The sequence below is a fragment of the Robinsoniella peoriensis genome, from assembly GCF_000797495.1.
Classification (GTDB): Bacteria; Bacillota; Clostridia; order Lachnospirales; family Lachnospiraceae; genus Robinsoniella; species Robinsoniella peoriensis.
Map to the genome: position 1 here is coordinate 1 of NZ_JTGN01000005.1, position 57671 is coordinate 57671.

At 38.9% G+C, this 57671-nt stretch carries 58 protein-coding genes and 1 tRNA gene (1 of these 59 running past the window's edge); 40 read left to right on the top strand and 19 right to left on the bottom strand.

Features of this window, described 5'->3' with window-relative positions:
* Positions 1–85: 85 nt before the first annotated feature.
* The 7 genes from QR40_RS31740 to QR40_RS11050 all read left to right on the top strand — a co-directional run bounded on the left by QR40_RS31740 (position 86) and on the right by QR40_RS11050 (position 5845).
* The gene (locus tag QR40_RS31740; RefSeq protein WP_160295799.1) at positions 86–247 is read left to right on the top strand and encodes a hypothetical protein; all 162 of its coding nucleotides are present in this window, start codon (positions 86–88) and stop codon (positions 245–247) included.
* The gene (locus QR40_RS11025; RefSeq protein WP_027294665.1) at positions 248–1234 is read left to right on the top strand and encodes an AraC family transcriptional regulator; all 987 of its coding nucleotides are present in this window, start codon (positions 248–250) and stop codon (positions 1232–1234) included.
* 39 nt (positions 1235–1273) lie between these two features.
* Complete coding sequence (locus QR40_RS11030) at positions 1274–2389, top strand: hypothetical protein (RefSeq protein WP_027294664.1); 1116 nt, start codon at positions 1274–1276, stop codon at positions 2387–2389.
* 133 nt (positions 2390–2522) lie between these two features.
* Positions 2523–3788: an L-rhamnose isomerase gene (locus tag QR40_RS11035; RefSeq protein ID WP_027294663.1), complete on the top strand. Its 1266-nt coding sequence runs from the start codon at positions 2523–2525 to the stop codon at positions 3786–3788.
* Between the two features lie 181 nt (positions 3789–3969).
* Positions 3970–4353, top strand: coding sequence for a GntR family transcriptional regulator (locus QR40_RS11040; RefSeq protein ID WP_027294662.1), 384 nt, complete (start codon positions 3970–3972; stop codon positions 4351–4353).
* Positions 4353–5213 (top strand): ABC transporter ATP-binding protein, encoded by an 861-nt coding sequence (locus QR40_RS11045; protein ID WP_027294661.1) that lies wholly within the window; start codon positions 4353–4355, stop codon positions 5211–5213. The genes QR40_RS11040 and QR40_RS11045 overlap by 1 nt, the downstream gene beginning before the upstream one ends.
* Entirely contained in the window at positions 5210–5845 is a 636-nt protein-coding gene (locus tag QR40_RS11050) for an ABC-2 transporter permease (protein WP_044295021.1), read from the top strand. The genes QR40_RS11045 and QR40_RS11050 overlap by 4 nt, the downstream gene beginning before the upstream one ends.
* On the opposite strand, the gene QR40_RS11055 is transcribed toward QR40_RS11050, so the two are convergent.
* From QR40_RS11055 to QR40_RS11065, 3 genes are all read right to left on the bottom strand, one after another.
* Positions 5833–6816, bottom strand: a complete 984-nt coding sequence (locus QR40_RS11055; RefSeq protein ID WP_044295026.1) for an FAD:protein FMN transferase — start codon at positions 6814–6816, stop codon at positions 5833–5835. The two genes, QR40_RS11050 and QR40_RS11055, sit on opposite strands and share 13 nt — an antisense overlap.
* A gap of 80 nt (positions 6817–6896) precedes the next feature.
* Positions 6897–7526 (bottom strand): response regulator, encoded by a 630-nt coding sequence (locus tag QR40_RS11060; RefSeq protein WP_027294658.1) that lies wholly within the window; start codon positions 7524–7526, stop codon positions 6897–6899.
* Between the two features lie 22 nt (positions 7527–7548).
* Positions 7549–8616: a sensor histidine kinase gene (locus tag QR40_RS11065; protein ID WP_052430799.1), complete on the bottom strand. Its 1068-nt coding sequence runs from the start codon at positions 8614–8616 to the stop codon at positions 7549–7551.
* A gap of 224 nt (positions 8617–8840) precedes the next feature.
* Here QR40_RS11065 and QR40_RS11070 point away from each other — a divergent pair, with 224 nt between their 5' ends.
* The 11 genes from QR40_RS11070 (at position 8841) to QR40_RS11120 (ending at position 18899) form a co-directional block, all read left to right on the top strand.
* Positions 8841–9782, top strand: coding sequence for an ABC transporter ATP-binding protein (locus QR40_RS11070; RefSeq protein WP_200889746.1), 942 nt, complete (start codon positions 8841–8843; stop codon positions 9780–9782).
* A 9-nt stretch (positions 9783–9791) separates the two neighbouring features.
* A complete protein-coding gene (locus tag QR40_RS11075) occupies positions 9792–10925 on the top strand; it encodes an ABC transporter permease (RefSeq protein WP_044295027.1) in 1134 nt (377 codons plus the stop codon).
* On the top strand, positions 10912–12060 hold the full coding sequence (locus QR40_RS11080; RefSeq protein WP_044295028.1) for an ABC transporter permease: 1149 nt from the start codon (positions 10912–10914) through the stop codon (positions 12058–12060). Before QR40_RS11075 ends, QR40_RS11080 begins: the two co-directional genes overlap by 14 nt.
* A 261-nt stretch (positions 12061–12321) precedes the next feature.
* Positions 12322–12648: a PadR family transcriptional regulator gene (locus QR40_RS11085; protein WP_027294653.1), complete on the top strand. Its 327-nt coding sequence runs from the start codon at positions 12322–12324 to the stop codon at positions 12646–12648.
* Complete coding sequence (locus tag QR40_RS11090) at positions 12635–13216, top strand: DUF1700 domain-containing protein (RefSeq protein ID WP_027294652.1); 582 nt, start codon at positions 12635–12637, stop codon at positions 13214–13216. Before QR40_RS11085 ends, QR40_RS11090 begins: the two co-directional genes overlap by 14 nt.
* Positions 13213–14394 (top strand): DUF4097 family beta strand repeat-containing protein, encoded by a 1182-nt coding sequence (locus tag QR40_RS11095; protein WP_044295029.1) that lies wholly within the window; start codon positions 13213–13215, stop codon positions 14392–14394. The genes QR40_RS11090 and QR40_RS11095 overlap by 4 nt, the downstream gene beginning before the upstream one ends.
* An 86-nt stretch (positions 14395–14480) precedes the next feature.
* Complete coding sequence (locus tag QR40_RS11100) at positions 14481–15503, top strand: glycosyltransferase family 2 protein (protein ID WP_044295030.1); 1023 nt, start codon at positions 14481–14483, stop codon at positions 15501–15503.
* Between the two features lie 151 nt (positions 15504–15654).
* Positions 15655–16362 carry a putative ABC transporter permease gene (locus QR40_RS11105; RefSeq protein WP_044295032.1) on the top strand — a complete coding sequence of 236 codons (708 nt, stop codon included), beginning with the start codon at positions 15655–15657 and terminating at the stop codon, positions 16360–16362.
* A gap of 144 nt (positions 16363–16506) precedes the next feature.
* Positions 16507–16950, top strand: coding sequence for a MerR family transcriptional regulator (locus QR40_RS11110; RefSeq protein ID WP_044289442.1), 444 nt, complete (start codon positions 16507–16509; stop codon positions 16948–16950).
* Positions 16951–17178: 228 nt separating this feature from the next.
* Positions 17179–17871 carry an iron-sulfur cluster assembly scaffold protein gene (locus QR40_RS11115; protein WP_027294647.1) on the top strand — a complete coding sequence of 231 codons (693 nt, stop codon included), beginning with the start codon at positions 17179–17181 and terminating at the stop codon, positions 17869–17871.
* A gap of 17 nt (positions 17872–17888) precedes the next feature.
* Entirely contained in the window at positions 17889–18899 is a 1011-nt protein-coding gene (locus QR40_RS11120) for a GGGtGRT protein (RefSeq protein WP_027294646.1), read from the top strand.
* Between the two features lie 1942 nt (positions 18900–20841).
* Here the strand turns inward: QR40_RS11120 and QR40_RS31745 are convergent.
* On the bottom strand, positions 20842–20979 hold the full coding sequence (locus QR40_RS31745; protein ID WP_156042930.1) for a DUF6019 family protein: 138 nt from the start codon (positions 20977–20979) through the stop codon (positions 20842–20844).
* A 151-nt stretch (positions 20980–21130) separates the two neighbouring features.
* Positions 21131–21844: a helicase associated domain-containing protein gene (locus QR40_RS11130; protein ID WP_044295035.1), complete on the bottom strand. Its 714-nt coding sequence runs from the start codon at positions 21842–21844 to the stop codon at positions 21131–21133.
* A gap of 478 nt (positions 21845–22322) precedes the next feature.
* On the opposite strand from QR40_RS11130, the gene QR40_RS11135 reads away from it, so the two are divergent.
* The 4 genes from QR40_RS11135 (at position 22323) to QR40_RS11150 (ending at position 27313) form a co-directional block, all read left to right on the top strand.
* Positions 22323–23000 carry a response regulator transcription factor gene (locus tag QR40_RS11135; protein WP_027294635.1) on the top strand — a complete coding sequence of 226 codons (678 nt, stop codon included), beginning with the start codon at positions 22323–22325 and terminating at the stop codon, positions 22998–23000.
* Between the two features lie 48 nt (positions 23001–23048).
* Positions 23049–23966 (top strand): sensor histidine kinase, encoded by a 918-nt coding sequence (locus QR40_RS11140; protein WP_052430800.1) that lies wholly within the window; start codon positions 23049–23051, stop codon positions 23964–23966.
* A 183-nt stretch (positions 23967–24149) separates the two neighbouring features.
* The gene (locus tag QR40_RS11145; protein ID WP_027294633.1) at positions 24150–24827 is read left to right on the top strand and encodes an ABC transporter ATP-binding protein; all 678 of its coding nucleotides are present in this window, start codon (positions 24150–24152) and stop codon (positions 24825–24827) included.
* Positions 24824–27313 (top strand): FtsX-like permease family protein, encoded by a 2490-nt coding sequence (locus tag QR40_RS11150; RefSeq protein ID WP_044295037.1) that lies wholly within the window; start codon positions 24824–24826, stop codon positions 27311–27313. Before QR40_RS11145 ends, QR40_RS11150 begins: the two co-directional genes overlap by 4 nt.
* A 200-nt stretch (positions 27314–27513) precedes the next feature.
* Here QR40_RS11150 and QR40_RS11155 read toward each other — a convergent pair whose 3' ends face one another.
* The gene (locus QR40_RS11155; RefSeq protein WP_027294631.1) at positions 27514–27816 is read right to left on the bottom strand and encodes a hypothetical protein; all 303 of its coding nucleotides are present in this window, start codon (positions 27814–27816) and stop codon (positions 27514–27516) included.
* A 335-nt stretch (positions 27817–28151) separates the two neighbouring features.
* Between QR40_RS11155 and QR40_RS11160 the strand changes: the two genes are divergently transcribed.
* The 3 genes from QR40_RS11160 to QR40_RS11170 all read left to right on the top strand — a co-directional run bounded on the left by QR40_RS11160 (position 28152) and on the right by QR40_RS11170 (position 31131).
* The gene (locus QR40_RS11160) at positions 28152–28478 is read left to right on the top strand and encodes a cupin domain-containing protein (RefSeq protein ID WP_027294630.1); all 327 of its coding nucleotides are present in this window, start codon (positions 28152–28154) and stop codon (positions 28476–28478) included.
* A 168-nt stretch (positions 28479–28646) separates the two neighbouring features.
* Entirely contained in the window at positions 28647–29483 is an 837-nt protein-coding gene (locus QR40_RS11165) for a MerR family transcriptional regulator (protein ID WP_044295038.1), read from the top strand.
* Position 29484: 1 nt separating this feature from the next.
* A complete protein-coding gene (locus QR40_RS11170; RefSeq protein ID WP_044295039.1) occupies positions 29485–31131 on the top strand; it encodes a MutS-related protein in 1647 nt (548 codons plus the stop codon).
* A 12-nt stretch (positions 31132–31143) separates the two neighbouring features.
* Here QR40_RS11170 and QR40_RS11175 read toward each other — a convergent pair whose 3' ends face one another.
* Complete coding sequence (locus QR40_RS11175) at positions 31144–32031, bottom strand: LysR family transcriptional regulator (protein WP_044295041.1); 888 nt, start codon at positions 32029–32031, stop codon at positions 31144–31146.
* Positions 32032–32256: 225 nt separating this feature from the next.
* On the opposite strand from QR40_RS11175, the gene pckA reads away from it, so the two are divergent.
* The 4 genes from pckA to QR40_RS11195 all read left to right on the top strand — a co-directional run bounded on the left by pckA (position 32257) and on the right by QR40_RS11195 (position 35028).
* Complete coding sequence (gene pckA / locus QR40_RS11180; protein WP_044295042.1) at positions 32257–33843, top strand: phosphoenolpyruvate carboxykinase (ATP); 1587 nt, start codon at positions 32257–32259, stop codon at positions 33841–33843.
* A gap of 196 nt (positions 33844–34039) precedes the next feature.
* Positions 34040–34222, top strand: coding sequence for a DUF6472 family protein (locus QR40_RS11185; protein WP_027294625.1), 183 nt, complete (start codon positions 34040–34042; stop codon positions 34220–34222).
* Positions 34223–34514: 292 nt separating this feature from the next.
* Positions 34515–34736, top strand: a complete 222-nt coding sequence (locus QR40_RS11190; RefSeq protein WP_027294624.1) for a hypothetical protein — start codon at positions 34515–34517, stop codon at positions 34734–34736.
* Positions 34717–35028, top strand: a complete 312-nt coding sequence (locus QR40_RS11195) for a YbjQ family protein (protein WP_027294623.1) — start codon at positions 34717–34719, stop codon at positions 35026–35028. The genes QR40_RS11190 and QR40_RS11195 overlap by 20 nt, the downstream gene beginning before the upstream one ends.
* An 85-nt stretch (positions 35029–35113) precedes the next feature.
* On the opposite strand, the gene QR40_RS11200 is transcribed toward QR40_RS11195, so the two are convergent.
* Complete coding sequence (locus tag QR40_RS11200; protein ID WP_027294622.1) at positions 35114–35296, bottom strand: hypothetical protein; 183 nt, start codon at positions 35294–35296, stop codon at positions 35114–35116.
* A gap of 41 nt (positions 35297–35337) precedes the next feature.
* Positions 35338–35496: a hypothetical protein gene (locus QR40_RS32060; RefSeq protein WP_027294621.1), complete on the bottom strand. Its 159-nt coding sequence runs from the start codon at positions 35494–35496 to the stop codon at positions 35338–35340.
* A 114-nt stretch (positions 35497–35610) separates the two neighbouring features.
* Here QR40_RS32060 and QR40_RS11210 point away from each other — a divergent pair, with 114 nt between their 5' ends.
* From QR40_RS11210 to ilvC, 4 genes are all read left to right on the top strand, one after another.
* On the top strand, positions 35611–36435 hold the full coding sequence (locus tag QR40_RS11210) for an N-acetylmuramoyl-L-alanine amidase (RefSeq protein WP_052377842.1): 825 nt from the start codon (positions 35611–35613) through the stop codon (positions 36433–36435).
* Positions 36436–36835: 400 nt separating this feature from the next.
* Positions 36836–37252, top strand: a complete 417-nt coding sequence (locus QR40_RS11215) for a CBS domain-containing protein (RefSeq protein WP_027294620.1) — start codon at positions 36836–36838, stop codon at positions 37250–37252.
* A gap of 237 nt (positions 37253–37489) precedes the next feature.
* Positions 37490–37987 carry an acetolactate synthase small subunit gene (ilvN, locus tag QR40_RS11220; RefSeq protein WP_027294619.1) on the top strand — a complete coding sequence of 166 codons (498 nt, stop codon included), beginning with the start codon at positions 37490–37492 and terminating at the stop codon, positions 37985–37987.
* Positions 37988–38066: 79 nt separating this feature from the next.
* Positions 38067–39080, top strand: coding sequence for a ketol-acid reductoisomerase (gene ilvC / locus QR40_RS11225; protein ID WP_027294618.1), 1014 nt, complete (start codon positions 38067–38069; stop codon positions 39078–39080).
* 114 nt (positions 39081–39194) lie between these two features.
* On the opposite strand, the gene QR40_RS29755 is transcribed toward ilvC, so the two are convergent.
* Positions 39195–40577 (bottom strand): serine hydrolase, encoded by a 1383-nt coding sequence (locus tag QR40_RS29755; RefSeq protein WP_052430801.1) that lies wholly within the window; start codon positions 40575–40577, stop codon positions 39195–39197.
* Positions 40574–41488 carry a LysR family transcriptional regulator gene (locus QR40_RS11235; protein ID WP_044295043.1) on the bottom strand — a complete coding sequence of 305 codons (915 nt, stop codon included), beginning with the start codon at positions 41486–41488 and terminating at the stop codon, positions 40574–40576. Before QR40_RS11235 ends, QR40_RS29755 begins: the two co-directional genes overlap by 4 nt.
* Before the next feature lie 206 nt (positions 41489–41694).
* Here QR40_RS11235 and leuC point away from each other — a divergent pair, with 206 nt between their 5' ends.
* Both leuC and leuD read left to right on the top strand, forming a co-directional pair.
* Entirely contained in the window at positions 41695–42963 is a 1269-nt protein-coding gene (gene leuC / locus QR40_RS11240; RefSeq protein ID WP_027294616.1) for a 3-isopropylmalate dehydratase large subunit, read from the top strand.
* 12 nt (positions 42964–42975) lie between these two features.
* Positions 42976–43461, top strand: coding sequence for a 3-isopropylmalate dehydratase small subunit (gene leuD / locus QR40_RS11245; RefSeq protein WP_027294615.1), 486 nt, complete (start codon positions 42976–42978; stop codon positions 43459–43461).
* A 185-nt stretch (positions 43462–43646) separates the two neighbouring features.
* On the opposite strand, the gene QR40_RS32540 is transcribed toward leuD, so the two are convergent.
* Positions 43647–43769, bottom strand: a complete 123-nt coding sequence (locus QR40_RS32540; RefSeq protein ID WP_255348094.1) for a hypothetical protein — start codon at positions 43767–43769, stop codon at positions 43647–43649.
* A gap of 326 nt (positions 43770–44095) precedes the next feature.
* Between QR40_RS32540 and QR40_RS11250 the strand changes: the two genes are divergently transcribed.
* Both QR40_RS11250 and QR40_RS11255 read left to right on the top strand, forming a co-directional pair.
* Positions 44096–46339: a response regulator gene (locus tag QR40_RS11250; protein ID WP_200889747.1), complete on the top strand. Its 2244-nt coding sequence runs from the start codon at positions 44096–44098 to the stop codon at positions 46337–46339.
* Between the two features lie 894 nt (positions 46340–47233).
* Complete coding sequence (locus QR40_RS11255; protein ID WP_044295044.1) at positions 47234–48322, top strand: leucine-rich repeat domain-containing protein; 1089 nt, start codon at positions 47234–47236, stop codon at positions 48320–48322.
* Between the two features lie 42 nt (positions 48323–48364).
* Here QR40_RS11255 and QR40_RS11260 read toward each other — a convergent pair whose 3' ends face one another.
* The 6 genes from QR40_RS11260 to QR40_RS11280 all read right to left on the bottom strand — a co-directional run bounded on the left by QR40_RS11260 (position 48365) and on the right by QR40_RS11280 (position 52021).
* Positions 48365–48544: a hypothetical protein gene (locus tag QR40_RS11260; protein ID WP_044295045.1), complete on the bottom strand. Its 180-nt coding sequence runs from the start codon at positions 48542–48544 to the stop codon at positions 48365–48367.
* A gap of 151 nt (positions 48545–48695) precedes the next feature.
* Complete coding sequence (locus tag QR40_RS11265) at positions 48696–49223, bottom strand: hypothetical protein (RefSeq protein WP_044295047.1); 528 nt, start codon at positions 49221–49223, stop codon at positions 48696–48698.
* The gene (locus QR40_RS11270; RefSeq protein ID WP_044295049.1) at positions 49220–50128 is read right to left on the bottom strand and encodes a trypsin-like serine peptidase; all 909 of its coding nucleotides are present in this window, start codon (positions 50126–50128) and stop codon (positions 49220–49222) included. The genes QR40_RS11265 and QR40_RS11270 overlap by 4 nt, the downstream gene beginning before the upstream one ends.
* 191 nt (positions 50129–50319) lie before the next feature.
* The gene (locus QR40_RS31750) at positions 50320–50475 is read right to left on the bottom strand and encodes a hypothetical protein (RefSeq protein WP_160295800.1); all 156 of its coding nucleotides are present in this window, start codon (positions 50473–50475) and stop codon (positions 50320–50322) included.
* 812 nt (positions 50476–51287) lie between these two features.
* Positions 51288–51361 (bottom strand) — tRNA-Pro (locus tag QR40_RS11275).
* A gap of 99 nt (positions 51362–51460) precedes the next feature.
* Entirely contained in the window at positions 51461–52021 is a 561-nt protein-coding gene (locus tag QR40_RS11280) for a manganese efflux pump MntP (RefSeq protein WP_027294612.1), read from the bottom strand.
* 414 nt (positions 52022–52435) lie between these two features.
* On the opposite strand from QR40_RS11280, the gene QR40_RS11285 reads away from it, so the two are divergent.
* From QR40_RS11285 to QR40_RS11295, 3 genes are read left to right on the top strand one after another with little or no spacing between them, the layout of a single operon-like run.
* On the top strand, positions 52436–52912 hold the full coding sequence (locus tag QR40_RS11285) for a MarR family winged helix-turn-helix transcriptional regulator (RefSeq protein WP_052377840.1): 477 nt from the start codon (positions 52436–52438) through the stop codon (positions 52910–52912).
* Positions 52913–52947: 35 nt separating this feature from the next.
* Positions 52948–55113: an ABC transporter ATP-binding protein gene (locus QR40_RS11290; RefSeq protein ID WP_044295050.1), complete on the top strand. Its 2166-nt coding sequence runs from the start codon at positions 52948–52950 to the stop codon at positions 55111–55113.
* The gene (locus QR40_RS11295) at positions 55106–56947 is read left to right on the top strand and encodes an ABC transporter ATP-binding protein (RefSeq protein ID WP_044295051.1); all 1842 of its coding nucleotides are present in this window, start codon (positions 55106–55108) and stop codon (positions 56945–56947) included. The genes QR40_RS11290 and QR40_RS11295 overlap by 8 nt, the downstream gene beginning before the upstream one ends.
* A gap of 26 nt (positions 56948–56973) precedes the next feature.
* On the opposite strand, the gene QR40_RS11300 is transcribed toward QR40_RS11295, so the two are convergent.
* Positions 56974–57671, bottom strand: partial view of an alpha/beta fold hydrolase gene (locus QR40_RS11300; RefSeq protein WP_052377839.1) — the 3' portion only. It continues 49 nt past the right edge of the window; 698 of the gene's 747 nt are visible here — the last part of the coding sequence; the start codon falls outside the window, past its right edge; it ends in the stop codon at positions 56974–56976.

The window sequence follows — 57671 nt, forward strand, 5'->3', positions numbered from 1 at the left end:
TTTACTCATTGCCTATTCAATCTACTGTGGTGTGACACGAACGCACCCTGAAGGTGGATCAACCTGCATAAAACGAACGCTGCGAATGAGGAGCTGGTTAACAGACTTTTGTACGGGCGCGAAGCCCAAGGAGGAATCCGTTATACCGATTGCTCCATCATTATACAGCTTAAGCAACAAGATGGATAATTCCTTACTGGCTGTAAGGGATATTAACCATAAATATATTGTAGTAGGAGGAATATAATTGCAGCAATCATTGATTAAGCGTCTGAAACCCATCACAGAAGAGGAGCAGAGGATTTTAACCGGAGACAGGCATATCCAGAAGGAGATTTATACTACCGGCAGGGAATTCACGGTGGACAGTGCAAAGATGCTTGAGAAGGGAAGACTGATAGATATTCGTACTCATACCAGGTTCATTGCTTTTCCTTCCCATAAGCACAATTATATTGAGATTATGTATATGTGTGCAGGCCAGACTTCCCATATTATAAACGGCAGCACCAAAGTGACGCTGAAAGAGGGGGATCTGCTTTTTATGAACCAGTTTTCCGCTCATGAGATTTTAGCGGCAAAGGAAGAGGATATTGGGATTAACTTTATTATACTCCCGGAGTTTTTTGATGAAGTACTGCCCATGCTTACCAAGGGAAATGTACTGAGTAATTTTCTGGTCAGTACTCTTCGCAGGAATACCAATACGGCAGGGTATCTGCATTATCGGGTAGCCCAGGTGCTTCCGATTCAAAATCTGATCGAAAATCTGGTATGGTCCTTGCTTAACCATCAGCCGAATTACCGCCAGATTAACCAGACCACTATGGGCCTGCTGTTTATGCAGCTGGTGAATGCAACAGACTGCATCGAAGCGGGTAATCAGGAACAGCATCAGGATTTATTTATTATGCAGGTGTTAAAATACATTGAAGAAAACTATAAAGCGGCAACGCTGAGTGAAATTGCAGGTGATATGAACCAGTCTGTTTCCAATATGAGCAAGCAGATTAAACATGCCACAGGAAGAACATTTAAAGAACTTCTTCAGGAGAAGCGGCTTTCCCAGGCGGAACATCTGATACGGGATACCACAATTCCAATAACTGACATTATTTATCTGGTAGGATATGACAATACAAGCTATTTTCACCGTATTTTCAAGGAAAACTATCATATGAGCCCGAAATGTTATCGAAAAGCTATCGTTGACAATGGCAGCAATTCTTTATAGAATAGAAGAGTAGTTGTTTAGCAAAAGACAGGAGGGCATATGAATAAGAAAAAATCAGGGATTATCTGCTTACTGGTTCTGTTGATCTGTCTGTTGATTCCGATGACGGCTTCGGCAGCATCGAAGAAAAATGGATGGTATCAGAAGGGCAGTAAATGGTACTATGCGAAAAATGGGAAAAATGAAACCGGATGGAAGAAGTACCAGGGGAAAAAGTTCTATTTACAGAAAGATAAGAATGGCCGGATGGCTACCGGCTGGTGCAAGATAGGAAGCAAGTGGTATTATTTTGAACCGACTAAATCACCGGTGGGTGCAATGCGCACAGGATGGTTGAATGTTGGTGGAAAGAAGTATTACCTTGGAAAAAAAGGTGTGATGTACACCGGCAAACGCAAGATCGGAAAAAACAGATACCAGTTTGCCGTATCCGGAGAATTGGTCCGAAAGCTGAAAAACCCTCAGTGGAGAACCAACAGTAAAGGGAAATGGTACGATAATGGCGATGGTACATACCCCAAATTCACCTGGATGACGATAGGTGGGAAACGGTACTATTTCGACAGAAACGGATATGTAATTACCGGGTGGCAGGAGATAAACAGCAAGTATTATTACATGGGTACAGATGGGGCTATGCATGCAAATAAGTGGATTACCACCAATGGACGTAAGTTTTACGTACAGAGTGACGGTACCATGGCCACCTGTAAATGGGTGGGTAAAAAGTATGTAGGTGCAGACGGCTACTGGATTAAAAAATATCAGTCTGCCAGCAACAAAGGAAAAGACGGCTGGACAGGAGATAACAGTACGGTTCGCTTCAAAAAAAATAATGCTGCAGTTGTTAACTGGAGATACTTTAAAAATGGAAGGAAACTGAGGGGCTGGAACCTGATCGGTGGAAAATATTACTATTTTGAAAATGATGGCTATATGCGAATCGGATGGCTGAAACGCGGCAGTTCCATGTATTTTATGAGCACCTCAAAGTCCGGTAATATCGGAGCGGCAGTAAAGGGATGGATGAAAATAGACGGCAAGCTTTATTATTTCTTCCCAACAGGTAAGATGGCTAGAAACCAGACTCTTCTGGCAAGTGATAAAAAATATTATACATTTGATAATAATGGTGTTTGTGTGAAGGTTAGCTGACAGTTGTATTGGTAGCATTGCACAACTTCATAATTGGAAAATAAGGACGTAAATTAGAAAAATTGCGTCCTTGTTTTTTTGCCCTGAAAAAACTATAATGAAGAAAAATAACAAATGAAAGGCGGAAACACTTATGTATAATGTTGAAAAAGGGTATGAAGCAGCAAAAGAATTTTATGCACAATATGGTATTGATGTAGATAAAGCAATTGAAATTGCAGACAAAACGCCAATTTCCATGCATTGCTGGCAGGGAGATGATGTAGCTGGAACAGAAGTAAAAGAAGACAAGTCTCTTACAGGAGGAATTCAGGCTACCGGTAACTATCCCGGAAAAGCTACAAACGGAGAAGAATTAAGGGCTGATATCGAAGAAGCCATGAAATTCATCCCAGGTGAATTAAAAGTAAATGTACACGCAAATTACCAGGAAGCAGACCGTTTCGTAGACCGTAATGAAATCCAGCCTGAACATTTCGCAAAATGGGCTGACTGGGCTGTAGAAAAAGGATTGGGACTGGATTTTAACCCAACTTATTTTGCTCATCCAAAAAGTACAGAAAAAGGAACACTTTCCTGTGCAGATGAAGATATTCGTAAATTCTGGGTAGAACATGGTATTAAATGTCGTCAGATCGGTGAATATTTCTATAAGAAAACAGGAAAACCTTGTGTCATCAATCACTGGACACCGGATGGAGATAAAGAAGTTCCGGTTGATACCTTAGGACCGAGACAGCGCCTGAAAAAGAGCTATGATGAAATCTTTGAAGCAACCAAGGACGTAGAAGGGGTTGTTGATGGTATTGAATCAAAAGTATTCGGTATCGGAGCAGAAAGCTATACAGTAGGATCTCATGAATTCTGTATGGGTTATGTAATGAATGCAAATAAAGATCACATCATTATGACTTTAGATGCTGGACATTATCATCCAACAGAAACAGTTTCCGGAAAATTGTCCAGTATTTATACCTTTGATAATTCCGTATTATTGCATGTAACACGTCCGGTACGCTGGGATTCCGATCACGTAGTAGGATTTGATGATGAAACCAGAGCTATTTTTGAAGAACTGGTTCGTATGGATAAATTAAAAGATACATATGTTGCAACTGATTTCTTTGATGCATCCATTAATCGTGTTGCAGCATGGGTAATCGGTCTTAGAAATACCAGAAAAGCAATGTTGGCAGCTTTATTACAGCCAGTAGACCAGATGAAGAAAATGGAGGCAGACGGTGATGTAAGTGCAAGACTTGCATACAAAGAAGAATTCAAAGCAGCTCCATTTGCAATGGTATGGGATTATTACTGTGCAAAGAAAAATGCAGGAACCGGATTAGAGTGGTTAAAAGATGTGAAACAGTATGAGAGTGATGTATTGTTAAAGAGATAATGAATAATGGAAGGGCTGTTACACTTGTGAAGTGTGCAGCTCTTTTTTTGTGGAAAGAGGTGGCTGATAAGAAGAAGTTTTATATTCAATTTACCTCTTGACATTTTTTATAAAGTGTACTATATTGTACTTGTACAATAAGTACACTTAAGTACACCGGATGATACTTGGAGGTTAGAATGTGGAAATAATCATTAGTAACAATAAGAGTAAACCTATTTATGAGCAGATCACATCTCAGATTAAAGCTGCCATAATGAGCGGGGAGATGCAGCCCGGGGAAATGCTTCCTTCTATGCGGGCGCTGGCTAAATCTTTACATATAAGTGTGATTACGGCACAGAAGGCTTATGAAGACCTGCAGCGCGATGGATTTATAGAAACGGTAACCGGCAGGGGAACTTTTGTGGCTAGCACTAATAAAGAATTTTTTCAGGAAGAAAAACTGCGAAATGCAGAAGAAAAGCTTCAGGAGGCAGCAGAGATTGGCAGAAGCAGTGGGATCAGCCTAAAGAAGCTGATAGAGCTTTTGACCATATTTTATGAGGACGAGGAGGATTCATGATGGATTATATTTTAGAAGTAAGGGATCTGGAGAAAAAATATAAGGATTTTACATTGGACAAAATAAGTTTTTCTATTCCGTCGGGTACAATTGTAGGTTTAATCGGTGAAAATGGAGCAGGAAAGAGTACTACAATTAATTCTATTTTAAATCTTATTAAAAAAGATGGCGGAGAAATTAAGATTCTAGGGAAAGAGATGACGGATAACGACACGGGAATGCGTAATGACATCGGAGTTGTATTTGACGGAGATAACTTTTATGAGACTCTGACCCCCAGAAAAATCGGAAATATAATGAAGAAAATTTATTCTAATTGGGATACAGACTGTTTTCAGGGATACTTGAAAAAATTTCAGCTTTCTGAAAATAAGGAGATAAAGGAATACTCAAAAGGCATGAAGATGAAGTTTACAATAGCAGTGGCATTGTCTCATAATCCAAGATTATTGATCTTAGATGAGGCAACCAGCGGACTGGATCCTATTGTCAGAGATGAAGTGCTGGATATTTTCCTTGATTTTGTGCAGGATGAGACACATGCGGTTTTAGTTTCTTCCCACATCACCAGTGATCTGGAAAAGATAGCGGATTATATTACCTTCATTCACGAAGGTAAACTGATATTTTCTTTGGCAAAGGATGAACTAATTTATAACTATGGAATTATCAAGTGCGGTAAGGAACAGTTTGTAAAAATAGACAGAAATGACATCATTACTTACCGGAAAAAAGATTATGAATATGAAGTTCTGGTATCGGATAAAGCAAAAATGGAACGAAAATATAAAAACTGTCTTATGAATGATGTTTCCATTGATGATATTATGCTTCTGTATGTGAAAGGAGAAACGGTATGAGAGGATTAATATTAAAAGATTTGTACAATATAGCACATAATGCAAAATTAATGGGGTTGATGCTGGTGGTTATGGCTGTGATACTGGTACCTACCAATGGAATTATCAGCTTTATGGGAGTCTGTGTTATTATATGCAGTATGATGTTAATAACGACGATCAGTTTTGATGATATATCAAAATGGAACCGGTATGCAATGATTATGCCACTTTCACGAAGAGATGTAGTAAAAAGCAAATACATAGTTTTGATTATTTTCTCCCTGGTAGGAAGCATAGTGGGAATCGTTATATGCAGTGTTGGCGGCATTCTTTTAAAAGAATTTGATATGGTTAATATTTTGGCAACGGCAGTCGGCTGTATCGGAATTGCTTTGGTGTTTGGAAGTGTTATATTACCGCTTCTCTATAAATTTGGAGCTGAGAAAGCCAGATTGTTAATGATGGTATGTTTCCTGATTCCCACAGCGGTTGTGTACATCGCTGCAAATGTGATGCAAAGCGCAGGACTGCCGCCACTGGGAGAGACTTTTATAATATTAATAATCGTCTCTCTGCCGTTTTTATGCATTCTGATTATGTATATCTCTTATCGTATCAGCTTGAAGATTTTTCTAAATCAGGAATTGTAATCAGTGTCTCTGGAGTCATGAAGCTGATAATCATCGGTTATGAAAATAGCATCTATATCAGGAAGAGACCGGATCAGTTCTATGCCCTTTTGAAGCCCCAGGGCGAAGCAGGTTGTGCTGAGGGCGTCACCATCTACGGATTGTTCGGAAATTATGGTGACACCAAGCAGCCCGTTTTGAAAGGGGTAACCTGTTTTGGCATCTAGAATATGGTGATAGATTACACCGTCCTGTTTAAAATACCGTTCGTAAACGCCGGAGGTAACGACAGACTCATCGCTTAAATGTACAGAAGTAATCGCAGCATTTTGTTCATCAAAAGGTTTTTGAATACCGATATTCCAGGCAGAACCGTCTGGCTTTGTACCGATAGTAAGTACATTGCCGCCCAGATTAATTAATCCGCTTTTTACATTTTTTGAAACGAGATAGTCTTTAATTTTATCAGCGATATAACCTTTGGCAATGGCTCCAAGATCAATTGAGGCTTTGGGATTTGAAAGGGTTACGGTATTGCCACTAATCGAAATGGTATGATAATCCACAAGATTCTTTGCTTTTTCAATATCCTGACTGTCGGGTATGGTTTTCTTATCCTTGAAATCCCAGAGTGAACTTAAAGGTGCTATCGTGATATCAAATGCTCCATCAGATAACTCGCTGTATGTAAGGGATTTCTGAATTAATGCAATGGTTTCATCAGATACCGTGACGGGTTTTCCTTCTGCTTGATTTATACGGGAAACATCGCTGGTTGCAACGGTTTTACTTAAAAGTTGTTCATATTTCTCGCAGACAGCAAAGGATTCATCTAAAAGAGATTCATTTCCGGTATCATAAAGGGTAATCTGAATAACCGTATCCAGTAAAAAGCCCTGCTTACTGATTGGTTCCCTGGAAGAACTGCACGCTGAAAGCAACAGACAACAGGCAAGCATGCAAAAAGTAAGCAGTTTATAAATAGTTTTCATAGCAGAGCCGATCCTTTCGTATTATGTGTAAGATATTTTATGTCAGCCTTATTATAGCACCAAAGGAGACCTGCCGCAAATTATCCGCGATGCTGGTAGAAAAATATTGCCAGTTGTGTCCGGTCTCTCAGGTCTAATTTATCTAAGATGGTGCTAAGGTAATTCCTTACGGTTCCTTCGCTTAGATACAAAGTCTCAGAAATTTCTTTATTACTAAGTCCATCTGCAACCAGTTTGATAATTTCCAGTTCTTTTGGCAGAACACCATGGGAACTATAATTGTATTGTTCCGTGTTCTGCATTAACTCAGGTATTTTCCTTACAATTTCACTTCCGAACACACTTTGACCGGAATAGACAGCTTTTAGGGCAGGTACAATGCTTTCGTAGTTCTGTTTCAGAAGATAACCTTTTGCACCGATATGTAATGCCCGGATAATATATTCATCATCCGAAAAAGTAGTTAAGTAAAGGATTTTTGCCAATGGATCTTTTTTTAAAATTTTCTCTCCGGCTTCCAGGCCGCTCATATGTACCATACGGATGTCCATTAAAAGGATGTCCGTTTCTTTCTGATGTGCTTCAAAAAGTTCAATTGCTTCATTGCCGCTGCTTCCAACGGCAGTGACCTTTATCTCCGGATCACTTTCTAAGATTGTTTTCAGTGACAGGGCAACCAGCTGGTCGTCATCTACAATTATTATATTCATATATTTTCCTTTCTGATAAGAGTCAGTACGTTTTTGGAACTGACGCAAATATTTTAAAACCGTGATCGATGCTTGTACGGAAAGTACCATGTAAAGCCTGAACCCGTTCCTGCATATTTTCAAGCCCGATTCCGTGGGAAGAAATGTTCCCGGGAACAGGATTGCCATTGTCGCTGATATGAATCTGATAAAAGGAAGGATGTTCTCTGACGATGATAACAATATTGCTGGCATCACTGTGTTTTACTATATTTGAAAGTCCTTCCTTGATCAGCATGATAAAACAATACTTTACATTTCTTGGAATGGTATCACTCATATCGTATTCTAACGTTGTTTCGTAAGTTTTATAATCTTTCAAAATAGTGCGGATGGTATCATAAAGGTCAATGGAGTCATCATGGAGATCGTGGACGCTTTCCCGAATGCTGTCCATAGCACTGGAAAGCGTATCTTTTACGGAAAGCAGAGGTGCTTTCAGGCTATTGTCTTTATTAACCGCCAAAAGTGCACCGGTCTGTAATATAGAGCGGGACAGCATATGTCCCACATTATCATGTATTTCTCTTGCAATGCGGTTTCGTTCTTTCAGCGTGGCAAGGTGTATTTCATAGTCTTGCTTTTCTAACAGGTCTTTGTTTTTGTTTTCCAATAAAAGATTGAGTTCACGGCTGCTGTCCCGGGATATCTTCAGCTGTTGGGACAGTTTTTGAAAGGTTTCTGTCCGGTAGCAGAGCAGGTAACTCAATATAAAAAAGACGAAAACAGACAGGTTTAACGGATGGAAATCGATTGCCAGATATCGAAAGCATGCTGCTGCGCCGATAATAGTCAGGATCCTTAGTTTCCAGGTGCAAAAGTCGTAAATAATCAGAGGAAGCAGCAGGCAGAATGGCGGGATCAGAAAACACAGGAAAAGATACAGACAGCCTGTGAGAACCGTGACTTTGAGCTGATCGAAATAAGTATTTAGACAGCTGATGCCAAATGCAGTGACAAATACAAATACGGGCAGGATAGATAGGGAACTGTCGATTAAAAATATACAGCAGCAAATCAATATAATGCATTTATCAATTAATGTATCCATGGGGGTTCCTCCTTGCATGTTACAGTCGAAAGTGATGAATTTACAGACATGCTCTGCTGTAGTTTACTTCTTTATTATACCTATTAGCGATTGAAATCTCAATAACAGATTCATCAAAACAGGATGTTATGACAAATGTCATCTAACATCCTGACATACGGCACTTCTCTGGGTCTGCTGATTGGTTTATAATGGCAGTATCAAATAAATGGAGGGTGCTAAGAATGAGTGAAACAATTGTTAAAATAGAAAATCTTGTAAAACGATACAAAGAACTGGTAGCATTAGATCATTTCAATCTGGATATTAAAAGGGGAGAGATCTTTGGGCTGCTGGGCCCAAATGGATCGGGAAAGACAACGGCAATCAGCTGTCTCTTATCCCTGCTTTCTTATGATAAGGGAAAGATAGAGGTATTTGGTAAAACGATGCATCCGGACAGCTATGACAGCAAGCGGAAGATCGGGGTTATTATGCAGAATGTAGCCGTTTTTGAGGAACTGACAGTCCATGAAAATCTGGATTATTTTTGTGGACTGTATGTGAATGATAAACAGGAAAGGAAGAAACTGGTAGAAGAGGCAATTGACTTTGTAGGACTTCAGGAATTTAAAAAATTTTATCCCAGAAAGTTATCCGGTGGACTTCTTAGAAGATTAAATATCGGATGCGGGATTGCCCACAAACCAGAACTGATTATCATGGATGAACCTACCGTAGCAGTGGATCCCCAGAGCAGAAACCACATACTAAGAGGAATACAGAAACTGAATCAAGAGGGGGCAACAATCATCTATACTTCCCATTACATGGAGGAAGTGGAACAGATCTGTACCCGGGTTGCCATTATGGATAATGGGCAGAATCTGGCAATTGGGACAACGGAAGAACTTAAGAACATGATCAAAGTTGGTGAAACCATCCGGATCGAAATACTGGGTCTGGAAAGCAGCATTCTGTTGAAAATCAAAGAACTTCCACATGTCTATTCAGTGGCATATGAAGAGAACGTATTAAAAATAAAGTGCAGCAGTGCGAATCATAATCTTATAAGAATATTGAATTATCTTCAGGATCAGGGAATTTCTTTTGGCAGGGTTTTCTCAGAAATGCCAACTTTAAACGATGTGTTTTTAGAGATTACAGGCAGAGAGCTGAGAGATTAGGAGGGCGTTATGTTTTTTCATATTTATAAATACCGCCTGAAAGGGCTGGTACGAAATTGGCAGGGATTATTTTGGACATTGGCTTTTCCCATGATTCTGGGTACTCTTTTCTTCGTGACCTTTGGAAACTTTATGAATCGGGAAGAAAAATTACAGGCGATTCCGGTGGCAGCAGTGATGGAAAACCAGGACAGCTATTTTAAAGAACTGCTGGATGAATTATCCAAACCGGGGGCAGACCAGATAATGAACATTCAATATACGAATGAGGATGCCGCAGGGAAACTCCTGAGTGACGGTGACGTAGATGGTGTGTTTTATGTGTCGGATACAGTACAATTAATGGTTAAAAAGACTGGAATCAATCAAAGTATTTTAAGTTCCTTACTGGACAGTTATCTCCAGGCGGAAAATATGATTAAAAAAGCAATAAAATTAAATCCGGCTTCTGCGGAGATTATAATGAAAAATCTGAATGAAGATGTGACCGTAAATAAAGAAATAACCCTGAGCAGCGGAAATCAGGATGCAATGATGCAGTATTTCTATGCCCTTCTTGCGATGGCATGTCTGTACGGGTGTTTTCTGGGATTATACAATGCAGGATATATTCAGGCAAACCTTACCACACTGGCTGCCAGAAAGATGACTTCGCCTGTCCACCGTATGACTATGATAATGGGTGAATTTGCGGCAGCAGTCTCTGTGCAATTTTGTTCCCTGCTGATATTGATGGGATATCTGCGGTTTGTACTTGGGGTAAACTTTGGAAATAAAATACCGGCAATTCTGTTTTTGGCATTCGTCGGCACTTTACTTGGCGTATCCATGGGATTTTTTGCAGGCTGTATCGGAAGAACATCCCTGAGTGTAAAAACGGGTATCATGATTGCACTCAATATGTTTTTATGCTTTTTCAGCGGTTTATTCATAAATACAATTAAAAATGACGTGGAACAGGTCTGCCCTATTATAAACCGTATCAATCCTGCAGTGGTGCTGTCAGATGCATTTTACGCACTTGATATTTATGATACTTACGACCGCTATTTTAAGAATATTATTATATTATTGATTTTTACCGCAATATTCTGTATAGGGGGATTTTTGCTGGCAAGGAGGAAGAAATATGCAAGTCTTTAATTGTTTTTACAAAATTATTAAAAAAAACATAGGAGGATTATTACTTTATTTTGGGATTTTTATCGGCCTTGCAATATTAATGTCTAATGTTACTTCCGGTACAGAGATGCAGAGTTTTCAGGATACTAAGATACAGATAGCAGTCATTGACCGTGACGGCAGTGAACTTAGCAGGGCACTTAAGGAATATATGGGATCCAGACAGAATCTGGTTGAGATAGAAGATGATAAGGAAAAGATGCAGGACAATTTATTTGCCAGAAAAGTAGAATATATTCTGATCATCCCTGCTGGATTTGAAGAGAAAATAAAGAATGGGGAAGAGGTTTATACCGAAAATATTAAGGTTCCCGGCTCCTATACCGGATATTTTGCAGACAGTCAGGTAAGCCAATATTTAAAATCTTTGAAAACATATTTAGCGGCGGGTTATTCGGTGACAGATGCAGCAAAAAATGTATCTGAGGATCTGGAATTAAAAGGCCAGGTTACGCTGCAGGGGGATACAGTAAAGGCGAGTATGCCATCTGTTTACTATTATCTGAGGTATATTCCATATGCGCTGATGGCGGTGCTGATATATGGAATCAGTCCGGCACTGCGTGCTTTTCAAAACAGGGATCTGAAAAAAAGGAATGAGTGCGGTGCCATGACAATGAATCAGAGGAATAAACAGATTATGATTGCCTGCGTGGCATTTTCTGCCATCATATGGGGTGTATTTATGATCATGGCAGTCGTGCTTTACAGGGGACAGTTATTAGATGGGAACATAAAATACGGTATATTAAATACAATAGCGTTTTTATTGCTCGCAGCATCAATAGCATTTATGGTGGGCATGCTGGTAAAAAGTGATAATGCCCTTACGGCGCTGGTCAATATTATCAGTCTCGGCTTCTGCTTTATGGGCGGGGTCTTTGTTCCCCAGGAAGTCATGAGTGAAAAAGTATTGGCATTCTGTAAGTTTGTACCGTCCTTTTGGTATGTAAAAGTGAATGATATGCTGGGAGGAGCAATCGGCATTACCCACCAGATGAGAACGGATGTATGGATGGGGATTTTGGTGCAGGTAGGATTTGCAGCAGCAATTTTTGCTCTTACTTTAGTACTGATTAAAAAAACAAGAGTTTAGACATACCTCTGGATCATAACAGGTTAACGGTTTCGTCAGAAGAAGCAGTATGAGTCTGCTGCTTTTGGCGGAGCCTTTTTGCTGTTCCTGTTCTTGAAAATGCAGTGAGAAATATAATATATTCTATAATTCTATATAGCGGAATGTATTATATAAAAAAAATAATTATATATGTTGACAAAGTATATTATACGACATATAATATAGTCAAACAAAAGGTATTAGATTTACTTTTTGAACAAAACGAGAGGAGGCGGTAAGATGACTTATCAATTGGGAGCGGCACTTACAGATGCAATTGTCTTGGCGATTATTGCAAAGGGAGATACGTATGGATACTCTATTTCCCAGGAAATGAAAAAGGTAACGGATTTAAAGGAGTCTACGCTTTACCCGGTATTGAGAAGATTACAGAATCATGGCTATCTGGGAACTTATGACCAGCCATTTCAGGGGAGGAATCGAAAATATTATTATCTGACTCCCGAAGGAAAGAAACAATATCAGCATTTTGTAGATGAATGGATTACTTATCGAGCAGGAATAGAAGAAATAATTTTGGGAGGAACTAAAAATGGGCAAGAATGAATATTTGCGGACTCTGGCGCGTGAACTTCGAAAGCTGCCAAAGGAAGAGTTCAATACAGCGATGGATTATTATACGGAATATTTTGAAGATGCCGGACCGGAAAAGGAACAGGAGATCATTCAGGAACTTGGAACTCCCCGTGAAGTAGCATATCAGATTATTACGGATGCTGCAATTAAGCGGATGGAAGAACAGGTAGATGTAAAAAAAGGATTCAGCACTCTTTGGATCATAATATTAGGGATCTGTGCAGCTCCTGTGGCACTTCCAATGGCATTTGCGATGGTAGCCCTGTTTGCTTCTATGCTCCTGGTGGTAGTTGCGTTTGTGGGGTCTGCAATTCTGGTTGACCTGTGTGCATTGGCCGGAGGGATTGTTACGGCATTTTGTGGAATTTACCTTTTATTTACCCAACCAGCGACCGGCATTGCATTGCTCGGACTTGGAATGGCAGCTGTTGGAATTGGAATCTTTGTAGGATTTGGAATTATCGGAATCGGCAGACGTATGGTAAAAGGGATTGGTAAAATGTTCAGAAACATTTTAAAGAGGAGGAAAAAGTCATGAAAAAGTATCAGAAAGTTTTGCTGATCACCGCAGGATGCCTGACACTTGCAGGAGGCATTGTTATGGTAACCGGTCTTGCACTGGGTGGCAGCCTGGGATTGAGACTGACTTCAGAAGGAATTTATACTGGAAATGATCAGGGAAAATATTTAGAAGAAACAAAAAGTTTAAAAGATATAAAAAATTTAGAAATAAGTGCGGGTTATGGCAATATCTATATAGAACAGGGGGATTCATTCCGGCTGGAATATGGCTACGATGATATGTTCGCCAAACCGGAATATAAAGCTGATAATGGGAAGGTTAGTTTCAACCTGAAAAGTGTCCATCAAAACGGGATCAGTCTCATTGGCATCGGTAATTTCGCTAATCAGAAAAAAGAAGATTATATTAAACTGATTCTGCCAAAAGGCATTGAATTGGATCAGCTGAAAGTACGATCAGATTATGGTGAGCTGAGTCTGAATCAGGCAGATATTAAGAAACTGATATTAGAAGGCGACAGCGGAAATATCAATATTACGAATGTAAATATGGAAGAACTCAGTCTGAATCTGGATTATGGTAAATTAGAAATGGAAAATTGTGTTGTTCCAGAGCTGAAGATTGATAATGATACCAGTTCCGGTGATTTGGAATTGAAAAATATTACTGCAAAAAATGTGAAAATAAGCACAGACTACGGTAATGTTACAGTTGATCAGATGAAAGCCGATCAGGTAGAGATTATGAATAACAACGGCTCTGTGGACCTGCGTAATATGGAAGGAAACACGAAAAATAAAAGAATGAATCTGCTTACAGTAAACGGTGAATACGGAGCTATCGGTCTTAGAAACGTTAAGACTAATAGTCTGAACATAGAAAGTGATTATGGAACAGTCAAAGGAACAGATATTACGGCTGTAAAAAATAATATTCGTCAGGAAAACGGAAAATGCAGTATAGATAACCTGAACACGTCAGATACTAATATCAAGAACGAATACGGTGATGTTGACCTGACTCTGGCAAAATCAGAAAAAGAATATGATTTTTATCTGGATACGGATGATGGAGAAGTCAACATTAACGGTGAGCATTACGGAGACGATTATACCAGGGATAACGGAAAAGATAAACAGATCAGAGTAAGCGTTGAATATAACGCCAGAATCTCTATCAGCGCAGAAGAGTAGTTTACAATAAGTTGATAAATTCTTGATATTTGTCTGTTAGAGTGATAGAAAAACGAAAGCAGAATTTATACGAAGGGAAGAAGCCTATGAAAATTTTATCTGTCATAGTACCTTGTTATCAATCACAGGATTATATGGAACATTGTATCAAGACCTTACTGACCGGTCAGGATGATGTGGAAATACTTGTAATTGACGACGGTTCAAAAGACCATACACTATCTATTGCACAGAAATATGAATCAAAATATCCAAACATAGTGCGTGCTATACATCAGGAGAATAAGGGGCATGGCGGAGCTCTGAACACAGGAATTGCCAATGCAAAAGGACTCTACCTGAAAGTTGTAGACAGTGACGACTGGGTTAATCAGGAGGCATACAAAAAGATTCTGGAAGAACTGAAAGAACTAATTGCTTCAGATGAAATGCCGGATCTGGTAGTATCTAATTTTGTATATGAAAAACAGGGTGCAAAGCGGAAGAAGGTAATTAATTACCGGCGGTATATGAAAACCGGAGAAACATTTACCTGGAAAGATACCAGAGGACTTCCGGTAACCAATTATCTGATGATGCATTCCCTTATTTACCGCACTGAACTGGTGAGAAGCAGTGGGCTGGTATTGCCTGAACATACTTTTTATGTAGATAATATTTATGTCTTTCAACCCCTGCCTTATGTGCGGACAATTCGGTACCTGGATTTAAATTTCTACCGGTATTTTATAGGAAGAGAAGATCAGTCGGTTCAGGAATCCGTAATGATTGGACGAATGGATCAGCATTACCGGGTAACCCGTAACTTAATTGACTATATGCATAAGAAACAGTTTATGATCAAAGAACGTTCTTTGCGTAAGACGATGTATACAAATCTGAAACTGGCAATGGCAATTGCCACGATTCTCGCAATGCTGAAAGATACACCGGACAGCGGTAAAGAACTGAAACAGATTTGGAGATATTTAAAAAATCTTGACAGCCGCATGTATCGAAAAGTGAGATATAGCTGCATTGGTATTTGGGTAAATCTTCCGGGTAGATTAGGAAGGCGCACAGTACTTGGCTGTTATCATTTACTTCAAAGACTTTATGGATTTAATTAATGGAATGTATCCCGGGGATTGTGGCATATTCCTGCCACAGACTGGGAAGCACATTATAAATGAAGGGGGCAAAGTTTGAAAGAAAAGCGCTTTCAAACTATTTATTAAGGCAGTATCGCAGGCAGGACTGCGATATGCGGGAGGTATAACTATGAACACAAAGGGAAGTTTGAAAAGAGAAAGATTTGCAGTAGGATATAATAAATATAAAATATTTTGGATTTTTATGATGGGAGGGATAATGGGATGCATCCTGGAGACAATCTGGTGCTATTTTGCATTTGGGGAAATTTCCAGCAGAACCAGTAACCTATTCCTGCCATTCAGTTCCGTATGGGGTCTTGGATGCGCCTTATTTACTGTTTTTTTACATAGCACGAAAGAAATGAAAACTTTTAATATATTCATTAAAGGATATGTTTTAGGGGGCATATTTGAATTTATCTGCGGTTATGTCTGCCAGGTGATGCTGGGGGTTACATTTTGGGACTATTCCGGATTGCCCTTTACCCTGGGACATTATGTGAATTTAATATTCTGTATTTTCTGGGGAGTGGTAGCGATCGCCTGGGCAAAATGGGTTTATCCGCTTCTTTCCGGATTAATTGAACGGGCGCCGAGAAAAGCAGGGATATTAGTAACAAAAATAGCGGTATGTTTTATGGTAGTGACTGCAACCATATCTGGTGTGGCGCTGCTTCGTATGTCAGAGAGACAGTTAAACAGACCTGCTAAAAATGTGGTGGAAATGAGGTTGGATAAATATTTTCCCGACCATGTAATGAAAAAGTACTTTCCGAAAATGAAATATATTTCAGAACCTCATTTGAGAGGTGATGTGGTGAAATCGGATACATAAAATAAAGGAAATAATCCTTGAACCTGTGCAGTTATGAGGCGAATCATGATTTGTATTTTTTATTGATTGAAATTATCCCTGATTCATATTATAATAAAAGACAAATGTTAAAGTTACTTTAATGTATGATAAGGGGGTCATATTATGGAATATAAAATAAAGCAGGTTTCTGAAATAACGGGATTACCGGCATCAACACTGCGCTATTATGAAAAAGAACAGTTGCTGCCAACTGTAAAGAGAAATGAAGCAGGTGTTCGGATTTACAATGACAAAGACCTTGACTGGATATCGATTATATCCTGCCTGAAAGCAACGGATATGCCAATAGCCGACATTCGCAGATTTGTAGCACTGTGCGCAAAGGGAGATGTAACTCTGAAAGAACGCCGTCAGATGGTTATCGCGCATAAGCGCGTAGTGGAAAAGCATATAGAAGAACTGGAAAGCAATCTGGACCACATTAATTTTAAAGTAGAATATTATAATGCGGCATGCAGGCTGGGATCCGAGGCACCCCTTAAACAGATTAAATATGTAGAATGCGATGATCAATGTGTTGTACGATTGAAGAATGCTGCCAGTTAAGGGAAAGAAAGAGAGTGGAAAATTCCATTCTCTTTCTTACTGCTGCGGTGTTTGTCGGGCTTAAAAGGGGTATTCTCCTGTTTTCCCTGTTTTAGGCAACACTTTTTTACAAAAAACACTAGACTATTTTGACGTTTTATGAGAAAATGATATCAAGTATGGTGTTAAATATCTAACGATATGAACACGTACATATCCAAAGAATTCATTTTTGAAAGGAGTCTTAAAATGATTTATTCACATGAAGTAGAAACGATGTGTAAAGTAGCGCAAGGCGTGGCTCATGGTGCTGCTCCGATCCCAGAAGAAGCAAAATGGGTAAAAGCAAAAGAAATTAAAGACATTTCCGGTTTAACACATGGTGTAGGCTGGTGTGCACCTCAGCAGGGTACCTGTAAATTAACATTAAATGTTAAAGAGGGCGTTATCCAGGAAGCATTAGTAGAGACAATCGGATGTTCAGGTATGACTCATTCCGCAGCAATGGCTTCCGAAATCTTACCAGGAAGAACAATCCTTGAAGCTTTAAATACAGACTTAGTATGTGACGCTATCAATACAGCAATGAGAGAATTATTCTTACAGATTGTTTATGGCAGAACACAGAGTGCTTTCTCAGAAGACGGACTTCCAATCGGTGCCGGACTTGAAGATTTAGGTAAAGGCCTCAGATCTCAGGTTGGTACAATGTATGGAACTCTTGCAAAAGGTCCTCGTTATCTTGAAATGACAGATGGCTATGTTACAGGTGTTGCTTTAGATGCAGATGACGAAATCATCGGTTACCAGTTCGTAAGTTTTGGTAAAATGATGGATTTCATCAAAGCAGGTGATGATGCTAACACAGCATTTGAAAAAGCTAAAGGTCAGTATGGTAGAGTTGCAGACGCAGTGAAAATCATCGACCCAAGACATGAATAATAGAGGAGGGGAAAAGAATGGCTTTATTTGAATCATATGAAAGAAGAGAAAAACAAATTCTGGCTGTTTTAAAAGAGTATGGTATTAACTCTATCGAAGAAGCAGCAGAAGTTACAAAAGCAGCAGGCTTAGATGTATATAATCAGGTTGAAGGTATTCAGCCAATCTGTTTTGAAAATGCAAAATGGGCTTACACTGTAGGCGCAGCAATTGCAATCAAAAAAGACTGCAGAAGAGCAGCAGATGCAGCAGCAGCTATCGGTGAAGGACTTCAGTCTTTCTGTATCCCGGGATCCGTTGCTGACCAGCGTAAAGTAGGTCTTGGACATGGTAACCTTGGTAAAATGTTACTGGAAGAAGACACAGAATGTTTTGCATTCTTAGCAGGCCATGAGTCTTTCGCAGCAGCTGAAGGCGCTATCGGTATTGCAGAAAAAGCAAACAAGGTTCGTAAAAAACCATTACGCGTTATCTTAAACGGACTTGGAAAAGATGCAGCTCAGATCATCGCTCGTATCAACGGATTTACATATGTTGAAACAGAGATGGACTACCACAAAGGCGAAGTAAAAGAAGTATTCCGTAAAGCATACTCTGAAGGACTTCGTGCAAAAGTTAACTGCTACGGTGCAAACGATGTAACAGAAGGTGTTGCTATCATGCACAAAGAAGCTGTTGACGTTTCCATCACAGGAAACTCCACAAACCCAACTCGTTTCCAGCATCCGGTAGCTGGTACTTACAAAAAAGAATGTGTTGATCAGGGTAAAAAATACTTCTCCGTAGCATCAGGCGGTGGTACAGGACGTACACTTCACCCGGATAACATGGCAGCAGGTCCTGCTTCCTACGGTATGACAGATACTATGGGACGTATGCACTCTGATGCTCAGTTCGCTGGTTCTTCTTCCGTACCTGCTCATGTTGAAATGATGGGTCTGATCGGCGCTGGTAACAACCCGATGGTTGGTATGACTGTTGCAGTTGCAGTTGCCATTGAAGAAGCTGCTAAGGCTGGGAAGTTCTAAGAAAACTGCATAGAATCAAGATTTATAGTGACTGCACTGACTTTTCATGGTTGGTGCAGTTTTTGTTATATAAAACTCTTTTGAGAATTGGAACAATAATGTTATAATATCTCTTATACAAATTGGAAACTATTATCAGAGTGAATAAGGGAAAATATCATGATTTTATTTCGAAAGATATATTGGACTAATTGTCCTATACATCTTCATTAGGTAGAAGTTTAAAGCAAATATCATTTAGCAAAACACCTTTGGAAACAATACTTGACGATATAAGTAAATATCGCGCAGGTTACATGGATATATTGATACAAGAAAATCTGATTGGTTGGAGATTTAAAAGTGAGGATTCTATATTTATATAATTGCTCCATAGTATGGTGAGTATATACTTTTTCAGTAATATCGTGATTGCATGTCCCACATTAGGAAGAATATAGATATGAAAAAATTTATTGATAAGGTATCAGTTTTGAGTAAAATTGATTGACAATGTTCTTGTTGCTGTCAGATGTGGTCAGCAGCACACATGCAACTCACAAGCCCTCTCTAAAAATTGGGAATCTCCCCATTAAGGCGGAGGAGCGGGGGATACTGGATAACAATATTATTACAGGAGTAATGGGAGCAAAGTCTAAAAATTAGCTACAGTAGAGCAGAGAAGGGTGAATTTATTTCTGAACCCATAAAGATTTGTATTATGTCAGTTGAAGTAGAGCAGGAACAGGCACGCGTTATGCTAGTGGGCATTTTACTAAGTTTATGTGAAAAAAGGCTAATAATGAGCAATAAGATTAACTTTGCATGAATTTTATAAATAAATATATAAAATTCATGCAAAGAGTCACTATTCAGGGGTGAAAAGTTTAATAATAATTCTATTATAAAATTTTATTAAAATTGAAATCCATTATTAGTTGCTATCACCTATTCGAAGACCTGGGTCTCTCAGGAGACCTGGGAGGTTGCGGAGGCCTAGGAGGCCTGGGAGGCTGAGGGGGCCTGGGAGGTCCCGGAGGCTGCGGAGGCCTGGGAGGTTGCGGAGGCCTAGGAGGCCTGGGAGGTCCCGGAGGCTGCGGAGGCCTGGGAGATTGCGGGGGCCTGGGAGGCTGCGGAGGCCTAGGAGGTCTCGGAGGTTGCGGAGGCCTAGGAGGTCCCGGAGGCTGCGGAGGTCTCGGAGGTTGCGGAGGCCTGGGAGGTTGCGGAGGTCTCGGAGGTTGCGGAGGCCTGGGAGGCTGCGGAGGCCTAGGAGGTCTCGGAGGTTGCGGAGGCCTAGGAGGTCCCGGAGGCTGTGGAGGTCTCGGAGGTTGCGGAGGCCTGGGAGGCTGCGGAGGTCTCGGAGGTTGCGGAGGCCTTGGAGGTTGCGGGGGCCTGGGAGGCTGCGGAGGTCTAGGTGGCCTGGGAGGCTGCGGAGGTCTGGGAGGCACAGGAGGTCTCGGTGGTACTGGTACCGGTGGCCATGGCGGTATCGGAATCGGAGCACTTCTTTGAACAGCTACCCAAAAAGCATTTGATTGAGGAGGTATGCTCGCAGTCATAATTGGTGAAAAAGCAACATTTACCAGTGAACCCCTTTGAATACAGCATAAACATATGCTTTGTCCAAATGAATTTATTACGATAGTCTGATTGCTGAGATTTAATCTGATATTCTGTATAGATATCATATTATTTATATCTGGTACAGCGTAGGAAACTAGTATACTGCCATTAGAGTTATTAAAACAAGAAACATCTTCTACGAAAGCATTGTTTATTCGCATAATGTTTCCCTGTTGAAACATAGTTCCAGGAGGATCATTATTCATGTAATGCCACCAATAATTATTTTATAGCAGTATATGCAAATTTTGCTGAAATGTGAGCCTGGATAATAGAATAAGCTCCGGCATTATAAGCCAGAGCTTTATTAAGAAGATTTAATCGCTATTAATGTTAAGAGTTAATTTTTTCTGTTAATTTCATCATGTGCTTCCAAAATTCCCTTTTTAACGGCAGTCTTAATGATCCAGTATAGTAAAAAAGCTCCACCTACAAATATACAGGCATAAATCAAAAACAAAATTGGTACAACTGTCATAAACTTTCCTCCCTCGTATTTTATATACTTCTTTATTAATTATAAGTTATTAAAGTATAATTGTCAAAGGATCTGATTTACGTTTGAATGATGATAAAAATGTCTCAAAATGATGTTCTGATTTATAATAAATGACGTGTTGATCTACCTCTCACGATATTTCATACACATCCTGCTCTTTATACCGCATTCCGCGAAGGCCCCACAGCATGCCGATCTGATTTAATTTTTCGACTTTTTCACTTTCCAGAAGATAGAATCTGGTACCGCGCTGCCGTTCCCGTTGTGAATTAATCCAGGATCCCAGCCGGAAGCCGTCTTTTGTGACGTAGTCTAAGGGAATATTTAAATGACCGTAGGTTTCATAATACAGTTTGGCATCCTGATACCATTCCATCCATCCGCGGCGGTTTCTGAGTTTCCAGCTTATACCCAGTTCTTCCAATTTGAAACGCTGGCGGCAATCCATTTTGTTTTGCCAGTATCGTTTTCTTTGATAACTGATCCATTCACCAATAGGCAATTGCCGGTAAACTATATTTCTGGGTATGTCAATATTTCCATTTTCTGCATAATAGTCTTTGCAGTAGTTATACCAGGTTTCCCATTCCGTTCGGATTTCCAGAGTCCAGATCATGCCAATCTGGTTTAACAGATATATTTTCCTGGCATCAATCCGATACGTTCCTTTTTGGCGATAGGCCGCCCGTTGTCTTTCAATCCAGCGCCCCAGAAGATATCCGCTATCAGTTTTGTATTTAGTTGGAATTTTTAATGTTTTGTTGGCTGTGTAATATTCTTTTGCTAATAGATACCACTCGTCCCAGGAAAGACGGGTGTAATTTCGATGATTTTTCTGATTCATAGAAGTTTCACGCCTCATTTCTCATTTGCTTTCCATATTGCATCAACTTTAATTTTTAAAAGTATAGCATAAGAAAACAATTGATGATCAGCGTTGTACTGAATAGCAGTTTTTTTGCTATGAATCGACTTTTTACGTATAATAATATAAAAAAATTAATATACAGTTATACTGTGCCAATGATGAAAATTATAGTATAATACAATGGAGTTTGATATAAGAAGCAATTTTAGGGATGGAATATCTGACTGACAATATAGAAAACAGAGAAATTACCCCATAAAAGAGGGAGGGCCAGTATCTATAGATACTGGCGAGTTATGAAAAAGATTATTAACTAAGTATTTGGTTTTACAAGTATTACTATAAAGCTTAGATATGAATAATTTATGTCTGTCAGTTAAATGATTTGTAAAGGATTTAAGTGAAAATATGAACATGTTGGATGGTACTGGATATACAAGGAGACTTATATATAATGAAAGAAATTTTACTGTTAGAAGATGATGAAGTATTAAGTTCCGGAATTTTAATGGCATTGAATAGAGAAAATTATCGGTTTACCCAATGTTTTACAATAGCGGCGGCTAAGGAAGCAATTAGCAGACAGACATTTGATTTGCTGGTACTGGATATCAACCTGCCCGATGGCAGTGGTTTTGATTTATGCCGTGAGATACGCAAAAACAGCAAGGTTCCCATCATTCTTCTTACTGCGAGGGATATGGAACTGGATATTGTCGCAGGATTGGAATCCGGTGCAGATGATTATATTACTAAGCCGTTCAGTCTTATGGTTTTGAGGGCAAGGGTAAATGCGTTATTCAGGCGTTTTGAACCTGGTGAAAGTCCGGGAGAATATGTAATTGATTCTTTTGTATTTAATTTTACAAAGATGGAATTTTATAAAAATAATGTGCAGGTGGAATTGAGTAAAACAGAGCAGAAGCTGCTGTATTTATTTGTAATGAACCGGAATATTACGCTATCCCGCAATATGATGCTGGAGCGAATCTGGCCCGATGGAACAGAGTATGTGGAAGACAATGCCTTATCTGTGACCATTCGAAGACTGCGGGATAAATTGGAAGACAACCCATCCAAACCGGAATATATAAAGACGGTATACGGGTTGGGTTACGTATGGGTGAGCTAAAAGGCTCCGGCATATGCAGAAGTCATGAAATTGAAAATGGAGGAAAACATGGATATACAAATGATCGTCTGCATTACCATTGTTTTCATAGTTTTGGCAGCGGCGATAATGGTAGTCTTGTGGTATCGTCAGTCGGTGAAGAAAACGATGCAGATAGTGTTAAACCGGATTAACGAAGCAATAGCGGGAAATTACAGTGAAACAAAATATGATGAGTCGATGATGTCTGCAATAGAAGAGAGATTGAATCAGTTTCTTACGATTTCACAGGAGACAAAGCAGATCACCACGAAAGAGCGGGATACTATAAAATCCCTGGTATCTGATATTTCCCATCAAACGAGGATACCATTGTCCAATATTCTGCTGTATTCACAACTGCTTGAGGAAAAACAAAACTTACCGGAGGATATATCAGGGATAGTGAAGCAGATTCAGAACCAGGCTGATAAGCTGGATTTCCTGATTAAAGCATTGGTAAAATCGTCATATCTGGAAAATGAACTGATTTCCATTGCTGCTGTACCCGAACGAATAGATAAGTTAGTGCTGTTATCATGTCAGGAAGTAGAGATGCAGGCATTGCAAAAAGAGATGGTAATTGAATATGAAGAATGTGGATTATCCTGTAGTTTTGATTTAAAGTGGACATTAGAAGCAGTTAGCAATATATTAGAGAATGCAGTTAAATATTCTCCGGCACAATCAAAGGTTGTCATAAAAGTGCAGGCTTACGAGATGTTTTACCGAATAGACATACAGAACTCCGGTATGGGGATTTCAGAAGAAGAACAAGGACTGATATTTCAACGATTTTACCGTTCACCTAAGGTACAAAAGGAGAAAGGGCTTGGGATAGGGCTTTATCTTGCACGGGAGATTATTATAAGGCAGGGTGGATATATTAAGGTGAAGTCAGAGCCGGGCAGCGGGGCGCTATTCTCTATATTTTTAAGTCACAAATAAAGTTGTTGCGTGGGCTGTCAATATGATATATTGATGGTCTGTTTAAATTAAAATAGAAATAACAGAATCTTACAAAACTGTCATATTTGAGAAAGGATCAGGTAAGAATTATTTGCTATGATTCTGTTGTGCAGATGGCGGGAATGGATTTTCAAACACGCTCTGACGTAAGGAGGATTTATGATGTGTATTATAGAAACGAAAGACTTAAAAAAATATTACGGAGCCGGTGAAAATGTGGTAAAAGCACTGGATGGAGTGGATCTTTCTATTGGGAAAGGTGAATTTGTATCGATTGTGGGAAGTTCGGGCAGTGGAAAATCCACCCTTCTGCATATGCTTGGAGGTCTGGATATTCCGACTTCCGGAACCGTGATGGTAGACCGGATCAATCTTTCCAGTATGACGAAAGACGAGCAGACCATATTCAGGCGGCGCAAGATTGGTTTTGTATTCCAGAATTATAATCTGCTGCCCCTGTTAAATGTTTATGAAAACATTGTTTTGCCAATCCAGTTGGATGGAGTTAAGCCGGATAAAAATTATATCAATGAAATTTTGGACATCTTGGGACTTCAGTCTAAGAAATATGCAATGCCCGGGCAGCTGTCGGGAGGACAGCAGCAGAGAGTGGCAATGGCAAGGGCATTGGCGACGAAGCCTGCGATTGTGCTTGCAGACGAGCCGACCGGGAATCTGGACAGTAAATCCAGCCAGGATGTGCTGGGGTTGATTAAGATCACCAGTGAGCGTTTTTGCCAGACCATTGTAATGATTACGCATAATAGTGAAATTGCCCAGATGGCAGGGCGGATTATTCATTTAGAAGATGGTAAAATCTATGTCAGGGAACAGCTATGATCCGGGTTGAAAATAAAAAGGTGATTGCAGGACTGGCGAAGAAAAATTATATTCAGAATTGGAAAAAGAATATTTTAATAATTGCAGCAATCATATTAACTACATTTATGATAACAGCGGTCTGCAGCATCGGTCTGAGCTATTGGAACGCAATTTCTCTAAGGCATGTAATGATGAATGGAATGATATTTGATGTGAGCCTGCCAGCACCTACTAAAGAGCAGGTGAAAAAAGCAAATTCTATGGAAGAAATATTGTATGCCGGCATCACCGTAGAGAGTGCAGTTATCGATAAATATCAGGAAAATGATGTGAATATCCCCTTATCCTGGAGTGATACAACGAACTGGGAAAAGCAGTGTGTTCCCGCTTACGAATTCTTAGAAGGAAAGTATCCGGACAAAGAAAATGAACTTTTGTTATCTACCCAGACCTTAAAAAGAATAGGGATAGATACGCCTAAAATTGGGATGCATCTTCCGGTGTCCTATTTTTTATTGTCAGAAAAAGATACTTCTCATGAGAAGTCGTTTGTGTTATCCGGATTTTACAAGGATTATTCCGGAATGTCACAGGGCTTTATATCCAGGGATTTTTATGAAAATTCAGGAGCAGAACAAACGGTTATGACCCAGGGTTCTTTAAAAATAACACTGAAAAATCATCTGTATTCCGTAAAGGATATTAAAATGCTGGAAGATGAACTATCGATTGAAGGAAGACAAATGTTATTTGCAGATTACTATCTGATGGAAGACTTCGTAAAATTTGCAGCAGGGCTGATGGGTTTGTTTTTTCTGATTGTTTTGAGCGGATATTTTTTTATTTATAATGTTCTTCATATTTCGATTGCCAAAGAAGTCCGTTTTTTTGGACAGTTAAAAACAATTGGTACTACATCTAAACAGATCAGGAGGTTTGTACTTAAGCAGGTGCTGTGGAATTCGTCGTTAGGCATACCCTCAGGGATGATACTCGGAGCATTGGTGTCGTTTTTGATTGTACCATCTGCATTGGAATTAGCGAATCCTACACTCCAGCTAAAAGAAGCAGTAGTATTTCATCCGTTAATTTTTATCGGAGCTGCACTGTTTTCCGGGCTGACCATTTATTTCAGCAGCAGGAAACCTGCAATGATAGCGGGTGATATTTCACCGGTTGAAGCAGCAAAATATTTTGGTATGGTATCCCCGCACCGGGATAGAAACAGTGTGAATGGGGGAAGGCTTAGCTACATGGCATGGCGCAATATGTTCCGGGAGAAGAAGCAGGCGGTTATTATACTAACTTCTTTTTTTGTAACGCTTACGGCTTTACTGGTCATCACAACCCTGGTTAATGGAAGCAGTACAAAGCATGTCCTGAATACACTGCAAGATTCCGATTTACGCATTATTAATCTTTCCACAGCGTATAATAATCCTATTCAAAGAATACAGCCATCCGTAATCGAGCAGATAAAATCCATGGATGGAGTTGAGGATGTCCGGACAGTAAGTTCAGCTGAACTGCTGATTCCTTATGATGAAGATATTTGGAAGGAATATTTTATAGGGCTTGAGAAGAAGCCAATTGCCAGAGGCGATTATGAGGAGCAGATGGTACTTTATAAAGAAGGAAAAGAAACAGATTTGTTTACCGGCAGGCTCGTGGGCATTGATGAAGCGGAATTTGATTCCATTAATAAAGAAATGGACGGCATTTTAAATAAAGAAGCGTTTATGTCTGGTGAAATCGGTTTGATAAGCCCTTTCCTTACGGGAATTTCGGTTAAAGAAACATTGGGTAAAGAACTTGTTTACCAATTAAAACAGAATAATGAACGAAAACAATATAAGATAAAAATAGAGGCGGAAATTCCTGGTGTTAGCTTTATTGCCAGCGGATACTTACCAAGCATAATAATCAGTGATGGATTAGCAAAAGAAATCTTAGGCGAGCCTATAACCGAAATTATAAAGATCGTTTATGAAGAACCATTTAATGCCGAACTGGATAAAAAAATAAAAGAATTATTTAAGGGTGAGAAAAACATATCGATGGAGTCGAAATTTGACAGCTATGATGAAATGAAGCAGTCGGAGACTCAGTTAAAAATTCTTGGCGGGGGTCTTGGAATAATCCTTACCTTATTAGCCATTTTGAACTATAGCAATATGACTGCTGCAGGGATACAGAACCGGATAAAAGAATTTGCAGCGCTGCAAAGTATTGGCATGACTACGGTACAGATCAGGAAGTTACTGCTGATAGAAGGAACGTGCTATGGAATTGTTTCATTCTTTTTTGTAATTATCCTGGGAATTCCAATTGATTATGTCATATACCATGCAATGAACCGTTACAGGATTCCTTTCCAGATACCGGTCAGATCAACTCTTCTTGTATTTGGCAGTATTTTAATCACCTGTATTTTTGTTCCATTGGTGGTTTATCAATTTTTGCATAAGGATAATATTGTGGAACAGCTGCGGGATATGGAATAAAAGATGGCTCCGGTTGTTACGCCGGAGCCGGTAAAATGGTACCCGGTTGTGCGGACCGGGTGTGAGTTATGAAATATATTAGCTTCTTGCTAATATATGTTAAATCTATCATATTCTGTATGTGCATTCAAACAAAATCGTTCGACAAAATATTTCATAAAACGACAAATCAACTTGCTGCAAATATGTATAGGCAGGGGTTATCTGGATAAATCTTCCACAATGGTATCTTCGGTGAGACCGGAAAGTACAGCTATTTTTTCGTTAACCATACTGCGAAAGCAATTGGGGAGATGTTCTTGGTGGGCTCTGTGAATCGCTACACATTCCACACATTTTCCATGATATTTGCAGGGTTTTTTGCAGGAACAATGGTCTTGTGATTTCAGTGCTTCGCGAAGTTCCGCTACGAATTCATCCTGGATTTTTATACCCTCTTGCCGGTTGCCCTTATGAAATTCCTTCATGGCTTCTTTCTCTTTTGCATGTCCATCAATTTTCATAGTATGTACAGCTCCTTTTTTCTTTTATTATAAAACAGATACGTATGAATGTCAAAAGTGTATAACTATTCATTATACTATGCATCACAGTAATAAAATATCTTGTATTTATAAATGTGGTGAGATATAATAATGTCAGCAGTTGAAATTTACCGGGAAGCATAAATTCTAAATGAAATCAGCATTCCAAGTAGAATAAAATATGGTCTTCGATGAGGAAGAGTTTCTGGTTGCAGCAGTTACCGGGGACTCTTTTCTATTGAGTCAGGGAATTTCAGACTGCAGGCAGAGCTAAGATACATAAAAAATTGCAAATCAGAAATGGAGGATTTGAGATGAAAACAGAAACAGTGGAAAATATGTGTGGTGGAAAAGGACATGTTGTGATCAAACATATCCTGGGCGAAAAAGAATTAAACGGCAAATGCGGTCTATATGCGGAAGTAACTATTGAACCGGAATGTTCTCTGGGGTATCATGAACATCACGGAGAGAGTGAAACTTATTATATCTTATCCGGAACAGGTGATTATGATGATAATGGAAATGTTCGCCCGGTAAAAGCAGGAGATGTTACATTTACCCCGGATGGTTCCGGACATGGACTAATTAATACGGGAAATACGGATCTTGTTTTCATGGCACTGATAATTATGGATTAAAGCTTGTTCGATGAATAAAATAATTTATTAATATTGCAGTTTGCAAAAATACTTCTGAATTTTTCAGGAGTATTTTTCGTAATTAAGAAAAAAATGCAGAAATTTCTAAAAACAGCTTGACTGTAAACCTGGTTTATACCTTATATACCAATAGAAGGAGGTGAAAACTTGACAATAAAAGAGGTTGAAGAGGAATTAAATGTCACCAGAGCAAATGTTCGCTTTTATGAAAAGGAGGGGCTGCTGACTGCAAGGCGTAATCCGATTAATGGTTACCGGGATTACTCCAGGGAAAATATTGAGACTTTAAAAAAGATTATCTTTCTAAGAAAGCTTAATGTACCTATTGAAGAGATTAAGCTGGTGCAGTTGGAAAAGCTCTCGATGGAAGAAATGCTTCATAAACAGGCAGACTCATTGGAGGCAGAGATAAAACAATTAGAACAATCCAGGTGGATTTGTTTAGAGCTGGTTAAGAATCAAGATTTTGATTATGCCAATTTAACGGTAGAACGGTATGAGGATGCTGTAGACAAATCCGGTTATATGATTTTTCGGGATACGATTAGTAATCTTGCAGCAATGAAAGGAAAGATTGCAATATGGTCAATCATTATCTTTTCATTTATATTAGCGTTTATCTCGTATCCGCTGCTGCCGGAAGGAATTGTAGTCTGGTGGAATAATATTGGTAAAATCGTTTATGGAGATAAACTGCTTGTCTTTATTTTTCCTGTCATTGCATCCATGCTTGTCTTCACAGCCAGATCCTGGGTCTGGAATTTTCTCTATCGCAATATGCCTTACTATATGCTGAAAGTGGATGCCATTACCACAATCGTGTGCCTCTATTTGTCCATTCTTTTGCTGACAAGTCAGCTATATGCGATTTTCTATCACAACTGGATAAGCTGGCCAATTGAAAGCAGCGTTATTGTGGAAACACTCATATTTTTATTTATTTTGTTAGTAATTGCCTATAAAAAGAAAAAGGAGGAGCGATAACATGGAACTGGCAATGATCTTTGTGATTATGCTGGCATTATTTATGGGGGCTGTTTTTTATGAACGTAAATGCGGTGAGCGGAAAGTTCGTAAGTGGATTCATGATTCCTATGGTAAGATACCGGCAGACAGAAAGCTTCCCTTTGAACAGATTCAAATTTTCTGGGAAGAATTTAAAATGGACATTCCCGAGAACGAAAGCGTAGATGATGTTACCTGGAATGACCTGGAGATGGATAAGATTTTTTCCAGAATAAATGTCTGTACATCATTTGCGGGGGAACAGGTGCTGTATGCCAGGCTTCACAAGCTGCCGGCAGATAAAGCCGGGCTTTTAATTCTGGAAGAACAAATTTGCTTTTATTCCAAGAATGATAAAATCAGGGAAGAAGTGCAGTATTTGCTTAGCAGACTTGGGAAAGAAGAAGTGAATTATTATCTGCCTGTGTTTATGAGTAATCTGGATGCTCTTGGTTCAATTCATGTAAGGTTTTACAGGATTATGCAGATATTGTTGTTCTTGTCTGTGATTCCGGCTCTTGTCAGAGGACAGTCAAGCCTTCTGTTGATTACAGCAATGGTATTTATGATCAATGCAGTAATTTATGCATTGAATAAAGTCAGGCATGAAGTCTATATGGATACCCTTACCGGGATTATAGGAGTGGCAAAGAGTGTAAAAGAAATTGTGAAAAAACCGGAGAAATACACGATTCATATACCGGAGAGCATCAAAGAAAATGTAAAATTATTCGATAAAATAACGAAAATGCTTGTCAGCCTTCAGCGGAAGAAGCGGGAAGGAATGTCTGGAGATCTATTAGGGGTTGTCCATGATTACCTGATAGGAGCAACCCTTTGGGATTTTATTGTCTATGATAAAATCATCCGCTACCTGAGGGGAAAACAAAAGGAATTTATGGAGCTGTTTGAGTTCATAGGCGAGTTGGAAGCATCTGTTTCTGTAGCTTCATTCAGGAAAAGCCTGGAGTTATACTGTATACCTGAATTTATAAATAAGCCTGTGCTGAAAATGACGGAAATCTATCATCCGCTGATCGAACATCCGGTCTGCAATACGGTATCCCTGGACCGTAACTGTATCATAACGGGATCAAATGCTTCCGGAAAGTCTACGTTTATCAAAGCCGTGGCGGCAAATGTGATCCTTGCGGAAAGCATTCATACCTGTATGGCAAGACAGATGCAGCTGCCGGATGCCATGGTGATTACATCCATGGCGGTGCGGGACGATCTTATGGGCGGTGAAAGTTATTATATGAAAGAAATTAAATATCTGAACCGCATTGTAAAAAGTATAAAAGATAAACGGATGGTCATCTGCGTTATTGATGAGATTTTAAGAGGAACGAATACACAGGAGCGAATTGCGGCTTCGGCGGCTATATTAGAATATCTGGAAAATCAAAATTGCCTAGCGATTGTGGCATCCCATGATATTGAGTTGACACGGAAACTGGAAGATGCCTATGGATATTATTTTTTTTGTGAACAGATGCAGGGCAGGGATATTGCTTTTGATTATAAGATCCGGGAAGGGGTCAGCAATACAAAGAACGCGATTGCTCTGCTGGAGGCTATTGGCTTTCCGAATATGATCATCGAGAGAGCAAGGCAGATGCTGTGATACGGCTTTTTGTCACTTTTCACAAATAATTTTTTTTAGCTGGAATGCGGCAGCACTGAGCGGATACTTTGTGTTCTCAACGAGACAGATATTTCGGAAAGGAATTTCTTCTGCAACCCGGATTTCAAACACTTCCTGTGCGTTTACTGCACGTGCTGCAAATTCCTCTGGAATAAAACCGATACCGAGATCATGGGTAACCATTGGCAGTATCAGGTCGGTGGTAGCCACCTCGATGTCAGGCTCCAGGTACAGCTTACGGGAGGAAAATATTTTTTCGTAAAAGGTATAGGTCGTCGTACCCTTGGATAAGGAAATCAGAGGATATTGTTTTAAATCTTCTAAATGGAGAACCTGATCTTTTAAATGTTTAAAATGAGGACCCGCAATTAAAATTTCCCGAAAGGGAAGGAGTTTGGTTTCTTCGAGGGGGGCATAGGCATCCGTAGGTGTGGTGACGATGGCAAAATCAATTTTGTCGTATTTCAGGTGATCAATTGCTTCTGGTGTGGTAACATTTTGAATCAGCAGCTTAATATTGGGGTACATGGAGTGAAAACTCTTCAGTTTTACCAGCAGGAAACCATGCAGTGCCGTTTCACTGGCTCCAATACGGATCAATCCATCCTGGAGAGTGGTAATGTCTTTTAAAGATTTTTCGCCGATAAAGATTTCTTCGCAGGCTCTGCGGACATGGGCAAATAATTCTTCTCCCTCATGTGTCAGGGAAACGCCTTTTTGTGAGCGGACAAACAGTTTGCAGCGCAGTTCTTCTTCCAGAAGTTTAATGGTACGGGAAATAGATGGCTGGCTGGACATCAGCAGATTGGCAGCCTGGGTAATGCTTTTGTATTTTGCCACGAAATAGAATATTTTGTAGTATTCAAAATTTGCCGACATGGTATTGATTCCTCCATCGTAATTGATCCATAGAAAATTGTTATGGACACTATACAATAATATTATTTTATTTTATGCTTACTTAATAGTATAATACGATTTGTATAAAACAACAAGCTTTTGTTGACATATCAACTGTAGGCGCCAGCATTGCCAATGCAATATAGTAATAAGCGGCAGTTCTGAAATCAGTAGAAATGACGGCAAAGGAAATAGGAGGAAAATATGAATACATATGGTCTTGAAAAATTAGGTATTATTAATCCCAAAGCTGTTTACCGCAATTTAAGCCCGGCGCAGCTGGTTGAAAAGGCACTTTGCAATGGAGAAGGAAAATTAAGCAGCACAGGTGCTTTAGTAGTTACTACCGGAAAATATACGGGACGTTCTCCGGAGGACAAATTTGTAGTAGATTCAAAAGGAATCCATGATGATATTGCGTGGGGTAAAGTAAACCGTCCGATCAGTCAGGAAAAATTCAATGGGATTAAAGAGAAATTAACGGCTTATCTCCAGAATCGTGAACTCTATATTTTTGATGGCATGGCGGGAGCAGATCCGGTATGTACAAAAAAATTCCGGGTGGTAAATGAATTGGCAAGCCAGAACCTGTTTATACATCAGCTTCTGATCCGTCCTACAGCAGATGAACTTGCTGACTATGGAGATCCGGACTTTACCATAATTGCAGCTCCGGGATTCAAATGTATCCCGGAAACAGACGGTGTGCACAGTGAGGCAGCAATTATGATCGATTACGAAGCAAAACTGATTGTAATCGCAGGGTCACAATATTCCGGAGAAATGAAAAAAAGCGTATTCTCCGTTATGAATTATCTGATGCCGAAAGAGAAAAATGTACTGCCAATGCATTGTTCTGCAAACATGGATCCGGTAACCGGAGAAACAGCGATTTTCTTTGGATTATCAGGAACAGGAAAGACAACGCTTTCAGCAGATCCGGGACGTAAGTTAATCGGTGATGATGAACACGGCTGGTCAGAAGAAGGAATCTTTAACTTCGAAGGCGGCTGCTATGCAAAATGTATTAATCTGGATCCCGAAGGCGAACCTGAAATCTATGGAGCAATCAGGTTCGGAAGTCTGGTTGAAAATGTGGTGATCGACTCTGAGAGCCGTGAACCTGATTTTGATGATGGAAGCCTGACCGATAATACCCGTGTGGGTTATCCGGTAGATTATATATCCAATGCTGCAATCCCAGGAGTAGGAGGTGTGCCGAAAGTGGTAATCTTCTTAACTGCAGATGCATTTGGCGTACTTCCTCCAATCAGCAGACTTGACCAGAATGCAGCAATGTATCACTTCGTGACCGGATTTACATCTAAGCTGGCAGGAACAGAGAGAGGGGTTCAGGAACCGCAGCCCACATTCTCCACCTGTTTTGGTGAACCATTTATGCCAATGGATCCATCCATTTATGCAGAGATGTTAGGAGAGCGGATTGAAAAATATGATACAAAGGTATATCTGATTAACACCGGATGGGCAGGCGGACCGTACGGAGTCGGAAGCCGTATGAAACTGAAATATACACGTGCTATGGTTACTGCTGCACTGAATGGCGATATTGATAAGGCAGAATATAAACATGATGAGGTATTCAACTTAGATGTTCCTCAGAGCTGCCCGAATGTGCCGGATGAAATTATGAATCCACGGGATACATGGGAAGATAAAACAGCTTATGATGAGTCAGCTAAAAAACTTGCAAAGATGTTCCAGGAAAACTTTGCAAAAAAATATCCGAATATGCCAAAAAATATTGCAGATGCAGGCCCAAAAGCATAATCAGAAATGAACAGATAAAAATTACAAAAAATTACAAAATACGAAAGATAAAAAAGTAAGCAAAGGCCGTTTCTTAGAGTGATATTCCGACAGGCTCCTGAGAACGGCTTTTATCATGTCCAAAATTAATGGATGGAAAATGAATCAAATCCGGTGTATAATTGATTAAGACGTTTTTACAAAAAGGAGGAGTAAAATGACTGGAAAATCTAATTGTGACTGCTGCTTGAATTATGCATATGATGATGATTATGAATGTTATATCTGTGAGGTAAATCTGGATGAGGATGAGATGGGCCAGTTTATGAGAAATACATTTACTAATTGTCCTTATTTTCAGTTTAATGATGAATATAAAGTAGTCCGTAAACAGATGTAAAGTCCCATAAAAGAGGGAGAGCCAGTACCTTTAGGTACTGGCGGGTTATGAAAAAGATTTTTTAATAATGTGTTGTTTGTACTGATCTCTCTGTACAAGTAATACTATAATATTATTCTGTGAAAAATATGTGACGTAGAATTGAAGAATTTGTGTGCATTTTATAAAATAAATGGAAACTCTTTTGAAGCAAGAATAACAGGAGAATAATCAGTACTTCTCAAATGCAGTTGTATCATACCGAAAAAGATGTTAAAATAAAGCTATGATAACAGTCAGGGAGGAAATCAATATGAAATATCAAAAAATGATAGCGCCTATAGTAATTACGGCATTACTGGTTCTTTTTTTAATGGTGTATCTCACAATGATTACCGTTGTGCCAATTCCCATAGTTGTAAAGGTTTTATTTGGAATTATTATTTTAGCGTTGATTGGTGTTTCCTTTTTTGTACTGGCAGAACGATTAAAAGAGATAAGGAGCGGAGAAGAAGATGATCTTAGTAAATACTGATTATATTACTGGAAAGACATTTGAAATGCTGGGATTGGTAAAGGGAAGTACCATACAATCCAAGAATATCGGCAGAGATATTACCCAGGGGTTCAAAACCATTGTCGGCGGGGAATTAAAGGCTTATAATGAGATGATGAATGAAGCCAGAGCGCTGGCAACAAAAAGAATGGTGGAAGAGGCTGAGGGCATGGGCGCTGATGCAGTAGTAAATATCCGTTATGCATCCTCCGCTATCATGCAGGGGGCAGCGGAAGTAATTGCTTATGGAACTGCCGTGAAATTTATGTAACAAAAATTAAATCCATGTTATTGCAGTCTCCTGTGAGAGACATAATAACATGGATTTTTCTCTGCTGTTTTTAGGAATATTAAAATTAATTACCACCGGGACCGTCTTTGCGGGGTCTCGTACTTTCATCTTTTGGAATAATATTTCCATTGCCAAACTCAGGAGGAAATGTATTTGTTGCATTATCCGGTTTTGGTGTGTCGATTTCAGGAATGTTGCCATCATCGTAAACATTTGTTTTCGTGTTGCCGTCGTTAACATTTATCATGTGTTGTTCCTCTCTTTCGCATGAATGCCTGGAATCGCAGGCTATTGGTTGCCTTCACCTTCCGCTACTATTTCTTCCAGTACGCGTATTAAGTCATGAATATTATTCAGTTGTACATTTTTTTCCAGGATCAGATTTTTCAGATCGATGGAAAGTGTTTCGAATTTCTCCTTTACTTCCGGAGCTATATAAGAAGCCATTTATCATCACCTCACATATAATATGTTCAGAAAAAGGCAGTTTTATTCATCTGATTCCTTTTTTGCCGGATTGCATATGCTAGATATATGGATAAACAAAGCGAGGTATGTGACATGGAAATAAAAAAAAGTATTTTAACCAATTCAAGTTGTTATAAAACAGGCAGAACCATAACGCCTCAGGGGATAATGACACATTCCACAGCAACTCCCGGAGGGACTGCAAAGGATTTTATCAGTTATTGGAATGGAGATATTGACGCCTGCACAAATTATATCATTGATGATACCGGTATCTATCAGCTGCTCCCGGAGACCCACAGATCGTGGCATGCCGGCTCACCGGCAAATGATATGTATATTAGTTATGAAATCTGTGAACCTGGAACGTTTTCTTATAATGGCCAATGGCAGTCAATGGGAAATTATGATCCTTCCCTTCCGGAAAATATCCGTTATTTTCGGAATGTATATGAAAAAGCAGTCTGGCTCAGCGCTTATTTTTGTAAAAAATACGGATGGAAGCCGGACAAAGAGCATGTTCTGTGCCATTATGAAGGATTTTTAAAAGGTGTGGCAACAGAACATGTGGATGTAACCCATTGGTTTCCAAAACACGGCAAAAGCATGGATACTTTCCGGGCAGATGTCAAAGCAGCAATGGGCAATGAGTCAAAGCCGGAGAATCCAAAGCCGGAAGATCCGAAACCGGAAGAAAATGTACAATATTATGTTCAGGCAGGATCCTTTAAAGATGAAAAGATGGCGAACAGCCTGTCAGCAGTTTTAAATAAAAAGGGTTTTCAGGCATTTGTAAAGAAGGTGAATAAACTCTATAAGATTCAGGCGGGTGCTTTTAGAGACAGGGAAAATGCAGCTAAGATGGTACAAAAGTTAAAAGATGCCGGTTTTGAATCTTTTATTATAAAGAAGTCCTGATTTGCAGGACCAAGGTGTCCGGATGATGTTGCGGGGGCAGAAATTCTGCCTTTTCTGGCTCCCGGCATAGTAAATGGGATCGTTGCAATGTAGAAATCAGGATGGGAAAAGAGCAAAAAAAGGGGACCAGTTGCCTGGTCCTAAAAGGAAAGAGAAATGTATAAAAAAAGCTTATTCGCTTTATTTATAAATAATACTATACTATGCAGATATGAATGAAATATGGCGTCAGACTTAATATATTCTAAAATAATTAAAAGAATTATAAAAAAACAGGAAAGCTTAACTTTATAAAATACTTATAAACTATTTATGAATTACGTACTTTGCATTGACGAACATTGTAGATTGTCTTATAATATTTTTGTATGGAAGTAAGAAAAAAACAGGGAGACTACAGATGAATATTTTATTCTTTTTGACCCCGAAAAGTGAGGTTGCATATTTGTATGATGACTATTCGCTGCGGCAGGCGCTGGAGAAGATGGAGCATCACAGATACAGTGCAGTACCGATTATTAACCGAAAAGGTAATTATGTGGGTACGATCACAGAAGGGGACATGTTATGGAATGTGAAAGACAAATACCTATTAGATTTACATAAAGCAGAAGATATCCCGCTGGCACAGATAAAAAGAAGGTGGTACAATGATCCCATCAATGTTAACTGTGAGATTGAGGATCTGGTAATGACATCGATGAATCAGAATTTCGTACCCGTAATCGATGATAATCAGATTTTTATCGGTATCATTAAAAGGAAGGATATCATTCAGTACTGTTATAACTGCTATAAGGGGAGCCTGAAAAAATAAGTTAAAATTAGTAATGTTTGGTAGAACAGATTAAATTTCTCTTATATGGAGTTGTACTTGCATATTTTGTTGTATTTTCAGAAAATTGCACCGGGTAACGGAAAATTACCCGGATATTTTAGGAATATTCACTTTAACAATTCAATGTGTTACAAAACCACTTTGCCAAATTTGACATTGACAAAGAATGTAATAATTGGTAGAATACTTTTAGTCTGTATAAAAGGTGGTTTTACTATGAAAAAACGTATATTATCTATGTTAGTTGACAACACATCCGGTGTATTAAGCCGTGTGGCAGGTTTATTTAGCAGACGTGGCTATAATATTGACAGTTTGACTGTTGGTGTAACCGCTGATCCTAGATATTCCAGAATGACAGTTGTTGTATGTGGAGATGAATTGATTCTGGATCAGATTACCAAGCAGGTAGCGAAACTGGTAGATGTGGTGGATATTAAGTCGTTATGTCCCGAAGAGAGCGTCAGCCGTGAGCTAATCCTTGTGAAGGTACGGGCAGATGCAGGCAATCGTCAGGCTATTATTGCAGTAGCTGATATATTCAGGGCTAAGATCGTAGATGTGGCAGTGGATTCACTTATCATCGAACTAACAGGAAACCAGTCAAAACTGGATGCTTTTATTAACCTTCTGGAAGGATATGAGATTCTGGAACTGGCACGAACCGGTATTACCGGATTATCCCGTGGTGCGGAAGACGTAAGATATTTATAGTACGTCAGATACATATGGAAAGAGTACGCTAGAGGCTTTTAAACCTTTAACAAATATAAAACATTTGGAGGAAATGAAAATGGCAGCAAAAATTTATTATCAGGAAGATTGTAATCTTGCATTATTAGAAGGTAAAACCATTGCTATTATTGGTTATGGCAGCCAGGGGCATGCACATGCGTTAAACGCAAAAGAGTCCGGATGCAACGTTATCATTGGTCTTTATGAAGGAAGCAAATCATGGGCGAAAGCGGAAGCACAGGGATTTGAAGTTTATACAGCTGCAGAAGCAGCAAAAAAAGCGGATATCATCATGATTCTGATCAATGATGAAAAGCAGGCTCAAATGTATAAAGAATCTATTGAGCCAAACTTAGAAGAAGGAAACATGCTGATGTTTGCTCACGGTTTTGCAATTCACTTCGGACAGATCGTAGCACCTAAGAATGTAGATGTTGTAATGATCGCTCCTAAGGGACCTGGACATACCGTAAGAAGCCAGTATCAGGAAGGAAAAGGAGTTCCTTGTCTGATCGCAGTACATCAGGATTCCACAGGAAAAGCTCATGACAAAGGATTGGCTTACGCTTTAGCAATCGGCGGAGCAAGAGCTGGTGTTCTGGAAACAACTTTCCGTCAGGAAACAGAAACAGACCTCTTCGGCGAGCAGGCAGTTCTTTGCGGTGGTGTTACAGCTCTTATGAAAGCTGGTTTCGAAACATTAGTAGAGGCTGGTTATGAACCGGAAAGTGCATATTTTGAATGTATTCACGAAATGAAACTGATCGTTGACCTGATCTTCGAAAGCGGATTTGAAGGAATGAGATATTCTATTTCTAACACAGCTGAGTACGGAGATTACATCACAGGTCCTAAGATCGTTACAGATGAAACAAAGAAAGCAATGAAACAGATCTTAACAGACATCCAGGAAGGTGTTTTTGCACGTAACTGGTTATTAGAGAATCAGGTAGGATGCCCGAACTTCATGGCTAAGAGAAAACAGGAAGCAGGTCATCAGTTAGAAGAAGTTGGTAAAGAACTTCGTAAATTATATAGCTGGAATGACGGAAACAAATTACTGGACAACTAATTCCAGATTCAGCATTTCTAAGCAGGTAAAATTGTTGGGGAGCTCCCAGTGATTATATAGTCAAAAAATCCGGCGGGGTTATGATTTTTCATAACGCTGCCGGATTTTTTGTGATCAGGAATTGAAATGCCGATATACGATTTGTGATATGGCGCGAATATTAGCCTGTGCCGCACCTGCATTAGAGATATTTGACATTACACAGAGAATATAATCTGCTTTGGGAGAATAGACAATTGCCATATCGTGCTGATATTCATCCGTTTCTCCGGTTTTATTGGCAACAACTGTTCCGGCTGGAAGACCGGACGGTATTTTAATGCGGAAAGTCTGCTGCTTTAGCAGATCCAGCATTTTGTTCGAATAGGTTTTGGATACGCATTTTCCATTGTAAATGTCTTCTAGGATTTTTCCGCAGTTCTGGACGGATGTCTGATTCCAGGTGGTACCGTTGTTAATATCTTCCCCGCCGTTAGAGCTGGGGTAAATAGCCTGACCCTGATTAGTATCCGTATATCCATATTTTTTACAGAAATCGTTGGTTGCATTTTTACCAATGGTACGGACCAGCGTGTTAAAAGATTCGTTGCTGCTGTAAGTGATCATAGAGTGGAGCAGCTGATTGGTGGATGTGGTTTCTGGAATTCGACCGTTTTGAATGGATTCGTATACGGCGCCCATGGTAAATACCTTTATGACACTGGCTGCATAATAATAATTATTACCAATTAAACAGGTCTGATCATCATTTAAATTTTTTACGTAAACAGACCACCTGCCCGGTGTACAGGAATTATTGATGTAAGCCGTCAGCTCATCGTTCAGGGCGGTAATGGACTGTTTTTTATTTTTGATCCATTTTCCGTTTTTATCTACATAATAGCCTTGTACCCAGGTATTAACTGCCATTTTGCCATTGGAGTTAAAATAATAGTCATAAGTCTTTTTCCCTTTTTTGATTTTCTGCCATCCGGTTTGCATCACACCCTTTTTATTAAAGTAATAAGTGGATTTGCCTTTTTTCAGCCAGCCGGTCTGCATGATACCTTTGCTGTTAAAATAGTATTTCTTACCTTTTATAGTATGAAATCCTTTTTGGATGATTCCTTTTTTATTGGCATAGTATTTTTTGTTATTGTATGTTTTGAATCCATTCGTACGGAGATAACCGTTTTTATCAAATAAATATGTATTACCTTTTACTTTTTTCAGACCCGTGGCTGCTGTCCCGTTGGAAGTAAGATATAATTTCTTCCCTTTAAAAGTAACGAAGCGGTTTTGGATCATACGGCCTTTGGCATTAAAATAGTAGCGTTTGCCATCAATTTTATAAGTGGTATTACAGATTTTTTTCCCGTTTTTATCGTAATAATACCGGTATTTCATCTGTACCCATCCGGTTTTTGCGGGCTTTGCACCGGCGGCATGGGTAGTAACAGGTAATGTGGTTGCCATTAGAATCAGCAGTAACAGTAGTAAAGATCGAAACTTCTTCATAAATCAATATTCCCCCTTTTGGTTTTACTGCAGAAGCTGATGAATTCCTGTAATGCGTGGGAGGGATATGACGATTTAAGATATGCAAATCCGACCTGGCGCTTATGAATTGGAAATTCAAGAGGAATCTCCTGCAAAGTCTGGTTGTCTAACTCTTTCTGAACAAATTTTTTTATGACGCAGGCAACGCCAAGCCCTATTTTTGCGAAATCAATCAAAAGATCCATCGTCGTTACTTCTAACAGGGTGTTGGGTTCCAGCTTCTGCTCAGCCAGATAATCATCGATATACTGGCGGGTCATATTATCTTTGTCTAAAAGCATAAGAGTAGCTGTACTTAATATATCATATTTTTCTTCTTTTGTCCGTAAGAAAAGGTTATCCAGGTAATTTTTTGATGCTACGAAAATGTCTTCAATTTCTTCTATGGTATGGAATTGGATATGAGTGTTGTGCTCCGGTTTACTAATCAGCCCGATGTCAATTTTCTGTTCTTCTAATAACTGCAGGGTACGATTACTGGACTGGCATTCAATCGTTATGCGGATGTGAGGGTACAGCTTAATAAACTCCTGCAGATAAGGGAGCAGCAGGTATTTGCAAAGGGTTGTGCTAACGCCTATACGCAGGTGGCCAATGCCCAGATCAGCGGCCATGCGCAGCTGCTCTTCCCCGGTCTCAATGGCGTCAAAAGCCGTTTTGACATGGTCATAGAGCAATTTGCCTTCGTCAGTAAGCCGTACACCACGGGAGGTTCTGGTAAAAAGAACCGTATCCAGAGACTGTTCCAGCCTTTGAATCGACTTGCTGATTGCTGGCTGGCTGATGTAAAGTTCCCCGGCGGCTCTGGAGATATTGCCGGCATTTGCTACGGTAAAAAATATTTTATAGAGTGACAGGTTCTGATTCATAGATATCCTCATTTCTTTGCGAGTCCGAAAATAACGTTAACAAAATGACATTGGAAGTAAACTGCAATAATATAACGTCAAGTTATAACAAATATTCATAATATGTATTTCTATTATATCAATATTTGTGATATAATTCAAACAATAGTTAAGATCCATTCGTTTTTAGGGATTTTGATTCAACGAAAATCAGGAGGACAAATAACATGGGAATGACAATGACACAGAAAATTTTAGCTGCTCATGCCGGACTGCAGACTGTAGAAGCAGGACAGCTGATAGAAGCAGATCTGGATCTGGTACTGGGAAATGATATCACTTCTCCGGTAGCGATTCATGAAATGGATAAAATGAAAACAGGAGGGGTATTCCATAAGGATAAAATTGCCCTTGTAATGGACCACTTTATTCCGAATAAAGATATCAAGTCAGCAGAGCATTGCAAATGCGTGCGTGAATTTGCCTGTAAGCATGATATTACCAATTACTTTGATGTAGGAGATATGGGAATTGAACATGCGCTTCTCCCGGAAAAAGGACTGACAGTAGCAGGAGATGTAATCATCGGTGCAGATTCCCATACTTGTACTTATGGAGCTTTAGGAGCATTTTCAACCGGCGTGGGAAGTACGGATATGGCAGCCGGCATGGCAACAGGTAAAGCATGGTTTAAAGTACCTTCCGCCATTAAATTTAACCTGGTTGGAACACCTTCAAAATGGGTGAGCGGGAAAGATGTGATTTTACATATTATCGGTATGATTGGGGTGGATGGTGCTCTCTATAAATCTATGGAATTTGTAGGAGAGGGTGTTAAGAATCTTACAATGGATGACCGTTTTACAATTGCAAATATGGCAATTGAGGCTGGCGGTAAAAATGGTATTTTCCCGGTAGATGAATTAACCGCTGCATATTTTGAATCCCATACCAAGAGGCCTTATACCGTTTATGAAGCAGATGAAGATGCCGAATATGAAGAAGAGTACACAATTAATTTAAGTGAATTAAAGCCTACGATCGCATTTCCACATCTGCCTGAAAATACGAAGACTATTGATGAGATCCAGGAAGATGTTGTGATCGATCAGGTTGTTATCGGATCCTGTACTAATGGACGTATTGATGATTTGAGATGTGCAGCCGGAATTTTAAAAGACCGTCATGTGAAAAAAGGAATCCGCTGTATCGTAATTCCTGCAACTCAGAAGATATATCTCCAGGCGATCGAAGAAGGGCTGATCCAGACCTTTATTAAAGCAGGTGCAGTGGTGAGTACACCTACATGCGGTCCTTGTCTGGGCGGCTATATGGGAATCCTGGCAGCGGGAGAGCGCTGTGTATCTACAACCAACAGAAACTTTGTAGGACGTATGGGTCATGTGGAATCAGAAGTATATCTCACAAGTCCTGCAGTAGCTGCTGCAAGTGCAATAACCGGTAAAATTTCAGCTCCGGCAGAATTAGGATTATAGGAGGAAGCATCGATGAAAGCAAATGGAACAGTATTTAAATATGGAGACAACGTAGATACAGATGTCATCATTCCGGCAAGATACCTGAATTCTTCTGATCCGGCGGAACTGGCAACACATTGTATGGAAGATATCGATAAAGATTTTGTGAATCAGGTGAAAAAAGGAGATATTATCGTTGCAGAGAAAAACTTCGGCTGCGGCTCATCCAGAGAACATGCACCTATTGCAATCAAAGCAGCCGGTGTAAGCTGCGTTATTGCAGAAACATTTGCAAGGATTTTTTACCGGAATGCAATTAATATCGGTTTGCCGATTATTGAATGTCCGGAGGCTTCCCAGGGGATTGAAAGCGGAGATGAAGTGGAAGTAGATTTTGACAGCGGGATGATCTATAACAAAACAAAGGGAACAGAGTTTAAAGGACAGGCGTTTCCAGAGTTTATGCAAAAATTGATCGAGGCTGGCGGACTGATTAATTATATAAATAATAAATAAGACAGCGATGATATTCGGAAGGGGCGTGCAATTGCATGCCCCTGTTATTTATTACCTTTTGCGCATCAAATAATAATTATCTTACCAGCATTATCATCAATTTTGTCTTTTCTTTCTATCAAAAAAATGTTGCAGCATATTTTCTGATTCGTTCGGCAGCATCTCAAATAAAACTGGTTTCAGGATTATAAATAACCGACTGCCTGACCAATTACATAACCTGCAAAATATACAAATATCACTAATAATGCAAAAGCTAATACTGTTTTGAAAATATTTTTAGGAGTAACTTTCTCTGTTGATTTCATATAGGACCACACCTCCTTAAAAATTCTGATTTAAATATATCATATAAAAATGGAAAAATATACTACCAATATTATTGTCTGGTTTTATCAGATTAAAAAAGGGTATGATAAAGGTGCATTTTATAAGAAATCCTAAAGAATAAACGTTGAAAATATATCCCGGATCGACTATAATGAAATCTAATATATCTGAATTTTTTTATATATTATAGACAGGATTAATGGTTCAACAAACAGACCACTGTTATACGCACAACTGTATGGGAAAATATAAAATTTACAGAAAAATACTTTCAGATAAGGAACGGGATGAAATGCTACATAAAATGATAAAAGTAAATGCAAATATAATTTCAAAGGCAATAACTGTCATTATTATATTGATTATAATAGTTTACTACACAATAACAATTTACAACTCCAATATTATGAATAAACAAATGGTCACTGTTAGTGAACATCCGTATACAGTTGTCGTTGCAATAGGTGATGTCAAAGCAAACTTGATGTTATTGCGTGCATTGCCGGAGAGATTGACATACTCCCAGTCTCAGGAGATCGTTGAGGGGATAAGAGCATATTATGACACCATCAACCAGTCTATGACGGAGAAGATAGACTTATTGCTTGAACGTTACCTTGCCGATAAAGAAAGTGTCCCTGCCATGCAATCTACCTATCTTCAGCTAATTGAAGCCCAGACAAAGCTCTTATCAATAGCAGAAGGCGAGGATAGTAATGCAGAAGATATTTCGGCATATTATACGAAGGAAATAATACCCAAACTGGACAAGCTGGATGAGCTGTCTGAAACCATCACGAAAGGTGCTGGAAATAAACTAAAAGAATATTCTTCTCTGGTAACCCGTTCCAAGAATACCATGTTGGTAATGGCTAGTATTCTCAGTAGTGCTATGCTGATAGCAATTATTTTTTATATGTACATTTTACGGCTGAAATACAAAGCCGAGGAAGAAATGCGTGACATTAGGGCAGAACTTGAAGTAGAACAACGTGCCAATTCTGCAAAATCACAATTTTTATTTAATATGTCACATGATATTCGCACCCCTATGAATGCCATCATCGGTCTTACTGCCATAGCTGCTATGGATATTAATAAGCAGGACAAAGTAAAGGCATGTCTTACTAAAATAACTACTTCTTCAAAACAGCTGCTGGGTCTCATCAATGATGTTTTAGATATGAGCCGGATCGAGAGCGGAAAGGTTTCATTGAATGATGAAGATTTTGTGCTGCCGGAACTAATTGATGACTTCATCAGCATTACACAACTGCAAACAGCTGACAAAGGATTAAAAATGGAGATCAATGTCAGTGATCTGACCCATGAACGAGTAACAGGTGATGCAGTACAAATCAGGCGTATATTGTCGAATATCTTTGGCAATGCCCTGAAGTTTACACCCGCTGGAGGAGAAATCTGGTTAACCATACGTGAGCTGCCACCCACGACAAAAGGATATGGAACTTATCAGTTTATTATGCGTGATACTGGTATTGGCATGACGGAAGATTTTATAAAAAAACTGTTTCTGCCTTTTGAACGAGCTGAAACATCCACCAAAAGCAAGGTGGAAGGAACTGGTCTGGGAATGGCTATTACAAAAAATATCGTGGATATGATGAGTGGGCAAATCAAGGTTGAAAGTGAGGTAAACAAAGGTACAACATTTACGGTAACTCTTCCAATAAAGCTGCAAAACTGTGAGGAAGAACTTTGTGATTTCAGTCAATTATATGATTTGCGTTCTCTAGTTGTTGATGATGATCCCATCGCCTGTGAGAGTACTGCTAGAATGATAGAGGAAATCGGCATGCGCAGTGAATGGGTGCTCACGGGAAGCGAGGCTGTGAAAAAGGTAAAAATAGCGCATGAATCCGTCCAGGATTATCACGTAGTTATTGTAGACTGGCAGATGCCAGGTATGGATGGTGTACAAACCACTCGCCAGATACGGGAAATTGTTGGTGAGGAACTGCCGATAATTGTTCTGACGGCGTATGACTGGGCTGATATTGCTGAAGAGGCTCAATCTGCTGGTGTGAATGCATTTTTATCAAAACCGGTGTTCAAATCCAGGCTGTACCATGTTATGAGCGATCTGACAAAAGAGGAAAAGAAAGATTTATCGATCGATGCTGAAAATTTAGAAAGTATGCAACAATTTTCAGGTCGTGTTCTTCTGGTAGAGGATAATGAGATTAATATGGAAATAGCGGAAGAGTTTATTAGATACTTTGGAGTTGATATAGAAAAAGTCTGGAATGGATTAGAGGCGGTGGAACGAATTAAAGCGGTTGCGCCGGATTATTATGACCTTGTATTTATGGATATCCAGATGCCGCATATGGATGGTTATGAAGCTACCCAGGAAATCCGAAAGTTTGAAAAGGAGCAAGGTGACTCTCATCTGCCGATTGTTGCTATGTCTGCAAATGCTTTTATAGAAGAAATTAATAAAGGCTATGCCTGTGGAATGGATAGTTATATCACAAAACCAGTGGAACTTGTAACGCTTTATAGCGTTTTGAAAAAGTATCTTTAAGCTGCAATTCAATAGTAATTTCACGCTTAAGACAAGCAGTGGAAAAAGCGCATATTGTAATATAAGAGTTGAATAAGATTTATGGATAGAGGCGTACATTTGTATGTCTCTATTTTTGAAAAGATTTATCTACGGTAAAAGTGGATAATATTACCGACTAGACGAGAATAGCTGCCAGTTAGTCAATAAGCGCCAAATAATAATGCGGTTAAATTTAAAATTACCCCAGCCCTTTGCGAGTTGGAGTAATTTATTCAGTTGCCTTATAGTATCTTTTTATTCCATGATCAAAGAATCTTTTGCATTGTTCGCCACTGTTTTCTACTCCTTTTCTGATATGCTTATTATACCATAAAAAGCATCATATAAAAATAAAAAGCCCAGTATTTTCAAGGCTTTGTTTGTATTGTTCTTCGGCTGAAACTCTTGCTGCACTCATATGCAAGCCTCCATAATCATCATGTAGTGAAATGCTTGCATCTATCATTTTTATCAATCTAAAATAGAGTAAAACGCTTACATTTCCTAGCAATAATTATGAAACAACTTTTAGGACTTGACAATCCGTCGATTTATTTTGAACTTACAGATGAACAAGCGCAATACTCATACAACGTTAATGCGAAGAAAAGAGAAGAAACATTACCTCAGCTCTATGATAATCGATTGAGGATATTATGACATTAATTACTGATTAATATTGCGTACATGTGAATAGAATGAGGATAGAACAGTAGGGGCATACATATATACTTGTATGTCTCTATTTTTGCTTATTTACCAATTAATCAAGAATTCATACCAGTTAGTCAATCATACATGAAAAAATGCTAAAAATATGATATAATAATTTTGTATTATTGTAAGATATTACATGAGAGAGAGGAAAAAGGTATGATAAGAAGAAAACAAGTTCTATTGACAGCAGTGGTAGTTATGTTAATAATGGCAGTGTTACCGCTGAATGCTATGGCAAAAAGTAAAATTATTCCTAATGATAATACGGGTATCCCTGATCGAGTATTATATCAAAAGATTTTGCAAGAGCTTGGCAAAAGTAGCACTAAAACATTTACAGAAAAAGAGGCAGCTAGAATTACTCGTTTAGAAGCAGATGGCGATGATGATAATATTGAGTCAACAAAAATAAAATCTTTGAGAGGGATAGAGAAACTTAAAAATCTAACCTATTTGAATGTGTCATTTAATCGTTTGCGAAGCATAAAACATATAAAAAAATTACAAAACCTAAAATATTTAGATGTTGCTGTTAACCAACTAACTACTCTTTCTGGAATAGAAAGGTTGTATCAGCTTGAATCACTGGATGTATCTGATAATAAACTGACAAATTTTTCGGGAGTTGAAAATTTAAAAAATTTGACTTCTATAAGCGCATGGGATAATCAGATTAAAAATATAGATGCAATTAAAAATCTGGTAAATCTGGAGAATATAGTATTAAATGGAAATAGATTAAAAAGACTTGACGCAATAAAAAATTTAAAAAGATTAACTTCAATTTATGCGACTGGAAACAGATTAAATCGCTTACCTAATCTTAATAAGTATACTGAATTAGGCGTCGTAGAATTTAAGTGGAATTGTTTAAGTGAAAAAGAATTAAATGAAAAATTACCACAAAGTTGGAGGCGAATTGATGACTGGTATAAAAGTACAGTCAAACTTCAAAACATTAAAAGAACTATAAAGCTTATACAGCCTGTAGCATTTGATAAGATTAATAAAAATATTAAAAAAATTAGTGGTTTCGCAAACAAAAATTCAACGGTATCACTTAGAGATCAAAACGGTAAAAAAATTATTTCTGTGAAATCAGATAGTAAGGGTAAATTTGTATTTAGAAATCTAAATTTAGAAAAATGGGCAGGTATGACATTGTCTTTACAGTCATATGTTATGGATAAGTTTTACGGAGAAAAGAACATATTGAAAGAAGTTAAATTTACAGTTCATAATTAAGAGAAAAATAGGGGCGGGTATCAATCGTCCCTATTATAGTTTTCATTTGACTATTTTTATCATGAGTTTTTTATACGTCTCCTGAATTTCTTCTTCAGTCGGTTCTGGACAGTCTGTTTTTTCAATTGTTTTCTCATATTCATCAGCTTCACGAAACAAAATTTCTTTTATTAAAATGTCTATTTCGTCATGTTTATCATCGTCAAAGTCCACATTTTGCATTATCAAAATCCCTCCAATATTAATTATAATACAGAATTGAGAGATGGTGAGAGGGAATTAATGAGAAAATTTGTTATAAAAAAAGGAGAACCACAAAAGATGCTCTCCTTTTCAGCTAAAACGTATGTGCTCGTCAAACAAACATAATAATTTAATCTTCCACATCAAATTCGGTAAACGTATGATACCATTTTGATTCTCCATCTACAAGATAATTAAATATGATTCTATAGTGACCAGAATTTATTTCAAAACTTTTTAGAAATAATGAGAGGTTTTTGATTGATTCACCATTAAACCAAATGCTAGTTTCTAAATATTGTGAATTATCTACTAGCGGAACATTGTACCATGTATTATTTATTGATATATTTAACTCAAAAGCATTATCACATGATTTTATAATAACTTCATCATCTTGATCTACTAATTCTACTGAAATATACGAAGTAGAAGAAGTTATTATTTCAGTTTTAATTTCAGCTACCAAATAATCTGTAAAATAATCTTCTGGATAATTGATGACTTCTAGGTTATCTTTAGTCATTTCATCATTCGTTGTTATTATATCTGTTTGGTCATTTAAACTTTTATTATTTTCGCTGTTGCTATTTACACATCCACCAATCATTAATATAACAAAAGTCAAAATAGCGAAAAATATTCTGGAACTTATCATAGAAAACTTCTTACCCAATTCACCATATAACTGGTTAACCGGAATCCTTCATTGCGATTTGAATATGTGCTACTTGGTCTTGAGTGGATGCCAATAACGTATTGATTATCATCTCTGTATATAGGAGCACCACTTTGTCCCGATGTAGTGTCCATATTATATGTTAATACTTTTGTTATACATGCAGTTATTTTACCCTCTTTGTTATACATGTTAGCAGACAAAGCATTGTTTGTAACAAATTCCCCTGGAAAACCCGGTACATGAACTACTGTTCCTTTATAGTATTCTTTGCCAGGTGTACTCTCGAGACCATACCACCCTGAATAGTCGCCTATATTTGTATCTAAACGTAAAATTGCATAGTCGTTCTTAGTTTGTCCTTCTAAATTCCAGGTTCCTTCAGTATAAACATTAGTAACGTTTGCCATACCATATGGGTTGGATAGTCCGTTCTTGCCAGGAAATAACCTCATACTTATAACTTTACCACCCCGTTTAGTTTGGTACCCGCAATGCCCAGATGTAACAGCAGTTCGAGGTCCAACCATAAAAGCAGTCCCGAATTCTCTAGACCCATCTGGCCATATAAATACTGCAAAACATGTTGCGCTAAAAGGCCAAACTTCAGGATGTTTAATTTTATGCCTATTATCGTTCCCATTTACTAATATTCTAGAGTAAGCTGAATTACCTTTAAATGGTGGTGTCGTAAAATTCATTCCATACGGCGTTGACGTACTAATTTCAAATTCTGTTTCTTCCCCTGTAATAAGATTATTATCAATAACCTTAATTTTTGAATCATCAGTTGTTGTATCTCCTTTTGCTAAGACGTTTAGTGTACAGAATAAAAAGACTAACATACATGACAACAAAATACTACACTTTTTCAATAATTTCATACTTTTCTCCCTACTTGACATATTTACGAGTTAATTATTTATTCTCCTTTCTTTTTTGTGTTAATATATGAATTATTTTACCATATGACAGAAAATAGCTCAATACATAGAATGTAGACTGTTAAAATATATTAAAGAAAAGTTTGCATGATAAAATAAAAAAGTATAATAAGTTAACTTTTGTTTGCTTATTACACTTTTTCACCAAGCGTAACAGTATCAATACCACCTGTGCCTACTCTATACATAGCCTTAAATTTATATTGATTGCGCTTGCCTTTAAAGTTATAAAGATATCCAGAAGAAGTACCGGTTTCAATAACTTTTAGAGTTTCTTCTCGTTTCATATTCCTCCCTTGGTTTATTGATAGTGCTATAATCGCGAGGGAAAACAAATGTGCAATTTTGTATATTGGAGATGGATTCGATAAAGCTACGAATATCTTGAAGGAAAATAATCTTATATTGTAATATCTGTCTATAGCGAATAAAATAACTATTATTAAAAATCGGTTTGGATTTCCGAGTGAGTGTAGAAGAGAACCAGATGCACCCAGCGAGCCAAAAAAAGACCCCCTCGAAAGTTTTAACCACTCCCTCATCTATCATCATATATCACAGGACATAGGAGCACCTGACAGTGCTCCTTTCCTTTATGAATTAAGCAATACAGCAGTTTCATTCTTAACACTTGTGCTTCCGTAGTACAGGCGGATATCATCAATACTCAATTTCTTACGGCTTTTCTTCCTGAAAGTTTCCGTGTGAAAGTACCATTTCTTTTTCTCAGATGCCCATTTAAAACCGATACTTCCCAGATATTTTCTATGTGGGTATGTCAGACCATCGTAAGGGCTGATCCTGAGTTATCATCTGAGTTAAGACTGCATGATTTACGTGCAAGCTGTATTTCTCTTTTGGTAGAGGATAATTATAGTATCAAGGATATTCAAGACTGGGTTGGTCAAAAAGACATTGAAACAACTTTGAAGTTTATGCAAGGGTGAAGAAAAATAAGAAGTTTGTCATTTCAGATGCGCTTGTCGAAAAGTTCGATCTAAATCCCAAGAGTTAGAACAGTGTTAGAACAGTCCTTCAAAAAACAAAAAACACTAACTCTCATATCCCAGAAAGTCAGTGTTTGTACGGGTTTTCATCATCGGAGTGACAAGATTTGAACTTGCGACCTCTCGGCCCCCAGCCGAGCGCGCTACCAAGCTACGCCACACTCCGTTGATGCATATTATAGCAATAAAACAAGAAAAAAGCAAGTTTTATTGTGCATATTTTTTAGAACAATTTTAATATAATCACAATACTTTAAATAGTCATTTAAAAAACCCCTAAGTGCTCTAAAAGAATCTTCGTTCCCATGAGAATTAGTATTATTCCTCCGGCGAGTTCTGCTTTTGATTTATATCGTGCGCCAAAGATATTTCCGATTTTAACACCGATAAAGGAACATGCAAATGTTACGATACCGATAAAGGAGACAGCAGGAATGATATCTACACTTAAGAAAGCAAAGGTAACTCCTATGGCAAGAGCATCAATGCTGGTAGCAACGGCAAGTACCAGCATAGATTTCATATCCAGGGAGTCATTACAGCACTCCTGCTCTTTGCTCAAAGCTTCCCGTATCATATTAATCCCGATGATTCCCAGTAGTATAAAAGCAATCCAATGGTCTATACTGGTTATGTATTCTTTGAACTGCACACCCAGGAAATACCCAATCAGCGGCATACCTGCCTGGAATATTCCAAAGTAGAGCCCTACAATACAACATTTCTTAAATGTACTTTTGGGCATGGATAACCCCTTACAGATGGATACAGCAAATGCATCCATAGAAAGCCCGACTGCTAAAATCAATAATTCTGCTAAATTCATATCTTTCCTCCTGCGGTATGTTTATGTATCTTAAAAACGATGCCAGTTGTTGTACTACTTATAATAGTAATTTTAAAACACGCTCTGGGACAAAAGAAAAGACCTATCCGCAGATGGAATCTCTGCAGATAAGTCTCGTTATTTAAAGCAGAACCAGATAATTACTTATCAGTATGTTGACCCTGCTACACATGCGTGCTAACTACTCCCTTATGCTGGCGTTAACGTTTGTTTTGAATAGTATATAATAATTTTTATCATTTGGCAAGTGAAATATAAATTAGTTAGATGTCAAACTTTATAAAAAGTTTAGAATTTTTTTGTTGAATTAGAAAATAACGGGTGATAATATATTCGTTAGATGTCTAACTAAAAAACGAGACTTCAAACGATGCACAGATAGGGGTGAATAAGATGGACATGGATTTGTGTGCAAAGGTTAAATTCAGTGAATGGGCGATACAAAGATATGAGTTTCGATATCTTCGCCATGAACTGGACAATGAAAAGCTTTATAAAGGGGATCCCAGGCTCCTGATGTTTATTTCCCAGACAGAGGGATGCAGCCAGACTCAGATAGCTAAGAACCTTTGCATAAAACCGGCTACGCTGACTGTGATGATTAAGAGAATGGAAGCGGCAGGGCTGATCAGCCGGAAATCAGATGATAAGGATATGAGAACCCAGAGGGTTTACATAACCCAACGTGGAAAAGAGACAGCTACACGTACCAGGGATGTTTTTAAAAAAGCGATTGAAGAAATTTATGACGGCTTGACGGAACTGGAATTGGCTGAATATTTACGTATTATGGAAAAAATACAAAAAAATCTTGTGAAATTGACGGACAGTATTCCAAAAGAAGCCTTCGATTTTGAATTACCGCGTTAAAATGAAATGCTTAAGTAGTAATGAGAGGAGATATTATGTTTAAAATTTTTAAGTATCTAAAGAAATCAGCCGGGATAATACTGGTAATTGTCCTGTTGCTGTTCCTTCAGGCTTATTGTGATTTGTCATTGCCTGATTATACTTCGAAGATTGTAAATGTAGGCATTCAGCAAAATGGTATTGAGGATGCCGTAGCAGAAACAATCCGCGGGGAAACCATGGATAAACTGTTTATCTTTATGGATGAGGATACCCAGAATCTGGTGAAAGAGAATTATACACTGGAAAATGATATGTGGTCCCTGAAGAAAGTAGATAAAGAAACCAGAGATAAGTTAAACACGGAATTTGGAAAGCCCATGCTGATGGTATATGGTCTGACTTCTGATTCGGATCAGACAAAAGCGATTCTGGCACAAATGAAACTGCCGGAGGGCACAGATCCATTTACCGTATTTGCCCAGATGCCAAAAGAGCAGATGGATAAAGTGATGGAAGGCATGAGTGAAAAGCTGGATAAGATGCCGGAATCCATAATCACCCAGTCGTCTATTAATTTTGTAAAAAGTGAGTATCAGGCCCAGGGGATTGACATGGACGGAATGCAGACAAATTATATTTTAAAGTCTGGTCTGGTGATGCTGGCATTTGCACTGACAATTATGATTGCAGCCGTTCTGGTTACATTCCTGTCATGCCGGGTAGCAGCGTCCTTAAGCCGGGATCTGCGTGAAAAAGTGTTTGAGAAAGTGATTTCCTTTTCCAATGCGGAATTCGATAAGTTTTCCACTGCTTCCCTGATTACAAGAAGTACCAATGATATTCAGCAGGTACAGATGCTGATGACAATGCTTTTCCGTATTGTCCTCTATGCTCCGATCCTGGGTATTGGAGGTGTAATTCACGCACTGGGTACGAATAAATCAATGGCATGGATTATTGCCGTGGCTGTAGGAGCGATTCTGGTTGTAGTATCCATTCTTTTCAGCGTTGCCATGCCGAAATTCCAGGCACTGCAGAAATTAATTGACCGCCTGAACCTGGTGTCCAGGGAAATACTCCAGGGTGTTCCGGTTATTCGTGCATTCAGTACAGAGAAGCATGAGGAACAGCGTTTTGAAACAGCCAATCATGAACTGATGAAAACGAATCTTTTTGTAAACCGGTGTATGACATTCATGATGCCTCTTATGATGTTTATCATGAACGGGATTACCGTATTGATTGTGTGGAAAGGTGCGGCCGGAATTGACAATGGAAATATGCAGGTTGGAGATCTGATGGCATTTATACAATATACCATGATGATTATTATGTCCTTCCTGATGCTTACCATGCTTTCCATTATGCTGCCAAGGGCAAGTGTATCCGCAACACGTATTAATGAAGTGCTGGAGACAGAAGTGATCCTTCATGATCCAAAAGACCCGAAAAGTGCAGACAGAAGCAAAAAGGGTATCGTAGAATTTAAAAATGTATCATTTACCTATCCGGAAGCGGAGGAAAGTGTACTTTCTAATCTGAACTTTACGGCAAAACCGGGTGAAACCACAGCGATTATCGGAAGTACCGGATGCGGTAAATCTACCCTGGTGAATCTGATTCCAAGATTCTTCGATGTGACACAGGGACAGATTCTGGTAGATGGTGTGGATGTCCGTGAACTGAGCCAGCGTGAGCTGCATGATAAAATCGGATATGTACCTCAAAAGGGTGTTCTGTTCTCGGGAACCATTGCTACGAACCTGCGCTACGGTAAAGAGGATGCAACAGATGAAGAAGTGGCAAAAGCGGCTCAAATAGCACAGGCATATGACTTTATTCAGGAAAAAGATGAGAAGTTTGATTCGCCGATTGCCCAGGGCGGAACGAATGTATCCGGTGGACAGAAGCAGAGGCTTTCTATCGCCAGAGCAATCGCAAAAGAACCTGAGATCTATATCTTTGACGATAGTTTCTCCGCGCTGGATTATAAAACGGATGTTGCCCTTAGAGGTGCGCTGAAAAATGAAACGAAGGATGCCACAACGATTATTGTAGCCCAGCGTATCAGCACCATACTCCATGCAGAGCAGATTATTGTTTTGGATGAAGGAAAAGTAGCAGGAATAGGAACACATCAGGAATTACTGAAAAACTGCGATGTATATTATCAGATTGCAGCATCACAATTGTCAAAGGAGGAATTGTCCAATGAGTAATGAGAAACATGGCAGGCCTGGCAGACCTATGGGGCCGGGCGGACATATGGTTCCGGGTGAGAAAGCAAAAGACTTTAAAGGTACGATGAAAAAGCTCATAGGTTATATGGGACGATATAAATTCCGGTTTTTGATTATGATGGTATTCGCAATAGCCAGTACAACATTTGCAATCATCGGACCGACTATTTTAGGTAATGCAACGACAGAAATTTTTAATGGCTTAATGGGAAAAATCAATGGTACCGGCGGTATTAATTTTGATAAAATCGGTGAGATTCTCCTGACACTGCTGGGATTATATGTGATGAGTGCCTGCCTCTCCTTTATACAGGGATTCATTATGTCCGGAATATCAAATGATGTATCTTATAATTTAAGAAAAGATATATCCCATAAGATTAACCGTATGCCAATGAAGTATTTCGAAAGCAGAACTACAGGAGAGATTCTTTCCAGAATTACCAATGATGTGGACACTTTGGGACAGAGCTTAAATCAGAGTGTTACGCAGCTGATTACTTCGGTGACCATGTTGATTGGTGTATTCATCATGATGCTTCGCATCAACATCATTATGACGATTTGTGCACTTTTAATACTCCCGATCTCAATGCTGATTATCAGCAGAGTTATGAAGTTTTCACAGAAATTCTTCCAGCAGCAGCAGAAATACCTGGGAGATGTAAACGGACAGGTGGAAGAAGTATACAGCGGTCATAATATTGTAAAAGTATTTAACAAAGAACATGCGGTAGTAACAGAGTTTAAAGAAACAAATCAGAAATTATATGAATCTGCATGGAAATCCCAGTTCTTTTCCGGAATGATGATGCCTATTATGCAGTTTGTAGGAAATCTGGGGTATGTTATGGTTGCACTTCTCGGCGGATTTTTGGTAATCAAGGGAAGTATTGAAGTAGGCCAGATACAGTCCTTCTTCCAGTATATTCGTAACTTCACCCAGCCGATCCAGCAGATTGCCCAGGTAACTAATATGCTGCAGGCTACGGCAGCAGCTTCAGAACGAGTATTTGAATTCCTGGAGGAAGAGGAAGAAGACCAGAAGGTTGAAAATCCGGTTCATATTGATCACTTACAGGGAAATGTAGAATTTGAACATGTAAGCTTCGGCTATAATCCGGAGCATATAACAATTCATGACTTCTCAGCGCATATTAATGAGGGTCAGAAAATCGCAATTGTTGGACCGACAGGCGCAGGAAAGACCACAATGATCAAGCTTCTGATGCGTTTTTATGATGTCAATACAGGATCCATTAAGGTAGATGGCCATGATCTTCGGAATTTCAACAGAAGTGAACTCCGTGAAATGTTCGGTATGGTATTACAGGATACCTGGCTGTACAATGGAACGATCATGGAAAATATCCGTTACGGACGTCTGGGAGCTACCGACGAGGAAGTTATTGCTGCTTCCAAAGCGGCACATGCCCATAACTTTATTAAGACTCTGCCCGGTGGGTATAACATGGTGTTAAATGAAGAGACCAGTAATATATCTCAGGGGCAGAAGCAGCTGCTGACAATTGCCAGAGCGATTCTTGCTGATCCCAAGATCTTAATCCTGGATGAGGCAACCAGTTCCGTTGATACAAGAACGGAAGTCCGTATCCAGAAAGCGATGGATTATCTGATGAAGGGACGTACCAGTTTTGTAATTGCCCACAGATTATCTACGATTCGTGATGCAGACCTGATACTGTTTATGAAAGACGGTAATATTGTAGAACAGGGTAACCACGATGAGTTAATGAGTAAGAACGGATTCTATGCGGATCTGTACAACAGCCAGTTTATAAAAACTGCATAATTGCATAAAAAAACCCCGCCGAAGCGTTAATGCTTTGGCGGGGTTTTTAAACATGATAAAATAAAATGGTTTGTTTCATCTGCCCATTTACCAAATACAAAATGATTGGCTCCAGGTATGATTTTCAACTGTGCTTTTGGCAGAGAATGTGCGATCAGCTTCGTGTGGCTCTCTTTGATCATATCGTGCTGTCCGGCAATTACCAGGGCGGGAACAGTGATCTTTGCAAGCATTTCCGGGTGTATACGGGGTTCCTTCACCATAAGGCCTAATATGGAAGCATTATGTAATGCTTTTTTGTCAAATTTAGCAATAAAAGAACACAGATAATAGCCAATCATAATTGGAAACTGATAGGTAAATTTTACGCCGGAGGGGGACAGATTGGCTCCGGCAAGAACCAGAAAGTCTATTTTAAATGTAGAGTTTAAGGCAATTTCAAGTGCTGCATTTGCGCCATCGCTGAATCCAATCAGTGCTGCATGGGTAACTCCCAGTTTCTGGAGCAGCATAACTGCGTCTTTGGCAATTTGCTTCAGAGTAATCGCTGTATTAGATACCATAGACCGGCCGTGTCCCCGGCTGTCCATCGTAATTACTCTGTAGTCTTTGGAAAATACTTCTAACTGACGCTGAAAGCAGGTCCAGTCTTCGCCATTCCCGTGAATGAACAATATAGTATTCTCATTTTCACTATCGCCATAAATGCGGTAGTAGATTTCGG

Excerpts from the sequence above, each read along its gene's own strand:
- QR40_RS31740 (WP_160295799.1), top strand. The coding sequence starts at position 86 with ATGAGGAGCTGGTTAACAGACTTTTGTACGGGCGCGAAGCCCAAGGAG.
- QR40_RS11030 (WP_027294664.1), top strand. The coding sequence starts at position 1,274 with ATGAATAAGAAAAAATCAGGGATTATCTGCTTACTGGTTCTGTTGATC.
- QR40_RS11035 (WP_027294663.1), top strand. The coding sequence starts at position 2,523 with ATGTATAATGTTGAAAAAGGGTATGAAGCAGCAAAAGAATTTTATGCA.
- QR40_RS11045 (WP_027294661.1), top strand. The coding sequence starts at position 4,353 with ATGGATTATATTTTAGAAGTAAGGGATCTGGAGAAAAAATATAAGGAT.
- QR40_RS11050 (WP_044295021.1), top strand. The coding sequence starts at position 5,210 with ATGAGAGGATTAATATTAAAAGATTTGTACAATATAGCACATAATGCA.
- QR40_RS11055 (WP_044295026.1), bottom strand. The coding sequence starts at position 6,816 with ATGAAAACTATTTATAAACTGCTTACTTTTTGCATGCTTGCCTGTTGT.
- QR40_RS11060 (WP_027294658.1), bottom strand. The coding sequence starts at position 7,526 with ATGAATATAATAATTGTAGATGACGACCAGCTGGTTGCCCTGTCACTG.
- QR40_RS11065 (WP_052430799.1), bottom strand. The coding sequence starts at position 8,616 with ATGGATACATTAATTGATAAATGCATTATATTGATTTGCTGCTGTATA.
- QR40_RS11070 (WP_200889746.1), top strand. The coding sequence starts at position 8,841 with ATGAGTGAAACAATTGTTAAAATAGAAAATCTTGTAAAACGATACAAA.
- QR40_RS11075 (WP_044295027.1), top strand. The coding sequence starts at position 9,792 with ATGTTTTTTCATATTTATAAATACCGCCTGAAAGGGCTGGTACGAAAT.
- QR40_RS11080 (WP_044295028.1), top strand. The coding sequence starts at position 10,912 with ATGCAAGTCTTTAATTGTTTTTACAAAATTATTAAAAAAAACATAGGA.
- QR40_RS11085 (WP_027294653.1), top strand. The coding sequence starts at position 12,322 with ATGACTTATCAATTGGGAGCGGCACTTACAGATGCAATTGTCTTGGCG.
- QR40_RS11090 (WP_027294652.1), top strand. The coding sequence starts at position 12,635 with ATGGGCAAGAATGAATATTTGCGGACTCTGGCGCGTGAACTTCGAAAG.
- QR40_RS11095 (WP_044295029.1), top strand. The coding sequence starts at position 13,213 with ATGAAAAAGTATCAGAAAGTTTTGCTGATCACCGCAGGATGCCTGACA.
- QR40_RS11100 (WP_044295030.1), top strand. The coding sequence starts at position 14,481 with ATGAAAATTTTATCTGTCATAGTACCTTGTTATCAATCACAGGATTAT.
- QR40_RS11105 (WP_044295032.1), top strand. The coding sequence starts at position 15,655 with ATGAACACAAAGGGAAGTTTGAAAAGAGAAAGATTTGCAGTAGGATAT.
- QR40_RS11110 (WP_044289442.1), top strand. The coding sequence starts at position 16,507 with ATGGAATATAAAATAAAGCAGGTTTCTGAAATAACGGGATTACCGGCA.
- QR40_RS11115 (WP_027294647.1), top strand. The coding sequence starts at position 17,179 with ATGATTTATTCACATGAAGTAGAAACGATGTGTAAAGTAGCGCAAGGC.
- QR40_RS11120 (WP_027294646.1), top strand. The coding sequence starts at position 17,889 with ATGGCTTTATTTGAATCATATGAAAGAAGAGAAAAACAAATTCTGGCT.
- QR40_RS31745 (WP_156042930.1), bottom strand. The coding sequence starts at position 20,979 with ATGACAGTTGTACCAATTTTGTTTTTGATTTATGCCTGTATATTTGTA.
- QR40_RS11130 (WP_044295035.1), bottom strand. The coding sequence starts at position 21,844 with ATGAATCAGAAAAATCATCGAAATTACACCCGTCTTTCCTGGGACGAG.
- QR40_RS11135 (WP_027294635.1), top strand. The coding sequence starts at position 22,323 with ATGAAAGAAATTTTACTGTTAGAAGATGATGAAGTATTAAGTTCCGGA.
- QR40_RS11140 (WP_052430800.1), top strand. The coding sequence starts at position 23,049 with ATGGATATACAAATGATCGTCTGCATTACCATTGTTTTCATAGTTTTG.
- QR40_RS11145 (WP_027294633.1), top strand. The coding sequence starts at position 24,150 with ATGTGTATTATAGAAACGAAAGACTTAAAAAAATATTACGGAGCCGGT.
- QR40_RS11150 (WP_044295037.1), top strand. The coding sequence starts at position 24,824 with ATGATCCGGGTTGAAAATAAAAAGGTGATTGCAGGACTGGCGAAGAAA.
- QR40_RS11155 (WP_027294631.1), bottom strand. The coding sequence starts at position 27,816 with ATGAAAATTGATGGACATGCAAAAGAGAAAGAAGCCATGAAGGAATTT.
- QR40_RS11160 (WP_027294630.1), top strand. The coding sequence starts at position 28,152 with ATGAAAACAGAAACAGTGGAAAATATGTGTGGTGGAAAAGGACATGTT.
- QR40_RS11170 (WP_044295039.1), top strand. The coding sequence starts at position 29,485 with ATGGAACTGGCAATGATCTTTGTGATTATGCTGGCATTATTTATGGGG.
- QR40_RS11175 (WP_044295041.1), bottom strand. The coding sequence starts at position 32,031 with ATGTCGGCAAATTTTGAATACTACAAAATATTCTATTTCGTGGCAAAA.
- pckA (WP_044295042.1), top strand. The coding sequence starts at position 32,257 with ATGAATACATATGGTCTTGAAAAATTAGGTATTATTAATCCCAAAGCT.
- QR40_RS11185 (WP_027294625.1), top strand. The coding sequence starts at position 34,040 with ATGACTGGAAAATCTAATTGTGACTGCTGCTTGAATTATGCATATGAT.
- QR40_RS11190 (WP_027294624.1), top strand. The coding sequence starts at position 34,515 with ATGAAATATCAAAAAATGATAGCGCCTATAGTAATTACGGCATTACTG.
- QR40_RS11195 (WP_027294623.1), top strand. The coding sequence starts at position 34,717 with ATGATCTTAGTAAATACTGATTATATTACTGGAAAGACATTTGAAATG.
- QR40_RS11200 (WP_027294622.1), bottom strand. The coding sequence starts at position 35,296 with ATGATAAATGTTAACGACGGCAACACGAAAACAAATGTTTACGATGAT.
- QR40_RS32060 (WP_027294621.1), bottom strand. The coding sequence starts at position 35,496 with ATGGCTTCTTATATAGCTCCGGAAGTAAAGGAGAAATTCGAAACACTT.
- QR40_RS11210 (WP_052377842.1), top strand. The coding sequence starts at position 35,611 with ATGGAAATAAAAAAAAGTATTTTAACCAATTCAAGTTGTTATAAAACA.
- QR40_RS11215 (WP_027294620.1), top strand. The coding sequence starts at position 36,836 with ATGAATATTTTATTCTTTTTGACCCCGAAAAGTGAGGTTGCATATTTG.
- ilvN (WP_027294619.1), top strand. The coding sequence starts at position 37,490 with ATGAAAAAACGTATATTATCTATGTTAGTTGACAACACATCCGGTGTA.
- ilvC (WP_027294618.1), top strand. The coding sequence starts at position 38,067 with ATGGCAGCAAAAATTTATTATCAGGAAGATTGTAATCTTGCATTATTA.
- QR40_RS29755 (WP_052430801.1), bottom strand. The coding sequence starts at position 40,577 with ATGAAGAAGTTTCGATCTTTACTACTGTTACTGCTGATTCTAATGGCA.
- QR40_RS11235 (WP_044295043.1), bottom strand. The coding sequence starts at position 41,488 with ATGAATCAGAACCTGTCACTCTATAAAATATTTTTTACCGTAGCAAAT.
- leuC (WP_027294616.1), top strand. The coding sequence starts at position 41,695 with ATGGGAATGACAATGACACAGAAAATTTTAGCTGCTCATGCCGGACTG.
- leuD (WP_027294615.1), top strand. The coding sequence starts at position 42,976 with ATGAAAGCAAATGGAACAGTATTTAAATATGGAGACAACGTAGATACA.
- QR40_RS32540 (WP_255348094.1), bottom strand. The coding sequence starts at position 43,769 with ATGAAATCAACAGAGAAAGTTACTCCTAAAAATATTTTCAAAACAGTA.
- QR40_RS11250 (WP_200889747.1), top strand. The coding sequence starts at position 44,096 with ATGATAAAAGTAAATGCAAATATAATTTCAAAGGCAATAACTGTCATT.
- QR40_RS11255 (WP_044295044.1), top strand. The coding sequence starts at position 47,234 with ATGATAAGAAGAAAACAAGTTCTATTGACAGCAGTGGTAGTTATGTTA.
- QR40_RS11260 (WP_044295045.1), bottom strand. The coding sequence starts at position 48,544 with ATGCAAAATGTGGACTTTGACGATGATAAACATGACGAAATAGACATT.
- QR40_RS11265 (WP_044295047.1), bottom strand. The coding sequence starts at position 49,223 with ATGATAAGTTCCAGAATATTTTTCGCTATTTTGACTTTTGTTATATTA.
- QR40_RS11270 (WP_044295049.1), bottom strand. The coding sequence starts at position 50,128 with ATGAAATTATTGAAAAAGTGTAGTATTTTGTTGTCATGTATGTTAGTC.
- QR40_RS31750 (WP_160295800.1), bottom strand. The coding sequence starts at position 50,475 with ATGAAACGAGAAGAAACTCTAAAAGTTATTGAAACCGGTACTTCTTCT.
- QR40_RS11280 (WP_027294612.1), bottom strand. The coding sequence starts at position 52,021 with ATGAATTTAGCAGAATTATTGATTTTAGCAGTCGGGCTTTCTATGGAT.
- QR40_RS11285 (WP_052377840.1), top strand. The coding sequence starts at position 52,436 with ATGGACATGGATTTGTGTGCAAAGGTTAAATTCAGTGAATGGGCGATA.
- QR40_RS11290 (WP_044295050.1), top strand. The coding sequence starts at position 52,948 with ATGTTTAAAATTTTTAAGTATCTAAAGAAATCAGCCGGGATAATACTG.
- QR40_RS11295 (WP_044295051.1), top strand. The coding sequence starts at position 55,106 with ATGAGTAATGAGAAACATGGCAGGCCTGGCAGACCTATGGGGCCGGGC.